Here is a 53,095-nt window from a genome sequence, read left to right as displayed (position 1 = left end):
AAGCCGCTGTCAATCCCGAATTTGCTGCCTGCAACCCGGGCATCAACGCCCGATCTGCAGGGCGCTCACGGCCTGCGGCGATTGCGGAGCCGTTCTCTCCGACTTTGCTGAGATGCTGAAGGATTTGGCCTGGTTTGGCTTGTTAAGGGCAAGAAACATGACATGAAGATTGCCTGCGCAGAGCGGCTGGCGGCGCATCAGCGTAGCCGTCTCAAGGCTATTTCAGCAGCGTGACCGGCAGGTCGGTGATCTCGAGCACCCGGCTACTGACCGAGCCGAGCAGTACGCTGGACACTGCGCCCAGGCCGCGGCTGCCCATGACGATGCCGTCGCATCCCTGCTCCCTGGCGACTCTGGCGATGATCTCGGCGGCAGGGCCGATCTCCACCAGCGGCGTAAAGCGGACGCCGGCAGCATCGAGCACCTCGCGGTACTGCTGCAAGGTGTCGCCACCCCGGCATTCCTCCATTGCCTCGACCTCTTCCTTCTTGAGGAGGCGGCGTACACTCCAGTCGTCGATTTCCGGTTGAACATTGAGCAGGACGACCTCAATCGAGGGGCAGGTGCCAGTCAGTGCGATGATGTGCCGCACGGCGTGATGGGCGGCGGCTGAACCGTCGACTGGGACAAGAACCTTGCGCATGGCGAATTCCTCAGGCGGTTTGCGACTGTCGGAACCAGTACGGCGTGGCAACTGACGGTGCACAGGCCAGCAGGCGACCTGAAAATGCTTGACTGTTCCGAGTGTAGGCGACAAGCTTACCACAGTGGTTTTTCTCGACAGAGGAGAGTAATGCGCAGGACGCTCGGTGGACTCATGAATACGCAGTGGCTGACTTTGGCTGTCTGCTGCCAGGCATTGCCGGTGCAGGCTGCCGACGGCTCGGAGGTGCTCGGCATCCCTGTGGAGTTCATCCTGTTCGCGGCGACGCTTTTGGGCGTCGCGTTGTTCCACCATCGGGTGCTCCAGGTGGCTTTGACCGGGCTGGTGGTGATCGCCCTGTACAAGATCGCCGTCACCGGCTTCAGGACCGGCGCGGGGCTCGGCGGCTTTGCCGGCCACATGGCGCACGAATGGGTGCTGCTGGTCAACCTGCTCTGCCTGCTGGTTGGCTTCGCGCTGCTGGCGCGTCACTTCGAGGACAGCGGCGTGCCGGAAGTGCTGCCGAGACTGCTACCCGAGAGCTGGCTGGGGCCTTTCGTGTTGCTCGCCATCATCTGGCTTCTTTCGAGCTTCCTGGACAACATCGCGGCAGCGCTGATCGGTGGCACCGTGGCGGCCAGCGTCTTCAAGCGCCGGCTGCATGTCGGCTACCTGGCGGCCATCGTTGCCGCTTCGAACGCCGGTGGCGCCTGGAGCGTGATCGGTGACACGACCACCACCATGATGTGGATCGCCGGCGTCAGCCCGCTCGACGTCACGCATGCCTTTCTCGCGTCGGCGGTGGCGCTGGTGGTGTCCGGCATCCCGGCTGCGCTGCAACAGCACGCTCACCAGCCGATCGTGCGCAACCTGCAGGGTGCGCAACATGTCGACTGGGCGCGGGTCGGCATCGTCGGTTTCATGCTGGGGACCGCGATCGGCACCAATGTCACGGTCAACATCCGGTTCCCGGAGGCCGCTGACCATTTTCCCTTTCTCGGCGTGGCGGTATGGGTGGCACTGCTGCTGGCGGTGCCGCTGCGCAAGCCGGAATGGAGCCTGCTTCCGGAGGCCATCAAAGGATCCGTTTTTCTGCTGGCGCTGGTGAGTTGTGCGTCGATGATGCCGGTCGAGAAGTTGCCGCTGGCTTCGTGGCAGACGGCGCTGGGCCTGGGCTTCGTTTCGGCGGTGTTCGACAACATCCCGCTCACCGCGCTGGCCCTGAAGCAGGGGGGCTACGACTGGGGCATTCTTGCCTTCGCCGTCGGTTTCGGTGGCTCGATGCTGTGGTTCGGATCGTCGGCCGGGGTGGCACTGGCCAATCTCTTCCCCGAGGCCAGGTCGGCCGGCAAGTGGCTGCTGCATGGCTGGCATGTTCCGCTGGGTTACGTCGCCGGCTTCTTCGCGCTGCTCCTGATTCTCGGCTGGCGACCGCACGCGGCTCAGCAGGGGTCGCAGGTCGATCCACCGCCGGTGATTCACTCGCAAACGGTAATCGGCAGCGGGGCCATTTCCTTGTAGAGCAGCCCGAGCGGCGGCTTGCGTGAGACGGTGATGATCCGGGTTCCGGGTGGGTAGATCAGATGGTAGGTCAGGAACATGTGCGCCGCTTCACTGCCGAGCAGCAGTTCGCGCAAGGCCGTATAGCCGGGATGCCCGAGAACCTCGACCTCATCGTAGTCCCGCCGGTTCAGTCGCACGGACCTCTGGCGGAACTCGAGTTCGGGCTGGTGCTGGCCGAGTAGTTCGTGCATCAACAGGTGCCGAATCTCGGGCAGGACGATCACGCCGACGCAGTCGGCGCCCACCAGCCACTCGACCGCACGCCCTTCGCCGCCGGGGTCAGGTACATGGTCACCAAAAGCCTGGCACCAGCGCGGAAAGAAAGCCGAATAGCGGTGAATGATTTTTTCCATCACGCTCTGGGTGTTAGCGGCCGCTGCTGGCGCGATCGATCAGATGACTCACCACATCGGTATCCGAGACGAAGCCCTGCAACTCGTTGTTGTCGATGACCAGCACATTTTTCACCGCATACTGGATCATCAGTCGCGCCAGATAGCGGATTTCGAGATGCTGGGAAACCTGCAGCGCCGGTTTCTGGGCAATGTCATAGACATTGAGCAGATCGATGTCGCCATCCTCGGCGATCACCGCCCTGGCGACGTCGCGGTAAGCGATCAGGCCGTAGGCGTCGCCCGAATGGCGTTTGTCGACCACCAGCGACTTGACGCCGCTCTTCTTCATCAGCAGCAGTGCCTCCCGAACGGTGGCCAGCGGGCTGATGGTGATAACGTTTGTCTTCATGATTCCGGCAACCAACATGGCAAACTCTCCTTTAGTCCATGATCGTGATCAGCCAGGGGACGGGCCGATGGCCGCGAGGTGCTCACAGATCTTCCTCGACTTCGCGCTGGAAGGCCTGCATTTGCGCCAGGCCGATGCCGACCACGCTGCCCAGCGGCAGCGAAAAGGCCAGTCCTCCTCCCGGCAGGTCCATCTTCATCTGCATCTTGACCGCCCTCAGGATGCGCATCGAGAGCTGCTTCTCGACCACACTCAACAGCAAGGACTCTTTGCGCTCCAGACCCAGACCGAGAAAGGTCTTGCGCTCGTTGTGCCGTAGACCCTTGCCCTTGAGGATGGTGATGCCGGTGGCTCCGGCCTCCTTGAGAATTTCGACCGCCCGGTTTTCGTCTTCGTCCGGAACGATCAGCACCACTGCAGAGAATTTCATTGGCCGTTCTCCTTGACAGATTTTCTCGACCGCAGCAACCAGCTGGCCAGCATGCCATAGGACATGACAATGACCATTGGCAGCAGCGAGGCGAAAGCAATCAGACCGAAACCATCGATCATCGGGTCGCGGCCCGGCGTTCGCTCGGCCAGCCCGACGCCGAGTGCGGTCACCAGCGGCACGGTCACCGTCGAGGTGGTCACGCCACCGCAGTCATAGGCGATCGGCACGATGAAGTCGGGGGCAAATTTGGTCATCGCCAGCACCAGCAGGTAGCCGGGAATCAGCCAGTAGGCGATGTTGGTGCCGTCGATGATGCGTGCACAGCCGATGACGATGCCGATGCCCACACCCACCGAGACCAGACAGCGCAGCCAGAAACCCTTGAGCTGCCCGAGGCTGACCTCGTCGGCCTTGATCGATAGCGCGATCAGCGCCGGCTCGGCCATGGTCGTCGCAAAACCGATCAGGAAGCCGTAGAGGTAGACCGCCCACATTGCGACCCCGTCGCGCATCAGGCCGTTGGTCATCTCGTCACCAAGCGGGAAGAGACCGACCTGCAGCCCCTCGTCGAACATGAACAGGCCGACCGCCACCAGCAACATGCCGACCGCCAGGCCCCTGGGATCGGCCAGCGGGCGGCGCAGGATGACGAAGCTCGAGAACAGCACGACGGCGATGATCGGCAGCAGGTTCCTGACCATGATCCCGAAATCGATCAGCATCTCGAGAAGCGCATACTGATGCTGATCGTCGCTCGGCATCACCACCACCGGCGTGCCGGCCGCTGCGGGAACAAAGAACAGGATGCCGTAGAGCTGAATGATGATCATCGGTGCCAGCGCACCGAAGGCAATCAGACCAAAACCGTCGAGCAACGGATTGCGTCCTCGGATGCTGGTCGCCAGACCCACCCCAAGCGCGGTGAGCAGCGGTGCGGTGACCGTCGAGGCCACGACGCCGCCGGAATCAAAGGCCAGACCGACCAGTTGTGGCGGCGAGAAAACGGTCAGCGCGATGACCAGCAGATAACCCGGAATCAGGTAATTGCCGATCGAGTGGCCGAGGACGATACGCCAGACGCCGAATACCACCGCAATGCCGACACCGAGCGCCGCCACCATGCGCAGCGTCAGCGCACCCATGCTGCCCCCCGATACCGCCTCCGCCTTGTAGGCGACAGCCATCAGCGCCGGTTCAGCGGCCACCGAGGCAAAACTAACGAAGAAGGCAAAGAAGACCAGCCAGAGAAACGAACCGCGGCGGGCAAAGTCGAAAGCCATCGTCTCGCCGGCCGGAAAGATCGCCGCGTCGAGCCCCTTGACGAAAAGCGCCAGGCCGAGGAGGACGATGGCAAAGCCGCCGATCAGCGCAGCCGGGCTGTCGGGCATGCGCTGGATGAAAAACACCTGGAACAGGACGACCACGATCAGGGTGGGTGCGAGGTCGCGTGCCGCCTCGTGCAGGAGCTCGCGGATGACGCGAAACAGCGAGCCGAGCCCCATCCTAGCGCGGATTACCCGCCGCGGGGCGGCGAGTCTTTGGCGAGGCCTCTAGGCAGTGAACACGGATCGGCTTGGCAAGTGGAAAGTGGAATGTCATCTCGAGCATGGGCACGAATCATGCCCGAGATTTCGGTCATGTGCAAGATTCGGGCAATTTAACGCCATTTCTTACGTCGAAGGACAGTCCTGGTCCCGCCCGGATGCTTAACCGTCATCCACCGTCAGCCACGGCAGTAGTGCGGCAGCCGCTTCTTGCGTGCCCGATGGCAAGGGCAGTGGTGGTGCCGTTTGCTGCCACAAGAGATCAAGCGCCTCCTGGAGACGGCCAGCCAGCAGGTCCGCTCCACTGATTTCCCGGCAGCGGGCGTGCTTGTGCAGCCAGTCGATCAGGCAATCCTGTTCCGGCCAGTCGTGCCGCCGCACGTAGAGGAGCGGTGTGCCGTTGCAGGCGGCTTCGCTGAATGTGCCGTAGCCGGGTTTGGCGATCACCGCGTCGACCGAGCACAGGAGGTCGGTCATCGGTCGGTCGAGCGGCTCGAAATCGCTGCAGTTGGACTGTGCCACCTGCCAGTCTTGCGGGACCAGCCAGCGTACGCCGGCGATCTGTGGCCAGTCGGCAAGCGGTAGCCGCTGGCTGACGCCGCCGAAGGCGATCAGGACCAGTCGCTCGTCACTGGCACAGCGCAGTTGCGCACGCACGGCCTGGCGACAGTCATTGCCGAGAGTGGCAACCGGGCCGATGCGGCGGACCCGCGACAGTTCGCTCATGGCCATGCCGGGAGTCAGTCGCAGGAAGCATTCGGCCCCGTTGTACGCCGCCAGCATCTGATGAAGAATCGGTGCCGCCCAGGGCTCGCTGGCGAAGAAATGGGCAAACAGCCCGGCCCAGTTGAGTGAGCACATCGCCAGCGCGGGGATACCGGCGCGTGCGGCGCCAGCCAGCGGCAGGTAGGCGACATCGCTGAGCACCAGTCGGGGTTGTAGTTCGGCGAGAAGACGCGCTTCACGGTCCACGCGGGCTTCCCAGTCGGCATGCTGTTTGCGGTAGGCGCGGGCCGTCGCGGCCAGGTCGACGCACATCGCGTCATGCATTACGTAACCGAAGTCGCTGCTGTCCGCCAGATGCTGGAAAGGAGCCACAAGGCGGGCTTGCATTCTGGCTGTGGGCAGATCGCTGCGGATGGTGATGCAGAGATCCGGTAGCTGCTGCAGCAGGCGGTTGAGTACCGGTGCCGTTTGCGCCAGGTGGCCAAAGCCGTGTGCCGAGATGTCGACGAAGAGATGAGGAGCAGACATGGTGGTGGAATCTAGATGAAGCGCGCCAGCAGCGCTCCCGGCAATTCGCTCGGCAGGGGAATCCACACGCGATGGCCGTTGCCGGGGGCGACGCGAATTTCGTTGCCGTCGATGTGCTGCATCCGTTCGAGAGTCAGCCGGTGGTTGCCCGAGGGATGGATGATCTCGAGGCGATCACCCACCGAAAAGCGGTTTTTCACGTCGATCAGCGCCAACTGGTGCGGAGCATCCCATGCCAGGACGTCGCCGACGTAGAGACTGCGCCCCGATTCGGAATGGCCGCGCAGGTAGTTCTGCATCTCGTGTTCGTGGTGACGCTGGTAGAAACCGTCGGTGTAGCCGCGATTGGCCAGTCCCTCGAGTTCGCCGAGCAGTCCGGGGTCGAATGGCCGCCCGGCAAGGGCATCATCGATGGCGCGGCGATAGACCTGTACGGTGCGCGCCACATAGTAGGGAGACTTGGTGCGCCCCTCGATCTTCAGCGAGTCGACACCGATCTCGGTCAGGCGCCGGACATGCTCGACGGCCCGCAGATCCTTCGAGTTCATGAGGTAGGTACCATGCTCATCCTCTTCGATCGGCATCAGTTCGCCCGGCCGCTCTTTCTCCTCGAGCAGCCAGACACCCTTCCCTGGTCGTTGATCTGGAAAATTCGCTGAATTGGGTGGCTGGGCGGCATGCACATCGCCGGCCGCATCCGCCTTGCCCGCCTTGAGCTGGTAATCCCAGCGACACGAGTTGGTGCAGGTGCCCTGATTGGGGTCACGATGGTTGAAGTATCCGGAAAGCAGGCATCGCCCTGAATATGCGACGCAGAGCGCGCCGTGCACGAAGACTTCGAGCTCGATGTCGGGACATTCCTGACGAATCTCGGCGATTTCGTCGAGCGACAGCTCGCGAGAAAGGATGATCCGCTGGATGCCGAGCTTCTGCCAGAAACGAACCGCCGCAAAGTTGACGGTATTGGCCTGCACCGAGAGATGGACCGCCATCTGCGGCCAGGTCTCGCGCACCAGGTCGATCAACCCGGGGTCGGCCATGATCAGGGCGTCAGGCTGGAGCGCGACGACCGGCGCCATGTCGTTCAGGTAGCTGTGGACCTTGCGATTGTGCGGCAGGACGTTGCTGACCACATAGAGCTTCCTGCCGGCAGCGTGTGCCTCGCCGATGGCCGTGCCGAGGATGGCGAGGTCTCCGAAATCGTTGTTGCGTACCCGCAGGCTGTAGCGCGGCTGGCCCGCATAGACGGCGTCGGCACCGAAAGCCAGGGCGGTGCGCAACATCGTCAACGAACCTGCGGGAGCGAGCAATTCAGGGATCGGCAAGTCGCGAGAGGTCAAGGCTGCGGAGACAGGCATCCGGGAGAGCTTCGTCACGGGGTAGAATGTGGAAAACCTCATCTTACTCTCATTCTCCAGATTGCTCCGCCATGTCCGAAGAGATCCTGATCAACTTTACTCCGCAGGAAACGCGCGTCGCTGTCATGCATCAGGGCGTCGTGCAGGAATTGCACATCGAACGCAGCGCCAGTCGTGGCTTCGTTGGCAATGTCTACGTGGGACGCATCGTTCGCATCCTGCCGGGCATGCAATCGGCGTTCATCGACATTGGCCTCGGCCGTACCGCCTTTCTGCACGTTGCCGACATCCGTGAGCCGCGTCCGAGTGACGAACCGCTGCGACCGATCGAGCGCCTGTTGTTCGAGGGGCAGAGCATCCTCGTGCAGGTGATCAAGGACCCGATGGGCAGCAAGGGGGCACGCCTGTCTACGCAGGTATCGATCGCCGGGCGCATGCTGGTCTACCTGCCGCAGGACAAGCACATCGGGATCTCGCAGCGTATCGAGAGGGAGTCCGAACGTGAAGCGCTGCGCGAGAAACTGGGTCGCCTGGTACCCGGTGACGAAGCTGGTGGCTTCATCGTCCGCACCATGGCAGAGAGCGCGAGCGAGGCCGAACTCGCCAAGGATATCGAGTACTTGCGCAAACTCTGGCGCGACATCCTGACGCAATCGACCACCGCCGCACCCCCTTCATTGCTCTACCAGGAATTATCGCTGGCACAGCGGGTATTGCGCGATTTCGTCAACCCCGAGACTGCGCGTATCGTCATCGACTCGCGCGAAAACTTCCAGCGGCTCACCAGTTTTGCCGCCGAGTACACTCCGACGGTCGCTCCCTTGCTGGAACACTACGTCGGCGAACGGCCGCTGTTCGACCTGCATGGTGTCGAAGACGAACTTCAGAAAGCCCTCGCGCGCCGTGTCGATCTGAAGTCCGGGGGTTACCTGATCATCGACCAGACCGAGGCAATGACCACCATCGACGTCAATACCGGCGGCTTCGTCGGCGTGCGCAACTTCGACGACACCATCTTCAAGACCAATCTCGAAGCCGCACAGACGATCGCCCGTCAACTGCGCCTGCGCAACCTCGGCGGCATCATCATCATCGACTTCATCGACATGGAGAACGATGAGCATCGCAGCGCAGTCCTCTGTGAGTTCAACAAGGCGCTGGCGCGAGACCATACGCGTCTGACGGTCAATGGTTTCACCGCGCTCGGCCTGGTCGAGATGACTCGCAAGCGGACGCGCGAATCACTCGCGCATGTGTTGTGTGAGGAGTGCCCGACCTGTGGCGGGCGTGGCGAGGTCAAGACGGCGCGCACCGTGTGCTACGAAATCCTGCGTGAACTGCTGCGCGAAGCCCGCCAGTTCAACGCGCGCGAATATCGCGTGCTCGGCAACCAGGCGGTGATCGACCGTTTTCTCGACGAAGAATCGCAAGGTCTGGCCATGCTCTCCGACTTCATCGGCAAACCGATTTCACTGCAGGCGGAGCCCAGCTACTCGCAGGAGCAATACGACATCGTTCTGATGTAGCCTAAGCCGCCTTCAGCGTCTCCAGTGCGCGGTTAACGGCACGATCGAACATCGGTTCGGCCGCCAGAATGGTCGCCTCGCCACGCTCGATCTGTACTGCCAGTGCGTCTGGCGACACCGACATCGCCCGTGGTGACTGGGGGTTGGTCAATAGCAGGATGCCCCGCTGCGGACTGATCCAGGACAGTCGATAACGTACCGGCCCGCTCTCGGGGTTCGCAAACTCAAGCCAATCGCCGCGCTGCAGCCCTTCCACCAAGGACTGGGCGTGGTCACTGCGCTCCGAGCGTGGAGGCGCCGTGCCTGGGGAGAGGAAAACCCGTTCCAGATGGGTTTCGCCGCAGTCGATATGTTCGCTGGCGATCTGTGCCGGGACCGGAGCCGCTGCCGGGACAATCGGTCGCGTGCTCGCCGCCGGTGGTGCTGCGCCGCGCAGTACCGCAGCATGGAGAGTGAACAATTGGTCAGTGAGGGCAAGACGGCGATCGTCAGTCACATGCAACTTGTCCAGGCCCTCACAGATTCTGCGAACCAGGGTCGGCAAGCGCGCCGCGAGACGTTTCCGGCTCTGCACATCCGGTTGGGGTTGCACGCTTGCCACCAATTCTCCAACGGTACTCATGGCCACCCCCCAGGCGATGTCGTCGCCGCTCAGATGGTGCCGAATGAGCAGCTTGCGCCATTCATGATTCAGCAGATCGGTCACGGCAGAAGGCAGCGGCGTGGCCAGCCAGTTCGCGAGAACCTGATCGGCGGCCAGGGCGGCCAGTTCGCGCTGCTCCTGTTCAGCGACGAGTGGAGCCGCCTGGACTGCACGGTCATCGGCGGCGGTTTCCTGTCCTTCGAGGAAAGCGTCCAGTTCAACACAGAGCAGATCGAACAGACTGGTATCCTGAGTGAACTCGTTTTGCAGCCGTTCGACGATTTCCGCGATACGCGCGTACAGCGGATCATCGTGACCCGCCTGTGGACCGCAGCGAACGGCTGCCCGCGAAATGCCGTCCAGCAGACGCCGGGCCGGATGTGCTTTGCTGGAAAAGAAGGTCCTGTCGAGCATCGCAACCTTCAGCACGGGAATCTGTAAGCGTCCAACCAGCGCCTTGATCGGATCGGCGACGGAAGCATCGTCGAAAATGAAGTCGAACAGGGTGGCGATGATATCGACCGTCACCGCTTGCAGATAGCCAAGACTCTGGCCGGTGTCACTGGCGCGAAAATCCCGCAGCACGTTGGGCATCAAAACGTCTGCGCTCGGGGCCGGTACCGCCCCTTGCAGGGTATGCAGAGCAGCCATGACCTGCTCCATCGCCACGGCCATCTGGCCAGGGGTGCCTCCCTGCGGAGATACGCCGGCGGCTGGACCGCCGCTCTGGGTAGCCGGCATTGGCAAGGCAACGGCAGTACCTCCGCCATCTGTGGACGGCGGAGCCACAAGTTTTTGCAGGAGAGCAAACAGATCGGCAGATTCGGTAGTGTTTTCGGTATCTTTCTCGTTCGACTGCTTCTTGTCGGCAGTCGATGCCGAGTAACTGCGGCGTAGCTTCGGAAGTACGCCACGGCCAGCCAGGAAGAGGTTCAGATCATGGATCGTTGGACCAAAGAGGTCGACTGCATGATTCTCCATGGCATGCAGGAGCTCAAGTTGCGCCATTCCGACCACGCCTGCGTCCACGAGTGCCTTGTCCAGCGCCTGGGCGATGAGATCCTCGATGAGCCCTTGACTTTCCGTCTGACCACAGATGTAACGGTGCGCGATATTTGGAAGCAAAATGCGCGATATTTGGACAGATCAGAAGTTGCTCGAAGCGCAATAAAGTTACAAACTTACCGTTAAACGAGGATCTCAACGACGGTCAAAGCGGGCGCGATACCGTCAATTACACCCCCTCGAATAAACACCCTTTGACCCACCGCCGCGACGCCTTTGGCGGTGATCGTGGAGCCATCGGGAAGGGTCACTATCCTGATCTCGTCGGCGATGCTGGAGACCTCTCCGACCAGCAGAGGATCACCCGGCAACAGGCTCAGAAAATCGCTCAGCAGGTTACTCATGGCACTCGATTTCGATGGTCTGCCGGACGGTTGGAAAGGTGGCGTTGAGAGAGACGCTGCGCACGATGCCGCGCCGGGAATCGGCACCGTCGGAGAAGGCGACGAAGGCGCCAACAGGGTAGATTCCAACGCCAGAAAACACTGGCGTTTCCAGCACCAGATGTTGCTTCGGACCGGTGTCGGACAGCACCGAAATCCCCCGCTGCCGGGCGGCCTCGGTGTGGGTAGTCAGGGCGTCGACGACCATCGGCGCGAGCAGATCGCCCGCACTCCCGGCACGGGTCACATGCGCCAGAATTCCCCCTCCTTCGCCACTGATATACACCGAGTTGTAGGCGGGCTTCTCCAGCCAGCGGACGGACTCGCGCGTGGTCGCCGCAGAGGGCAGGGAGAAGTCAGGGACAATGCCAGACCAGTCCCATGGCGCCACCGGGTATCGCGGCAGGACGAAGAGGGTTTTGCTATGGCGGCTGGCCTGGACGTAGCCGCCGGCAGCGGCCGCGATGCGCGCGCAAGCGTCGATGCTGGTGCCGGTGTGGGACCACACGCCGGCCGGCACCAGCCAGTCGGTCAGATGCCAGTCCAGATCCCAGCCGAGGCTCACCGCGTTGAACGTCAGCGCGTCCCCCATCAACTGCTGCGCGGTGCGGTCTGCATCGTTGTGGCGGCTGATCACCGGCGCATACGGCGCCCCCAGTTCGGCGGCGATGCCGCGGCCGGAGACCGTGATACGGGCCTGGGCAAACCGCCGGTCACGCGTGATATTTTCCGCCAGCAACCGGAAATTGACACCGTTGACGATCGCCTCAATCTCGACTGGTTCCCCCGGCCCGGCGGGCAGGACATCGCCGAGACAATGGGCCGGCAGGCTCGCACTCCACCCCCAGACCCACGAGCTGGAATCGATCGATAGGGACAAGGACAGCGCAGGCAATTCCAGCGAATTGGACACGCGGGTCAGCGTGACATCGTTGTGCACAAGATAGGTCCTCAGGATAGGGATGATGACCCGCGCGCCCTTCCCCAGCCACGGGAAGAGCAGGTCCGGGTCCCCGACATAGGGCGGCGGATCGGGTTCCGGCCCAGGCGGAAGGGGGGATCGACCAGGCAAAGGCCATCGACCGATTTGCCAGGGGTGACGCACGAGCAGACGACTCGGTGAGCCGGCGCCAGACGCCAGATCGATGTCGATCGTCATCGTCACCCCATCCCCCCACGGGACAGCAAGAGCGGGGCGCGCCCGGTGAAACAGATCGATCCATCGCGCGGACGTTTGCTGCGGTTGCGCCGAGGCGCCTGTAAACCGGACATCGAGCGCCGGCCGCACAACCATCGACAGAGGGCTGAATTCCTCCTGCACCGCGGCTGTGCGGGGCTGGCCTTCGGCCCAGAGAGCACGCACCCGCGGCCGACGATCACTACGCGGCAATTGCCATGGGCTCTCAACCATCCTCGCTTGATGTGCGGCCTGGCCGACGCCGATCGGGGCATCGGCCTGACTCACCCGCGGCGCACGATGCCCCATCCGGCACCGGTGAACCCGAGCCGGCGCCCGCTGCCAAAGGGTATCCGCCCAGCGGAAGGGCGCCCTATTGACCGCGTTGTCGTAGCTCAGGGACAGTGCCGGGGAAGGACCTGAAAGCGCGGCCGCACTGGTCAGCGCGGGTACACGCGCGATGACCATCGCCAGAATATGCCCATCCGGCATCACGGCCATCCCCATCGGCACGGCGCCGGCCACCAGGGAACCATCGAAAAGCGGCAGAGGCAGCACCAGCGCACTGCCGAGCTGGCGAACATCCGGGGGGTTGCCGGAGTCGCCAAAGACCAGATGGACCCCCGGCCGCGCGTCGGCAAAAAGCAGATCCGCGCTCACGAGGGGCTCACGGCTCGGTCAGTGTGGCGCCGAACAGGAATACGAAAGCGCCGGCATACATCACCACATCCGGCAACGTAAAGGCCGCGCCGGGCGTGCCGGTGACGGCCACATTGCCATCCAGCATCCAGTAGCCATCCCCGTCGCGCACGCGCGCCCACAGGACGGTACCGCCCGTCAGCAACTGCGCCGGCTGCGTCGTCGTGAAGGCAATCACCCCCGCGGAAACCGTCCCGCAGGGCTTTTGCAGGGTGATGATCGTCGCAGGACTACCGCCAGGAGCCGCCCCAGCAGCCGGCTTGGTCGTGTAGTACAACTCCAGCGTACCCGGCGTCTCGGCCCGGTCCAGTTGGGCGACGATGGCATTGGCGCGCGCGTTGCGCACGAAATCGGAGAAGTCCAGGCTCATGGAATCAGATCCGGAGTGATCGCATCGTCGATGACCGCGTTGTAGAGCCCGGTATGATCGTGCGACATCACCACATACGTGAGGTCGTGCCGGATGCGGTCAAAAACGTAGTTGCCGGCGGCATCGCTCCAGGTCTCGCGCGCCAGAACGCCGTCCCGCTTGCGCAATAATCGCACACGGCGAGAAACCGGGTAATCCGGGGTGCCGGCAGCCTTGGTCGTTCCGACGATCCGCCCACGGCCGCCGTGCTCGGCGTCCAGCAGCAATGCAGGCGGGCTTTGCCGGACGGACGTCCAGGCCGGCAGCGCGGGCTGGACCAGCGGCACGACGGGCGCCGCCCGCGCATAATTCAGGGAAAACCCTTCCTCGAACGGCCCGCTGTCCGGGACATAGGCGCTATCGTTGCGCCCGGATTTGCACATGATCCGTAGCTGGCTCAGATACCCGTACAACGGTGCGTCGACCGATGGGTATCCGGATTGATCGCCGCCGATGCGTACGATATTGCTGGCGCCGCCGGTGGGCATGTCCAGGTCCGGGCGTGATGCGATGATCCCCCCGTTTTTGAAAATCAGCGCATTGCGGTTGAAAACCGAGACCTGGAAATCCTGCCAGACGTTCAGAGAAACCTCGCCACTGCTGCTTCCCAAGTAATTCTTACCGGCGGATGGTACATACGCATCGAGATTGTGCCATTCGTCGACCTGTACGCAGAAGGAGCTGCCGGCGCCATTGGTGCCGATATTGATCAGCCTGCACCCGGTCCCCGCGGCCGGATAGGCGAGCAGGTAGAGCGAAAACGAAATGGATAGCGACGCGCCGTTGAACAGAAAATCTGAACTCGCCGCGCAGCTCAGCCGGTCGCTGGCCCCGCCCGGAAAGTAGGCTGAACCCTCGCCGCCCGAAAACCGGCTCTGCGCCGTCGAGATGACGACCGCCCCGGATCGCGTGAAGGTGTGTCCTTTGACATCCGGGAAGGATGTCGCCCCGTGGCTGCCGGACAGATGCAGCCCGGCATTCAGGAGAGGCCAGAGCGGATCACCCATCGATTACCGCCATGGCCCCGTGGTGTCGAAGAAAGCGAACGCCGCGGTCGTCACTCCCGCACCGAACGGCATGATCCGCACCTGTCGCCCTATCAGATTGGCCACATCGGTGATTACCGCGTTCGAGGCGAAAAGCCCGAGCGGGACCGTCTGCGGGCAGCAGTAGACCCCAGGCGCCACCCCCCGAAACGCACCCGCGAACGATTCGAACAGGTTCAGATTGGACAGATACAGCCCCTGATCCGGCCCATTCGGGTAGGGCATCGGCCCGGCGCCGCTGGCAAAGCCCGTGCTGGTCGAGGGCGTCAGCAGGCTGAAGGCCTTGTATGCCGTCGCCGCACTGCCGACCCCGCCATACGACCGCGCGAAATACAGTTCATCGGCGGCATTGCGCAGCACGCCGAAATCGTTGGTATCGCCTGGCGCCGCCCCGCTCTTGTCGCTGGCGTAGCCCGAGAGCACGCAGCCCCAGGCATCGCCCGACTTGACCGGCAAAAAATCGCCGAAGGCCATGAAAGCGCCACCAGCCGGATAGGTCGGATGATAGGCGGTGATCAGATAGCACATCCGGTCATCAGCCACCAGCGTCCAGGCCCGCGAGCTGCCATCCGCCACCGTGCTCTTGGTCCACCAGGACCCGCCGCTGCGCTGCGTGCTCGTCGGAAACGGCCCGCTGCCGGTGCTGATCGCGGTCATCGTCTCGTAGCCGACCACGCGCGCGGTCTTGCCGGCCGTATCGTCGACGCGCAGCAGACACTGCGTCGCCGCCACGTCGCCACTCTTGTACGCGGCCAGATTGGTGCCGGTAAAATCCTTGGTCCACCCCGCCCCGGCCAGCTTCAGCGAAATCGTCCCGCTCGCCGTCTGATCGCTGATCCCGGTAGCGTCAAAGGTCAGCGTGGTGTTTCCCGCGCCGACCGACAGGACTTTTTTATCGCCATTGAGCCCGCTCGGCGTCGCCCCGGAGACGAGCACCACGCTGCCGACTTCGGCGCTATGGCCGGCGCTGACCGTGGCCGTGGCGATGGCGCCGGAGACGACGAGGCTGGCCACGGCCGAGACGGCGAACCCGTTGACCAGGCAGGCATCGAGGACCGCGATCAAAGACCCCGCAGTGCCCGACAAAACAGGCGCTCCGGTCAGCCCGGAATGGAAATATTTAACGCTGGTATCCGTCATTTTGTCCGTCCAGGATCAGGGGGTGTCGACATCGCCGCGGATGCCGATGATGAATTGGTCGCTGGTCTCCGCCGGCGGCCCTTGCAGCACGGTCCGCGCCACCCAGACCGGAAAATTCGCCGCCACGGTGTTCATGCGCACCAGGTTGCCGGCGCTCCAGCCCGCTCCCCAGCCTAGTGGACTGACCGTGAAATAGGGCACCTCGGTCGCCGGATTGATCGGCGCCAGCGGGTTGGCGATGGCATGGCCGGTGACGATCTGTCCGACCGTTTCCCCGATCACATTGACCGTCGTTGTGTTTGTGAAAATGATTTCCCAGCGCTCCTGAATTGCGCCACGATTGGTCACGACGACCGGATACTGGACCGTGTTGTAGCTCGCACTCGCCGCACTGCCGATCAGCGCATCCGACCACACGCCGGTCCAGGTCGCCTGGTCAAACCAATGCGAGACCCGCGCATGCAGATCCCCGACGATCAACGCGGAACTGACCAGCGAGCCGAGCGGGAAATCATGCGTCAAGGGCCGGGTCAGCGTCAGCTCACCATTGATCTGGGCATCCGAGCAGAGGGCCATGTCCTCGATGCGATGCTCGATGGTCACCGGCTGCGAGTAGCCCGTGACATCGGTAAACGTCACCGTTCCGGCGTCCAGATCATGGCTATAACCGGTGGGGATCGTCTCGCCGTCTGCTCCCACCACCCGCACGCGCGCGACCCGCACGCGCCCGAGCGAAACCGTCTGACTGTTGCTGACTGTTGCCGGGGCCGTCGTCGCGGTGTGATGGACGACAAGCACATCCCCCTTGCGCAGCACCGGCACGCGCCCATCGACCGGCAGGCGTACCGGATCGAGCCCCAGCACCTCGGCCGACAGCGGCAGATTGGAGACCGCGACCGCGTTGAACAGCAAAGTTTCCGGCATCACCAGTAACGGCCGGAAAATCTGTCCGGACACCAGCCGATCGGTCGAATACCACCACTCATTTTTCTCCGCGGGCGATAGCCCGGCGTCCGCCACCCAGGCGCCGAAAGACAAGGTCACGATGCCGAATTGCACATCGACATTCCCCTCGATCGCGCCCGTCTCGATCGCCCCCGTGAGGTCGCTGCTGGCGCTGATCTGCACGCTATCCGACGCGCGCACGACCCGGATGGCCAGGCTCGCGGGCTGCAGCGGCGCCCCCGATACCCGGAAGCGGAACTGCCAGTCATCCCAGAATCCCTTGCGCGTCAGGCAGACCACGGACACCGCGGGATTGCCGGCGCCGCCGGCGTAATCGGTGATCGTCACCCGGCCGGTGCGATAGTCGACCGCCCCGGCCACTGTCCCGGCGTTGGTCGTCGTCGACACACCGTAGAGCAACAGGCCGGAGCGGTCGATGTACTCCCGGCCGCCGAGGGTGAATTTCAGGCTGCCCGGTACCAGCGTATTGGAGATGGTCGGCAGCAGATCGATCTGCAAGGGGCCAATGGGCTGCGACACCGAGAGCAGCCCCCCGGCGCTGTCCGTCGCCGGACGATAACGGGCGGTGATCACCCCGGTCGCCACCGCACTCGCGAAGGTCTCGACCCAGGTCCGTTGTTCGGTGGTATCTTCGCCGGAGCCGGTGAGCGTGCGCGACTGCGAGGTGTCGAGCATTGTCACCATCACACCCAAGGCAATCGCCCCGGTCGTGTAGTTGATCGACCCGCTGATACCGGTCAAGGAATTGATCGACGACGAATTGCTGGCGCTGACCCCGTCCTCCTCGGTCCAGGTCCGGTCCGCAGTGACCCTGGGCACAGCGCGCAGCAAATGCAGACCGCCCAGGCCATCGTCGATTACGATGTGCTCTGTCTTCCGGTCATCCTGAAAGCTGAGAGAAAGGCTTTTGGGCAGTACCGCATGGCTCAAACTGAAGTTCGACGAGGCGCCGCCGGCCGGATGCAGCTCCGTCACGATCCCGCCTTGGCGATACTCGATCAGCAGATCAGAATCCCCGTCCGGGAGCGTGGGCGGCAGGATCACGGCCAGGCCGTTGGCGTAATCGATCCAGCCAGCGACCCCGCCCAGAAATCCGGCGGCCCCGTTATCAGAGACCACGTACAAATGCCCGATGCCGCCGGACTGGTAGGTAATCGACACCGATCCCGGTTCGACCGCGCCGCCCGGCAGACTGCATTCGATCGCCGGTACCGCGAACACTTCCGAACCGATCTGCGCACGGTAATGCGCGGTCGTACCCCAGGCAAACAGGATCTGCGTATTGACATCGGGCAGTGCGCCCAGGGTCACGACCAGCGAACCGGTCGCGTAGTTGACCTGGCCCGACCCGACGCCATCATCGCCCGTCAGTCCGCCCGCGCCGTCGTCGACCAGCCGATACCACTTGCCGAGCGCCAGGTAATCGACCGAGACCGATCCCGGCGCCGGCGCTGGCGAGAGGCTTTTGACGTAGTTGTATCCACGGTTGCCGATACTGACGGCGGTACTCTCGGTGTGCCCGGCGGCGGCGATCGCCACGGCCTGCGCGGCGCTATAGGTCGCGCTGCCGCTGGTCCCCACATTCTTCGCCAGGCTGACGGCGCCGCTGGCATAGTCAACTGTCCCGGTGAACCCGGACTGCGCCACCAGATTCCCGTTGCCGTCGTCGACCAGCGAGACCCCGCCGATCGCCACACTGACCGACCCGCGCTTTACCGCCCGGCCGAAGTACCGGGTGGCCGTCACGCCGGGCGCCGTCGTCACCGTCGTCGTAAAGCCGAGGTAGGGCGCATTCTGGATCGGCACGATCAGCTCCCGATCCCCCACGCCACGGGCGTCGATGATGGGTGCTTCGGACAGTGCCGAGGGCACCAGTTGCGTGTACACCGATTCGGCTCGCAGCGTCAGGGCGCCAAGATTGGCCGCCTGCGCCAGCGGCGCCACGCCGTAATAGCTCGTCGCATCGGCCGCGAAGGTGGTGTGCAGGCGAGTCGGCGGGTTGTAATAATCGTACGAATAGCGCGTCACCGGCGCGCCGGTAAACGCCAGGCGCAGCGGGTCGGAGATTTCGAGCACGATCACATCGCGCAGATAATCGCCATACTGATCGGTGAACACCTGATCGACGACGCGCGAGACGATGCGGGTCACGCGCACGAACTGCTGATTGGCGGTCGCATCGCGCTGCACCAGGGCGAATACGTCGCCAATCCCCGGCGTCGCCACCGACCGGGCGCAGTGGACCTGCACACTGCGCTGCCCGATCAGGTGATTGCTGTACAGCACATAGCGCGATTCGCTACCCAGCGCGAGATAGCTCTCCAGCTTGTTCTGCGCGCTGGTGCGCACATCCGACCACGACCGGGTCGTGAAAAGCGCGGCGGACACGCGCGGATCGGCCGGCCCCTCGGCGACGATCACATGCGCGCCATAGTACGCGTCCACGGTATCCGTCAGCACGGCCGGAAATACTTTGCGCAGGGAGGTGCGGCCATAGGTGCGGTCCAGTTCGGAGATGTCCGGGAACAGGTTGTTGCTGACCCCGTCGACCACCGCGAGTCCGGTCGCCATGCCGCCACCCTCGGGTACATCATCGAGTACCGACGATTTGAGCAGCACGATATCGCCATCCAGAATGGGCATGCGTTACACCTCAATCAATTTGATCGTGACCACATAGGGAAAATCCGCACCGGGGTCGGCAATCGGATACAGCGGCGCCGCCGCAATCGCGGAATCCGCCGCGAAGGTGACGTTAAAGCTGCGCCCGTCGGCCAGCGCCAGAACGAACTGCCCCGGCACCTCGCAGGCCAACACGCGCAGTGCATCGACCGTGGCGCGCGGCACCCAGGTACTGGCGTCGCCGGCCAGCGTGATCGGCCGCCCCGCCAGGCGCTGCCCGACATCGACGATCATCGCGCCGGTCAGGGCGTATTCAGTTCTGCGCACCACCGTCGGCCAGGTGAATTCGTCGGTCCACACCAGGTCGGACGGCAGCGAGACGGTATCGAGGAGGTGCTCACTCATCCCGAAATGAACCGTTCCCGGAGAGAGATCAGGGCGCCGACCAGTGCACGGGAATCATTCGGGCTGGCAGTGGTGACCGGAGTGGTCGTCCCGTTGATGCTGATGTCGACGCGATGGACCGAGGAGGCAGCCGATGAAGAAGCTATCGCGGAGCCCGGCGAAGCGGCCGCCGCGCTACGTTCCGCCTGCTCCTTGGCGCGCGCCTTGGCCCGATCTACCGCCCCGGCATACTCGGTTAAATAACCCTCGGTGGAAATCGCCGAGACTCCCAGCAGTTTGTTTTTCAATGCGGCCATTTCTTCGGCAAACAGATCGGAATAGACCTCGGAGAAGGTCTTGACTGCGGCGCCGGTCAGTCCCATCGATCGCGCCACGGTGTCATTGTCGATGCCCTGCGTACTCACCGAGCGGGTGATGTTGCCGGCCGCCTGATCGGCTTGCGAGGTCCGGCGGTTCGCGTAGTAATCCGCGATTTGGGGCTGCGTGAAATTCAAAGCCTGCAACTGCTGGACGGTCAGCTCCGGGCTGGATCCGCCACCGCCGCCAGGCGACGACGGCCGGTTCTGCTGATCCCGCAGGCGCTGGATCTGGTCCGCGGTGAGCCCCGAGGCCTGCCCCAGTTGTTCCATGTCCCGCGTCGCGCCGCGGAGGCTGTTGCCCATCCCGTCCGCAGCGCTGCCCGAGAATTGCATGGCGTCCGCCAGATCGCGCGTGCGCCTAGCGACCTCGCTGGCAATCTCGGCTTCCACCTGCTTGACGCGGGCGCCGGCTTCGGCGGCGTCCAGCTCGGCTTTCTTCGCTTCGGTCAGGGTTCCCGAGGCGATCGCTTCCTCGCGCTTGGCCTGAACGGCCAGCAGCGCCGCTTTGGCCTCGGCGGCTTTGGCCTCGGCGACCAGTTCGGAGAGCCGGACTTCGAGGCGTTTGATTTCCAGCAGCGCTGTGATCGCGCCGCGCTCGTCGCCGTGCGCCCGCGCCACGTCGAGAATCGTCCGTTGCTGCTCGATCGCCAGGCGGACGCCGGCCTGGGCCAGGGTGGACTGCGCTTGCTTGACCGCGTTGTTAACCTGGATCTGTTGCGTCACATCGGCCAGGGCGTCGCGATAGAGCCGGCTCGCCTGCCCGGCCTGGATCTCGGCATCGGCGAGTTGCCGGGTGACGTCGGCGCCGGCCGACTTGCGGTCGCGCAGGGTTTCGAGCGCTTGCGTGGCGGCCTCGTACGCCACCCGGAGTTCGGTAACGCGGCTGCTGTTGTTGGCGTGCGCCGCGGCCTCGGCCTGGGCCTGCGCCGCCACCACCGCCGACGCGCGGGCCTGCCCCTCGGCTTTGTCGGCGTCGGACTGGCGCGCCTGGATGCTCTTCTCGAGCTCTTCGATCTGCTTTTTCTGCTGTTCGGTGGCCTTTTCCTTCCCCCCGATCTCGGCTTCGATCGCCGCCAACTGCCGCTGCGCCATCGATAGGTCGGCGGCCTTCTGGACGGCGACCTGGCGGTCGGCTTCGGCATTGTCTTTGCTGGCTTCTACTCGCGCCTGAAGTTTTTCGACTTCGGTCCCGAAGGCATTGGCCAGATTGACCGAGGCCGCGGTCTGGGCTTTCTTGGCCTCGGCGTCGGCGACCGTCTGCTTGGTGAGCTTTTCTCCGGCGTCCGCGAGGTCGGCATAAACCGCTTTGAGCTTGGTCACGCCGATTGCCGCGGACTGTGCGGCAGTGCCGGTCTGGGCGACGGCCGCGGCGGCTTCCTTATTCGACATCTTGAATTTGATCGCCGCCTGATCGGCGTCACTGAGCGAGTCGACAAAATATCGGTTGTGTTGGGCCGCTTTGCGGAGTTTGTCATAGGCTTCTTCCTGGACTTCGCCGAACGCCTTTTTCGTAGCCTCACTGAATCCCTTAAGGCCGATCTCGCCGTTTCGAAGCGCGGCGAAAAATATCCCGATCTCCTTGCCCACGACGACGAGAGAGATGGATGTGCCGATGAGGATGGCTTCAAGGACTTCCAGGCCGTTCTTTAAGCTGGTCACCGCGCCCGCGTCGCCGATCGTCTGGAACACCTCGGCGACGCTATTCTTGAAGTGGTTCCATCTTTGCGTCAGCGTCTCGGTCTGCTGGCCCGACTGATACAGCTCGTCCAGGCCTTTCTTGAGCGCCGGGAAAAGCTCTTCCGCCGTCAACTTTCCCGACTCGGTCAGTTTGATCAGTTGCTCGGTGGTGATTCCGAATCCCTTGGCCGTAGCGTTCAGCGCGCCGGGGAGCGCCTCGCCCAGCTGGCCACGCAGCTCCTCCATTTGAATCACGCCTTTGGACGCCATTTGCGACAGCGCCAGCAGGGCGTTTTGCGTTTCCGCCGAGGTTTTTCCGGCTCGCGACATCGCACCGGCGACGGACTCAAAGACCTCGCGCGTGGCCTGCCCTTCGACGGCGGTCCCCTTGGTCGCCGCAGACAGCGAGGCATAGGCCTTGCCCACCTCGGTAATCGGCAAGCCGAGCTGGGCGGCAACGTCGTGCACATAGGCCATTTCGTCGGCCGATGCCTTGCTCGAACCGCTGATTGCGGTGAACGTGCGATCGAGGTTCTCCAGCTCGACATTGACCTTGAGGAATTCCTGCGCCAGCGCGACGCCGGAGAATACCGCGCCGAGCCTGCCCAGCATGCTGGATAGCCCTTCAGCGCGGCGGGAGACCTGATCGATTGGTCCCGGAACGCCATTCAGCTCGGTTCGCAGCGACTGGATCCGGGATTGCCCCGCGGCAAATGCCCGATCGAACTGCTCGCCCGAGGTCGTGGTACTGCGCGCCAGGGTTTGCAGCGCCTGATGGACGGCCAGGATGTCGGCTTCGATTCTCGCAGCGGATCGAATCCCGAGCGTATTGAACGCGGCCTGCAGTTGCTCGGAGCCGCTGCGGGTCCGTTGCTCGGCGGCAGTGACGGTATCCAGCGACCGGGCCGTGGTCTGACTGTTCGTGCCCAGATGCGCGACATCGTCCGCCAGGCTGTCGAGACTCGACCCGGCGGACTGGGCACCCCGGCCGGCCGATTGCGCGGCCGCGCCGACCGAATCGATGCCGGCGCCGGCCGTTCTCGCCCCGGCGCCGGCCTGGGTCGCTTCCGTGCCCAGGTGGTCAATCGCAGTGGCTAAGCGGTTGACGTCCTCCTGGCCCGCCACCGCAGCCGCGATGTCGACACGAAAATGGAGGTCATCCGCCATGGGTCAAAAATCCATCACGCTGATCAGGAGGTCAGCAAATCGACCTGGAACGGGCTGGTCTGTCCGCTGGGTGTCTTGAGCCGGCCTTTCAACTGGATGTCCCCAAAGTCGTTGGGAACGAAGTCGAAACCGGAGTCAGGCGACAGGATCGCTTCCCATACAGTGCAGATACACGGCAGGCTGTCGGCGTAGTTGATCCCGTCGAGAACGAAGCGGGCGCGTACCTGGGCCTGGGTCGCGCCGGCGATGCGCGTGCCGGCACTGGCCTGGTAGGTTCCGGAGACCTTGATCGTCGCACCGTTGGCGATCGCGCCGGTGGGCAGCACCTTGACCAATCCCAGCCGGTAGTTCACCAGGTAATCGGTGCCGAGCACGTAGGTCGGCGTTCCCGAGGTATGCGTGACCGAGAATCCGGCAACGGCGAAATTGGTTTTGCTGAGTTGAACCCAGAATCCATGCGCGGCGATAATCGACTCGGCGGTGATCGTCCCGGACCCCTGGGTGACCGCGCTCTGGGTGCCGAGCAGGGCCAGCGTCACGCCGTCCTTGTCCAGCTCGGAGAGCGTCACCGTCAGGTCGGCCGGCTTCTGGATGGCGACCGATTCAATGACCTGACCGTAGGTGGATTTTCCCTTCGAGACCTTTTCCTTCAGATCGCTGTTGGGCTTGATTTCAAATTTGCTGACTTCAAACGGGCCAGCCAGGCCGAGGTACAGGCCGGTGTTGGGGTCCATGCGATTGATGTAGAGGTCGCCGGAACCGAGGAATGCACGAGATGCCATATCAAAATCTCCTAGTGGGAAACGCGTTAACTGCCAGACACCACGAGCTGGGAGGTCACGGCAATCGGGAACCGCAGCACGCCGGCGCGGTAGGTCGGGGGCTTGGCTTCATCGGCCAGCGCCAGTGGGCCGTATCCACTCCCAGGTCGCCAGCCGAGCAGCTTGGCCAGTACGGCATCGAGCAGCGTGGCCGCGTCCGCCCGTGCGGGGGAACCGTCGGCCGGGTCGAGGTTGTTATGGAGGACCAGGACGACATGCCAGCGGCTATCCACCCGCACCGATTTATGGCCATGCGCCCGCTCGATGACGTGGTATCCCCCCCAACGGACGAATAGACACGGGGGAACCTTCCGTGCCGAGCCACTTTCCACCTCGTCGGGCGCGCCATAGACGCCAGTCAGCCCAGGGATCTCGGCCAACCGCGCGCGCAGCAGGGGCTCCAGCCCTAGCATCCGACCGCTTCCGGATATTCGAGGGAGAAGGCCGTTTTCGCTTGCACCACGGCCACGCAGAGGCCTTTGCGATACAAAGGGTCACTGCTGAACATGTCCCAGCGGAAGACGTCATATTCCTGCCCGTCGATCACCGCGCCGTCGACGATCGACTGGACGGATTCCACCAGTTCGAGCAGCCCGATGGACCCGCCGCCACCGTGGCGCGACGTATATGGGCCTCCAGAGATGCTGGTCACACAGGCCAGTCCCACGATCTGCTCGCTCATTCCACGGGAAGAGACGGTCCCAGACATCAGCGACACATAGACCGCGGGCGATTCGCTGGCAAACTGCAGGACCAGCCGCTCATTATCGAGGGTCGGCATGGTACCGATGACCCGCAGTCGACTGGCCAGTACCGAGGCTTTCAGCCAGTCGACGAGGCCCTGCTCGATGTCCATCAGCGTCATTCCAGTCCCCGCTGTTCACGGGTCCAGCGTCGGTTGCCGCAGACTACCGCGACGCTGCTGCTGCTGCCGGGGCTGGCAGACAACTCGCCGGGGAGGGTGATCTTGCCTGCCGAGATGTCCCGACACAAGGCCATGGCGACCTCGTTGGCCTTGACGATCGGATCACTGGCGAGATCCCCGTGCAGATAAAAGCGGGCGATATCGCAGACCAGGCGTCGGATGATTTGAGGGACGGTGCCCAGGGGCGTGGTATAGCGGCCCGCCAGATAGCTATCGACCGCTGACTGAGCGTCGCCGATCGCGGCATCGATCCGGGCCAGGGCCGCCGTCATCGCCTCCACCTGGCGCGCGGGCCAGCCCGTACGGGAATCGCTCGTCACGGCCAGTTCCAGGATCTCCGGCGTCAACTCGCGCGGGATGGTGCGGTCGGATATCTGCGCGATTTCTTCGACGCCGAAGCGCGCGATGAGGTCGGACACGGTGATATACATGAGCGTGGAAATTCCTGGTCGTAGAAGGAGGACGCGGTTCCCCGCGCCCACCCGCTTCCCGCAATGGCGGCTTGTCCTTACGCCACTGCGTTCTGAAAGAAGTATCCGGCGTCGTTGGCGCTGATCACTTCCTTGACGGACTCGCCGACACGCACCATGACGCCGCCCCGCATCCCGATATCCGGGTCTGCGATGTCCGAGGCGATGCGGTTGCCGAACTGCGCTGTGAATCCGAAGGTGGGCTGATCGGCATTGGCCTGCTCTTCCGAAATGAAGAGCAGCGCGCAGTGCTTTCCCCAGACCCGCGAATAGCTCGGCGTCTGACCCTTCAGCGCGGTGTTGCCGAAGCCGGCGCCGATCAGGATGTTCCTGACTTCGAGCAGGTCGGCCAGGTCCTGACGGGTGATCGCGCCGCCGGTCTGGGCCGAGGCATTGGCCGCCTGGATCAGGCGCGGATGCTGGCGCATCTTGGTCCACACCGCCTGCCCCATCACCACGGTATTCGGCCGGACCAGCGGCACGTCGAGCGCCACCAGCAGGGCATCGAGCGGGTTCGAGTTAGTGAAGTCGCTCCATTGCGAGGTGCCCGAGAGCGTTGCCCGGTTGGCCGCCGGATACGTGCCGAGCGTCGTCACGAGGTTGGCGACGCGGATCTCGCGATCCAGCAGGACCAGACCGGTGACCAGTGAAACGCTCTTGGCCATCGGCGAGGCGATCGCGCCGGAATTCTGCATGGCGTTGAAGGCTTCGATCTCGTCGTTGGGAACCGGACACTTGAGGCCCCAATCCACGCACTCGTCGTTGACGATCGTGCCGCCGAAATCGACCATGGTCATGGCCGACTTACGGCCGACGCGAGTCGAGGGGATGGTGTAGGCGTCCGCGGCCGTGTACTTGGTGTAGGAAAACTTCTTCGCCGAGAGGACGCGCGGCAATACCGCGTCAGCGATCAAATCCATGTCGCGGTTCTTGTACCCGATCGCGACGGCGGTGAGTTCCGGATTGACCGGGAAAGCGGTGGTCGACATGAGCAATCTCCGTAAGAAAGGCTACTGTGAAAGTCGCGTCAGCGACTCACGAATTTCCCTCCCCCCTCGCGGGGGCGAAGGCGGGGTTTCGCGGAGCACTGCTCCGCGCCGCCGCAGCCCGCCCGCGATGCAGCATGGGCCGTGGGGAGGGGTTGGGGGAGAGGGGCGGGGAAACGGTCATGACCGTTAACCTTGGACGCTACCAGGAGCGAGCAGCACGCGGATGACATCGCCGGCCGCGGTGGCCGCATCGAGCGCGATGCCTACGATTCGGTTGTTGGTGCCGGCGGCGGGGGCGGCGGTCACAGCCCGCCCGGTGGCGTCGCTGGTGATCAGGGTGCCGATGGTGACGGCGGCGCCGGCCTCGATATAGGCGATCCCGTCGAGCACCACGTCCTGCCGTTCGCCGGAAGCGGCGCCGACCTCATTGGCCACGCCGATCGTGGCGTCCGTAGCCGCGGCGCCCTGGATGACCGTTTCCGCAGCGGAAAACTTGACCTGGCGAAACGGCGAAATCGCAGCGCCGGCGGAAAAATTCTTGATCAGGGAGGGATTGCTCATGGGGTCCTCTTATCGAGAAATGATGTGGGCCACCGCGTCTGCGATGGAAAGATGGCGACCGGCCGCTTCTTCCGCGGCCTGAAAATCCTGCGCCGCGCGGGCAATGGCGTTCGGGTCCTGGAGATTGATGCCTGTGCCAGGGGACTTCCCTCCCGTCTGTGTCGTGCCCGGCGGGACGACCGGAACGGCTGCTTCGAGGTACGTGGCGAGTGCCGCATAGTCCCTGGAACCGAGTTCACGCGCCCAGGCGAGCAGCGAAGGAACCAGCTTGTGCTGCGCCAGGCCCGCTTCGATCATCGCCTGGAGGCGGACCTCGGCCTGCTCCTGCCGGACGGTCGATAGCTCCTGCTGCACGGCGTGCAGCGCGGCGATGGCGACGTACTGCGAGGGGTCCGGCTGCTGCGACCAGCGCAGGTGGGCGCTCAGGTCGAAGTGCGCCGAGGTCGCGGCTTCCGGGACCTCGGCCTTGATCTGCGCGGTCAGCTTTTCGAGCTTAATGGTGATCTCGTCCACCGTGGCGCCTAAGGGCAGATTCAGGAGCCAGCGCAACGGCTCGAGCAATTCGTCATTCATGGAATTCTCCAACGGGGTAAAAAGTTTCGCGGCGAGGCGTTCGAGACTCCCGCTCAGGTCGGTCAGGCCATCGAGGCCGGGGTTGCTGACCAGCGCGGCACAGGCCAGGTGCCGCACGTCGCCGGTCTCTCTGTCGTACCCGAAGACCGGGCTGACATAGCGATACTCCTGCGCCTGGATCATCCGCGCGGCCGCGGGCGTCCAGCAGACGTCGGTGGCGTAGAGGCCATCTTCCCGCCATTCCAGATCGTGATACCAGCCGGCAGCCGGCGCGGGTTTGCCGTTCTCGCGAGCGAGCAGGGTCTGGTGTTCGTAGTCGATCACGTAGTCGGACTGGCGTTGCGCAGCGGCGGCGACGATTGGCGCGGCCAGCGCGGCATCGAGCCGCCAGGCGGGGGCATCGACCGGCCGGCCGTCGACCGAGCGGAAGGCTCCGGCCGGGATCAGGCGCACCACCGAAGGCGCGGACCCGGCGGGATCGACCTCGAGGGCGACCGCCAGCGTGGCGATGACGGGGGGCGGGTGGGCAGCAGAGGGGCGAATGGGACGCGGCATGAGGAGATTGTCTCTGGCCGGCGCCCAGGGCGGCAGGGGGAAGCGCTTCGGCATGGTCACGTGATCACGCGCGCGCGACAATTCGGCCACCCACCTCCTCGCCGAAAGGAAACGTCATGTCCGCCCGCTTTGCCTGCAAGCCCTTGCTCATTGGCGCCGCCCTCCTGGCCACCTCGGGCTGTGCGCTGGTTCCTGCCCACGTCAGCCAGATCGAAGAAAACCTCGCCCAGACGATCGTCGCCAGCGCCGAGCGGACGATTTGCCGAGACCTGCCCATCGGCACCTGGTTGCGCCTCTACGGCGCGAGCGCCGAACGGCTGGACGGCTGGCAGAAACTGTGCACCCACCCGGTGGCGACGCCGGCGCTCGGAAAATAACCGCGATGCCCGCGATCCTGCGCCAGTTGCTGACCGGCCGGGACAACCAGACGCACGATGTCGCCCGCTGGCTGGCGGTCGTGTCGTTTGCCGTCGGCCTGGGATTGACGATCTACGTGACCGTCCGCGGGCAGCCGTTTGTCCTGCAGGATTTTGGCACGGGGATCGGCCTGCTGTTCGTCGCGGTGGGGGCGGCGATCAAGCTGAAGGAAGGGAGTGAACCGTGATCGAGGTAACCATCATGACCGAACAAGACACTATCCCCCAGAACACCATGAACGAAAACAGAACAGTCGACGACGCCAGCCCCCTGCCGTCGCCACATCCGCCGGACGTAACGGCACTCCTAAAACTGGTCAACCAATGGGAAGCGACCGTACGATCAAAGTTTCGTTGCGCAGCGCAAGAACCGGAAGATTTTCCGAGACGGTTCATCGAGCATGGAGCGGTCTGTTATTTCAACTGCGCGCGGCAATTACGGGATCTGATCGAGTCCCGGAACGGTTCGCTTGATCTCGAACTTCAGATACTCGAGCAAGATACCGAACGTCCATGACGCGGAGGGCTTGAGGATAGTTTTCTTTGCTTTACTCCAGAGGGTGTCATCCCTGATGGAGTCTGCAAAATCCTGCCCCGCCCAAGTGAGACGGTAAATGACGGCAACCCGAGCGATGCGCTTTCCCTCGCCCTGTATCGCCGCTGCGACCAGGCCAGCCTCTTCGAGCAGTTGTGCGTGGAATGCGAAATCCTCCTGGGGAAGGCCCTCAACGGAATTGACGTACTCCGCCTGTGCATCACGAACGGCGAGCACTATTTTTCGGATGATATCCATGTCGCGGTGCATCGAATCTCCTAACCCTGTGAGATAGGCAAAAACCTGCCCGGCAAAGGGGCGCGGTGCGTTTATAAACGGCATTTCCCGGCGGGGGCATACATTGGCGTCGGTCACGCCAATGACCTTGCCAGCAAGCGTTTCGGCACTGACCCGTTCCGCCGAGAGGAGCCAAGCGGCCACCAGGATCATGCAGAACGTTGCTGGGAAGGTCAGAGTGGCTCATGCGCTTTCGGCGATGCCGCCGGGGCAGTCGTGTTTCGCGAAGAGATCGCTCGTCGTCTTGAGGGCTTGCCGCGCCGCCGGCGGGGAATGGCGGAAGTTGTCGAGGAGCGCGGATTCTTCGGGGGTGAGGGATGGCACGCCGGGGGATCGCTGGCCGGTCAGTACAAAGAGGACGTCCACGTTGACCTTCGTCGCTGAAGCTAGATAGCTCGCGTCTGGCAGACGTTCGTCCTTTTCATAATTGCGCTGCGACCGCATGGTTACTCCGCATACCGCTGCCATGGCCGGCTGGCTCATGCCAAGCCGCTCACGCTCTTCACGCAAACGATTCCCGATAGAAGACATATTTGTTCCTCATTGTGCTTGACAAGGGGTACGTTCGTTCCTCATAATTCGCCTCATTGGTTCGCTTGCACACGCAACATAAATCGACCGTTGGAGCCTTCAGACCTTGCACCCAGAAGACATCAAATCGACGCTCCGTAAGACTGGCACCACCGCCAGTTGTCTAGCGCGCGAACTGGGCGTCAGCCATCAAGCGGTGTCTTGTGTAATCCGCGGAAGGTTTCGCTCCCTCCGCATCGCCCGCCGCATCTGCGAACTCACCGGCCTGGACCCGGCCCTGACCTGGCCCGGCCGTTACCCCGAGCTTCGGCTCGATCCCATCCGCTTTCAAACCAACCCCTTCCAGGAGGCCGCATGAATTTCCCTACCATGATGATTTTTCCCTCAGTCCGGCTGATCAGCACCCCGGCCAAGCTCGGATTCATCCAGCTCAAGCGCTCGACGAGCTACGCCCTCGCCCTCGACCGCATGCCCCCCGAAGAGATGCGCGGTGTACTGAAGTACATTCTCTGCGGCGAGGCAGTGGAGCAACCACATGGCGGCATCGGCGCCGATGCGCTTGCGCTTGAGCGCCAGCACGCCGCCACGAATCCAGTTGACTTCAAAGGGAAGGGTTTCTGCGACGCTGGGCAGCGGGGCGCCGAGACCAGCGGCCAGCACCTGGGAAGCCTCGATGCTATCGACCCGCCACAAGGCGAGCAACACGCCGCCGAGGGTCTTGGCGGGATCGCCGCCGGCGGCGGCAGCGGCGGCGCACAAGTACAGGTAAGCCCGGTCGGGCCCCTCGGAAAAAATGAGGTTCCCGTTTTCGAGATCCGTATCCGTCTGAACGTCGAAAGCCAGTTCATCGGTCGTTAGGACGACTTGCATGCGGTGCCTGCCCTTTCATCACAAATTTCCAAACCCCCCCTTCCAGGAGGCCGCATGAGCGCATCCAGTCCCCAACCCAAGCCGAAAGACTTCTGGAAGACCTTCGACCTGCCGAAGGGATGGTCCGTCAGATCCCGAGCAAAGACTCGTTCCAGTGGCCCAGCAAGCTGGCTGCGCCAGTTTCTCCAATCGCTTCGAGTTGCCTTTGGGCACCGGCCAGATTGCTGAACAGATGGTCGCGATCGACTACTTCCGAATCGACCAAGGTCTTGACCAGCGCAGTCAGTGCGTAGGTCAGAGCCAGGCATTTCTCGTCGGCGGCCGTGAAGTCGTTTTCCATGATGGTCCCTATCCATTTTGTTTCCCAATCCCCCCCCCTTCCAGGAGGCCGCATGACATCCCCCATAGATTCATCAAAATCAGAGCAGGCGTCGACTGCCCCTACTCGGGAAAGCCACACGGACCTCAGCGTCTTCCCCTTTCACGCGGATGGCACTGCCACACGTGGGGCATTTGAAAACGCGGTCTCTCGCTTCGTACCCGGCGTATTGCAGAATCGACTTCCGGCGTTGATCGAAACACTGGGGGCAAAACCAAGCGTCGCTTTGTGGAGACTGTGCTCCGCCGTTAGCCACTGGATCCTGGTAGCGGTATGCGAATGCTCCTGGCCCGACCTGTTGAAGGGTGTAGGCAGGCTGGTCGGCGTCAAATTTTTGCAACTGAGCAACTACTTCTTTGAGCGCGCTTTCGCGTTGCGCTGCCTCAATGCTGGCCTGGTTCAGTCGCGCTACCTCGCCCTGGAGGCCGAGCGCAATCGCCTGCAAGCGCAACAGATGGTCATTGACGCCCAACAGCGCGACGTCGACGTCGTGGTCGACCTTGGCTCCCAGGGCATTGCGAAGCAACTCTATGCCCGCTTTCGTCGCCTGATAGGCGGCCGTTAGTTCGCTGATCAACTTTTCCCTTTCGCCTTATTCGTTAGCCGAACTTACAGGATAGCAAATCGAAATGAATTCCGCTGATATCCAGTGTGCCCTCAAGAAGGCGCGCACCTCGCAGGCCGACATCGCCCGGCAATGCCAGGTCTCGAACGTGACCGTCAGTTACGTGGTGGCCGGGCGCACGACCAGCCGGCGCATTGCCACGGCGATCAGTACCGCCACCAGCCTGCCGCTGGAGACGCTGTGGCCGGGCAAATACCCGGCGCTGGAATGCGCTCCCCAGGAGGTCGCATGAAGAACCATATCTCGCTCTGCCGGCTACGCCTCGCGCTGCGCCACCAGCTCGTCGTCGAGGCGAGCCGCACCGGCGGCTGGCTCTATTCCAAATCGTGGTCGGCGACGACGGTCTCGGCGTTGCGCAAGTGGGTGTGGGCATGAGCGATCCTCACGCCTTGCACAACGCCGCGCAACTGCGGCTGATGGATGTGATCCGCGCACTCGCGGGCCATGAGGTCTTTGGCCTGCGTCTGGCGGACATCGCCAAGGCCGTCGGTACGGCCGAACCGATGGTGCACCGTGACCTGCAGACGATGGCGCACAAGGGCTGGGCGGTGCAGGACCCGGCCAAGCGCTGGCGGCTGGGGCCAGAGCCGGTGCAGATCGCGGTGCAGTTTTCGTACGGCTTGCGCCAGGCACAGGCGGCCGTAGCGGAAGTCGAGCAGCGCTATACGCGCCTGCCCGGTTGATCCCTTTACTTATCCAAGGAAGCAGAAAATGGAAAACAAAGAACAAGGCGGGGAACTGGTTCCAATCGGCGTCGAAGCGCTGCAGATACAGGCCGCCAGCGAGCGCGAAATCCGCACGGTGCTCGACCGCTACGGATACCAGGGAACCACGTTGGATCATCTGATTGCCGATACGCGGAGGATGGTCAAGGAGAGTACCGAGGCAATGCTGGAAATCGGCCGCGCGGTGTGCTGCTTTCGCGAACTCGGGCGTGGCCGCTACGGCGAGGCCATTGCGGCGATCGGCCTGTCGCCGGCGACCGCCCACCGCCTGGCGGAAGTGGCCCTGAAGTTTCTCGGCCACGCCCACCGCAAACCTTTGCTGACGCTCGACCGGTCCAAAGTGTATGAATTGGCGTTGCTCGACGAACGCACGCTCGATGACCTGGCTGAGCATCCGGAGCAGCTTGACAAAATCGACCGGATGAGTGTCAGCGAGTTGAAGAAGGCGCTGCGCGAGCTGAAGAACACCCTGGACGCCAAGGATGCGGTGATCCAGTCCGTACAGGAGGACAACAGTGCGCTGCGTGAAAAGGAGATCGCCCGCACGTGCTACACGCCCGACCAGGCACAACAGGACGTGGCCGAGAAGCGCCGGGCGCGAATGGCCGCCGTGCAGTCCAGTGCGCTCCAGATCCTGACCGCGGTCAACGATTTCGGACTGGTGCTGCAATCCTCACGCGAGCATGGCGACGCGGATGAGCAGGAGTACGGGACGCAGACGGCGGCCTGGCTGGCGCAGCAGGTCTCGAACCTTTATCTCACGTTCGGTATCGGGGTAGATTTCGACGAGATCATCACGCCGAGCTGGACGCGGCAGCCGACTGACACCCAATAGGCCTAGGGAGGAGTAATGATCATGCCACCTAGCCAGGTGCAGTTGCCGATGGTCCTGCAGCTCGCCGCCGAACTCCCTGAATTGCCGCACGGCCAGGGGACTCCACGGGTACAGTCGATGGCCGAGACACTCGGGATTTCGGTGCAGACGCTGTGGCGCTGGATGCGCGAAGCGGGCCACGGCGGCGAGCGCAAGCGCCGGTCGGACGCGGGCCAGCTGAAATCCTTGACCGAGGACCAGGTGCGCCAGATGGCGGCGATTCAAATCGCCGGCGCGCGGGAAACCGGAAAGGTGCTGCCCACGATTGCCATGGCGCGCGACATCGCCAACGCCAACGCACAGCCGGATCTCGTAACCGGCGAGGTGCGCCGGACGAGCGCGCACCCGTCGACGATCGCCCGCGCCATGCGGGCAATGGGCTGCCATCCCGGGCAACTGATGCGACAGTCCCCCGGGCAGGCCATGCAGTCGCTGCACCCGAACCATGTCTGGCAGTTGGACGTGTCGACCTGCGTGTTGTTCTACCTCAGCAACGGGGGCATGGAGATCTGCGAGGAAGCGGCGTTCAACAAGAACAAGCCGCACAACTTCGAACGCGTCTCTCAGTTGCGCGTGCAGCGCTACCTGGTGGTGGATCATTGCGTGGGGGCGTTCCACCTGCAGTACCTGGCCGGGCACGAGTCGGCCCAGAACCTGCTGGACTTCCTGATTCCCGCCTTTCACCCGCGCCACGGGCGGCCGTTCTACGGCGTGCCGAAGATCCTGATGGTGGACCCGGGCAGCGCACAGGCGTCGCAGGTGTTCCGTTCGCTGGCGCGCGCGCTGGACATCGAGGTCAAGGTGCACAAGGCCAAGAACCCGCGCGCCAAGGGGGCCGTGGAGTCGATGCACAACCACATCGAGCACCAGTTCGAGGGTCGGCTGCACGCGCAGCGCGTGCGGGATTTCGAGCACCTGAACGAGCTGGCGAATTTGTGGAGTGCGGCGTTTCAGTCGCGGGCGGTGCATACGCGCACCCAGCTGACGCGCTTTGACGGCTGGATGAAGATCAGCCAGTTTCCGGGTGCGCTGCGGGTGATCGAAGGGGGGCCGGAAGTCACGCGGGCCTTGGTGATGGCCGAGCCGGTCCTGCGAGTGGTGGATACGCTGTTGCAGATCCACTTCGCCGTGCCGGGCCAGGATGCGCAGACCTATTCGGTGGCTGGCATCCCGGGCGCGGCAGTTGGCGAGAAGGTGCTGGTCGTCAGCAGCCCCTACACGGCGCCCGATATCGACGTGTTAACGGTGAACGGCGAGGGCCAGGAAGTCCGCCACCGGCGCTCGCCGATCCCGAAGACCGAGTTTGGCTTTGACCGCTCCGCGGCGGTGTTCGGCGAGCAGTTCAAGTCGCAGGCCGATACCTTCATCGACCGGAGCCGCAAGACGGCGCTGCGCTCGGCCTGGGGTTCCGACGATCCGCTGGAGATCGCCAAGACGCGCAAGGGCAAGGGCGGACAGCGGGGAATCGCCTTTGGCGGGCAGATCGATCCTTTTGCCGACGTCCGCCAGGTGCCGGTGCCGACGTATCTGCCGCTGTCCGGTACGGCGATCGACGTGGGGACGCCAGCCAGCGAATCGCTGATGTCGGCCACGACGGCCTGCCTGCGCATGCAGCCATTGCTCGGGGACGACTGGCGGCCGGAGCACTACGCCTGGATCACGCAGCGATTTTCCGACGGGATCAGTGAAACGCAATTCCGGAATCTCGCCACCCAGTGGCAGGCGGCGATCGCCGGGGCCGAGGCGCAGGAAGGGGAACGTAAGGCATGTTGATTCTGGGCGAAGTATTGCAGCGCAATGGGATCTCGCAGGCGAGGCTGGCGCGCCACCTGCACCTCTCCCCGGCGGCGATCAATCTGTTGGTCAAGCGCGGGCAGTATCCCAAGAAAACCGAGCGCCGCGCGCTGCGCTCGATGGTTCTCGCGGCGCTGCGCGGGTGGGGCGTCGTCGAGTCGGAACTGGAGGATTGCTTTTTTGAGCCGGAAACGCCCGAGGTGGGCGGGCCGGGAAAGTCGCCGGGCGATCCGGCAAACGAGGGGACGGCACCGCGTATCCGCACGGCGCCGTCGGGTACTACAACACAACCACAGGAGGTTGAGAGCGAAATGTTACTCCGTAAACAGACGCTGAGCGAGGCGGCACGCCGCAAGTTCAGCATTTTCAGGGACCCGTTCGACGATCCGCGGCAGGCGAGCGAGGTGTATTTGAGCCGCGACCTGCGCTACGTTCGAGAATCCATGTGGCAGGTGGCGCTCGGCAATACCCGGTTCCTGGCGGTCATCGGCGAGTCCGGGGCCGGCAAGAGCACCCTGCGCGAGGAGATGGAAGAACGGCTGCGCATGGAGGGCAAGGCGGTCGTGCTGATCGCGCCCTATGTGCTGGCGATGGAGGATAGCGACCAGAAAGGCAGGCGTCTGCTCAGCGACCACATTGCCGAAGCCATCCTGCGCGAGGTGTCCCCTGGGGAGTCGCCCAAGCGCAGCCCGGAGGCTCGCTTTCACCAGGTGAAGACCTGCCTCGTGGAAAGCCGGAGAAGCGGCCGGCATCACCTCCTGATCATCGAGGAGGCACACGCGCTGGCGATCCCGACGCTCAAGCATCTCAAGCGCTTTCTGGAGTTGAAGGATGGCATGGGCTGGCTGATCACGATCCTGCTGATCGGCCAGCCGGAGCTGCGGGACAAGCTCGACGAGCGGCGCAGCGCCGTGCGCGAGGTGACGCAGCGCTGCCAGATCGTCTCGCTGCCCCCGCTGGGCCCGTGCCTGGGGGAGTACCTGCAGCACCGCTTTCAGGCGGCGGGGCTGGACCTGTCGGCGATCGTCGAGCCGGCCGCCGTCGACGCGCTGATGCAGGCGCTGACGATCACCCAGCGCTACGGCAGCAGCGCGGCCGAAACCCAGGTGATCTCGCTGACGCACCCGCTGGTGGCGAACAACCTGCTGACGGCGGCAATCAACCAGGCGGCGTCGCTGGGCGCGCCGCGAGTGACGGCGGGTCTGGTGAAGGCGGTGCGGGAGTCGATGCCATGACCATGAGGCCGGAGATTTGCCGGGAAGACATCGCCGATCTGGCGCATGTGGCGTCCGAACTGGATTTCATGAAAAACCGCTGCGCCTCGGACGCCTGGAAAAACTTGCTGATCCGGGCGGTCGAGGTGATGCACCGGGTGGGAACCAGGATCGATGCCGCACAGGGGTATCACGTTTATGGGAAAGAGGATTGAGATGGGAAATTGGAAGAAGATTCGTTCGCTGCGTCCGGATTCGGACGCGTCCAGGGTGCGCCAGGCCGCGCAATTGCAGTGTCTGTCTCGCCGCATGGACGGTGCGCTGCACCTGGCCAGCTGGCTGACGGCCATCGGTGTGCAGATCCGGCGCCTGACCATCTCTCCCACGCACGGGGTGATCCGCGTGGCGTTCACGCCGCTGTTGTGGCGCCTGTTCGCTGGCGATTGCGCCTGGCGGGAGCGCAAGCGGGTGGGCGAGACGCTGGTGTATACCTGGTTCGCCGTCCGCGATGGCACGCGCATCGAGTGGGAGGAAATCGAATGTCTGGGGTAGAGACGGCGCTGCTGGGCGCAAAGATGGTTCCGCTGGCCATGGCTTGGCCCCTCTTTCCGTCGGGCTTCTGGACGGTGGTCTGGGTGGCGGTAAGTGTCGGGTTACTGGTGGCCCTGTTTCCGAAATGGATCGGATGGGCCGGGTATCTGCTGGCGATGCTGTGCCGGGGGCTGCTCGTGGGGATGGGTCTGGTGATTGGGCTGCTCGTCGTCGCGGGTCGGCCGCTCTATCGCCGGATCGTCGCGAGCGGGGTCCGGGCACTCCTCGCCTATGTGCGGTTCTGGCGGGCGGTGGCCCTCTGGAAGTTCCTGGGGCTGTCCTGGTCGATTGCCTGGCGCAACGCGGAACGGGAGGATTGAGATGGCCGAACCCTCTTCGCCGAGTAGCTTGAAGCTCGCCAACCAGCGGCCCGCGAACCGTGTCTGCCTGCGCTGTGGGAAGACTTTTCTGTCCGCCCATGCGGGAATTCGACGCTGCATACGGTGCCGCAGCGAAATCAGATCTGTATCCAATGTCGACGATACCCCCTACCGACTTTTTCTCTAGGAGAACTTCATGGTCCACAAGAGCAAGACCCGTCTCAAAACCGTAGCCGCACCAATCGTTCCGCAAACGCGCGAAGAGGTGTCGGATCTGATCGCGGGCATTGGCATCGACAGCCGCGAAATCACCCTCATGGAAGTGGAGATGAACGACGCCATGGCGCGCATCAAGGAGGAATACGAGCAGCTCGCCGAACCCTGCCGCCGGCGCATCGAGGCAGCGCAGCGGGGCGTACAGGCCTTCTGCGAGGCCAACCGCCTGGAACTGACGGCCCAGGGCAAAGTGAAAACGCATCAGTTCACGACCGGGGAGGTGTCGTGGCGGACGCGGCCGCCGAGCGTGCGGATCACGGGCGAGGAGTCGGTGATGTTCTCGCTGCGCAGCCTCGGTCTGACGAGATTTCTCCGCGTCAAAGAGGAAATCAATCGCGAGGCGATTCTCAACGAACCCAGCGCGGTGGCGGGCGTGCCGGGGATCCGGATCAGTCAGCTGGAAGATTTTGTGGTGACGCCGTTCGAGGTGGAACTGTCGGCTCGGGGGGTCTCATGAACACCCCGGAATTGATTGCAATCGTCGCGCAGATGACCGAGCAACCCAGGGAATCGGTCGAGGATTGCGTGCGGACGGCCTTGGCGGTGATCGCTGGCGCGCTGTCGGATCACGAAGTGGTCAAGCTCGCCGGCCTCGGCCGGATGCAGGTGCGCCAGGTGGGCGTCGAGCGGCTCGTACGCCTGGCGCCGCATCTGCCGGAACGGTATATCGCACCGCATGCGGTGCACTTTCGTCCGAACCGGCGGCTGCGTGCCGAGATCGACTTTCGAGCGGGGGAGGCATGAGCACGAAGACCCTGCCGGCAGCGGCGAAGCCGGACGGCACCCAGGACCGCGCGGCGCTGATTCGGCTGATCCATGTCGGCCGTCGTGAGATCCAGATGAGCGACGACGCCTGGCGCGCGTACCTGCAGCAGGCGTTCCTGGTGCAGTCGTCGACGCAATTGTCGCTGCCGCGGCTGCGCGCGGCGTTGGCGCATCTGCGGCGAATCGGCTTTGTCCCGAAGGGGGCGGATGGTCAACCGCTGCAGCCGATGCCGGCGCGGCCGGAGCACGAGTGGGCCTTTGTCGATTGCGCCGCGGTTTCCCGGCAGCCGTTGCTGCGCAAGATCCTGATGTTGATGCGCTCGCTCCCCGTCACGCGCGGGCGCCAGGTGGCGTACGTGGAGGGGATCGCCCGGCAGATGGCGGGCCTGGGCGCGACCGCGGTCGACAAGCCCTTGCCGATGTGCGACGAGTTTGAGCTGCGGCGCATCGTGGTGGCGCTGGTGACCCACATCCGGCGGGTGAAGAACCGTGTCGAGCTGGTTGCGGCTGACGCCTGAGGACTGCGAGGCCGTTCGTAGCCTGCTGCCCGAAACGGCGCTGGCGCTGATCGAGACGATCGGGGCGCAGGCGGCGTGCACGCTGCTGAACGAGCGGCCGGGGGTGACGTTCGTGGTGCCCCGGCACGCGGACGCGAACCCGGCCGGCGCCCGGCGCTGGGCGGAACTGGCCGAGCTGATCGGCGAGCCGGAGATGGTGGCCCTGGCTGCGCGCTTTGGCGGGGAAGCGCTGTCGGTTCCGGTCTGCAAGGCGGCTCGCGACGAGCTGCGGGACCGCCGGATGCGCGCGCTCTTCGACCGACTGACGCAGGTAGAGAAGTTTTCTGGGCGGCAGGCCGTCTATGAGGTCGGGCTGGTGTTCGCTCCGATCACCAGCCGGGCCGTGGAATTGATCTGCAACCGGGGCGATCGAAGTGAGCGTCCGCGGCAATCCAGTCTTTTTTTTGGAGGAGAAGGAATGAATCATCCCCCCGCAACCCCGATCCCGGTCGAGCCGGCGCCGGACCTGTTCCTTACGCTGTATGCCGCAGCGCTGTTACCGATCGATGTCGTCTGCGCCGCCATCGACGGCGCCCACGAGGCGCAGGGGCGCCATCTGCCGCAGCCGGGGGCCTGGCCGTTGGCGGAGAGGCCCGAGCGCGATTGACAAGACGATCCGCTACCTGGGCGTAATGTCCGCCCCCAGCCCCGCCCCGTGCGGGGCTTTTTGTTGGGCGTGTCGAAGCGCTTCCCCCCTACAGCAGCTTGCGCGCGCGCGTATGCTGGAATGGTTCACCATCCTTCGGAGTTTCTCTCATGCACTCTTCCCTCTTTCCTCGATGCGTTCTTTTCCTGTGGGCGCTGCTGACGTTCTTCTTCCAGCCCGCGGTCGCCGGGTCTTTTACGGACTATGCCGAGAACAAGCTGGTCGACTACCTGTTCCGCGGTCAGGCGAGCGGCATCCCGGCGAGCTGGTACTTCGGACTGGATACGGTCGCCTGCGGCGAGACCGGCAGCGGCACTGAAGTGGCCGGCGGATCGTATACGCGCGTCGCGGTCACGTCCTCGCTGGCGAACTGGGCCGGCACGCAGTCTGCCGGCAGTACGACGGCCAGCAGCGGCACGAACGGCACGACCAGCAACAACAACGCGATCACGTTTCCGGCGCCCACGGCCAACTGGGGGTCTGTCTCCAGCGTGCGCGTTTGGGATGCCAGCTCCTCCGGAAATGCCTGGCTGTGCTTCAACCTGACAACCGCCAAGACCATCAACAACGGCGACGCCGCGCCCTCTTTTTCCGCGGGTGCGCTGACCGTACAGGTCGACAACTAAGGAGTCCCAAACCCATGCTCACCGAAAACCAAATCACCACGCTCCGCACCGCGGTGCTGGCGGAACCGACCCTCGATGCCGCTCGGGTGACGGGCGACGATTACGCGATTGCCGCCTGGTGCAATGCCGTCGCCTCGCCAGCCTACAAAGTCTGGAACACGACCACGTCGACGGAGAAGATCGGCGACGCGATTACGTGGGGGAGCCTGACGCCCGTGGATACCCCGGATGGCACCGCGACGTTCACCAACCGTGCCTTGGCAGCGCAGGCCAAGCAGTTGAATCTGCAGATCCTGATCCAGGGCCGTGAAACGCTGTCGACCGGCCGGTCGAATATCCGGTCTGGTCTGCAGGATGCGCTCACCGATCTGCCTACCGGCACCAGTGGCGCACTGCGGAATGGCGGCTGGCCGGCGGTCAAATTGATCATCCAGCGGAACGCCACAAATGCGGAAAAAATCCTGACCAGCGGCGCCGGGACAGCGACCACGCCAAGCGATCTGGTTTTTGAAGGCCAGGTCACGCCGACCGAAGCGTCTCTGCTGCGATAGTTCCATGACCACCACCACCCTGAACAAGACCGCCGGCAGCGTCCTGCTGGCGCATACCCAATGCGCCACGGCGACGATTACCGTCGGTAGCGCGGTGGATGTCTCCACCAAGCTCGGACCTGCCACGGCGTACGTCAAAATGGGCCGGACCATCGCCAACGCGCTGACCAATAATGTCCGATTCCGGATTGACGGGTCCGCGAAAACCAGCGGAAACGACGAGTGGGCCCCCCTGTATGAATGGCAGTCGGCCAATGGGAGCACCGCCGCCAGCAAGACCACGCTGAACGACGCCGCGTGCGACGCCGGGGATACCTCATTCACCCTGACCAGCGCCACCGGCTTTACTGCCGGCGATTTGGTCTATCTGCGCGAGACGGGTACCCCGGCAAACAGCGAGTGGTGCCGTGCGAAATCGACGTCTTCGAATACGCTGAGCCTCGAAGAAGCGCTGACTCGTGGGCATACCAACGGGATCGATGTCACCGACCTGGCCGAGGTATTCGCCATTCCGTTCGATGTGTCCGGGCAAGTGCGGGTGCGGCTGGTCGTCGATACCGCCAGTGCCGCATCCGGGCAGACGGTGGATTGTATCGCCTGGCTGGTCACGGCGGACAGCGCCAATACCGCCTAGCATGCCGCTGATTCTCTCCACCAATCGCATCGTCCAACCCGTCGGTGCGGTCGGGATCAATCAACGTAATCCGCTGACGCGAGGACTGGTGTCGCTGATCTGTCCCGGCTGCGGGCTCAGAGACCTGGTCAGCGGACGGGTCGGGGCGTCGGCGGGGATTCGTCATGCGCTCACGTCCAAGGGAAAATCCTGGAGCCTGGACGGCACCGCTTCCACGGTGATCGACATGGGCGGAATGCCGCCCAATCTGCCCGACCTGAGCGGTACGTATACCCTGGCCGCGATCGTGATTCCGGACGGCACGTCTGCGGTCGGGCCTGTCATCCGGCTGTTCGATGGCACCAGAAACATCCAGATCGGCTATATCGTGAATAACGGATGGATGGGGATGCAATCGACCGTAAGCAACAGCTCCCGGGCAATATCCGTATCGTCGGCGTATGGCAAATTCCATACGTTCATCGGCAGCCATGCCAACGGCGCCGATATCGACACGCTTGTGAACGGGGAGATCCTCGGAAAGGCCGGTGCCGCGGGACCCTCTCTGACTACTGCCGGGTATTATCTCAACAACCCGGATATCACGGCGACTACTGCCAGGGTGCTGCTGGTTGCGATCTGGAACCGGTTTCTGACGGTTGGGGAGAAGCGCGCATTCACGCGCAACCCGTGGGATCTGTTCGAGAGTGCTGGTCTGTGGATCGATCAGCCGACCGAAGCTTCCGCCGGACTGGCGGGGTCCGCCACCGGGCAGGCATCCGCCTCTGGATCGCTGACCACCGGCATCCCACTTTCCGGGGCCGCGGTCGTGCAGGTCACGGGCAGCGGATCGCTGACCACCCAGATCCCGCTATCGGGCAGCGCCGCCTCGGTGTCGGTCGCGTCCGGCGTGTTGACCACCACCCTCCAGCTTTCCGGCGCCGCTCTCGCGCAGGCCGGCGCTACGGGCGCGCTGACCACGCAGATCCGACTGTCCGGAGCCGCCGTGATGCAGGCGCTGGCCAGTGCTGGACTCACCACGGCTCCGCAGGGATTATCCGGCGGAGCGATCGCTTCGGCGACCGCCACCGGCACGCTGACCACCGGCATTCCGATCGCCGGCAACGCCACCGCCTTCGTGACCGGCGCGGGCGGGCTGACGACGGCCATCCGGCTCTCCGGAGCCGCCGTGGCCGTCTGCAACGCCACTGGCGACCTGATCGTCAGCGGTGGCCTGTCCGCCGCCGCCGTCGCGCAGGTGATCGCCACTGGCACGCTGTCCACGCAGATCCGGTTATCGGCGGCGGCGGTCCTGTCGGCGCTGGCGATCGCTGTGCTGATGAGTGACTCGGGGATTGGCTGGATCGCCGACCCGAGATACCGCGCATCGGGGTTTACCAGGAGCTATCGGGCATGTCTTCCCTGAGATCGGCCTGGCCGGCGAAAGACCCGGAAGAAGCCCTCGTCGCCGAGTTCTACTACGCGAACGAGGTTCAGGCCGGCGAGACCATCACCGGCATGAGCGTGAGCTGCAGCGTGCTCTCCGGTGTCGACCCTGATCCGGCGGCGGTGCTCAACGGCACACCGACCATCAGCGGCAGCTCGGTGCTGCAGCCTTTCCACGCGGGCCTGGACGGCGTGAACTACCGGCTGCGCTGCGTCGCAACGTTTTCGAGCGGGCGAATCCTGGTACGCGCGGCGAGTTTACCGGTGCGGATGGCATGAGCGACGTGTACGACCGAGCGACGGAGCGCGCAGCCGAGATGCTGTTTGACTCGTTGTTCGAACAGCAGCGTCGGGCTGGTCTGACCGGCCGGACGGTTGAGGATTCGGCGCTGGTGTGCGTCAATTGCGGTGATCCGATCCCGGAATTACGCCGATCGGCCTACCCTGGGGTCACGCGATGCATCGACTGTCAACAATTTCAGGAAAGCAAAAGGCATGCTCGATGAACTGACGATGATCCGGAACTGGATCGATTTCTCTCTGCTGATCGTGGTGACTTGCCATACGGGTTTCACGATCTGGGACCGGAGAAACAAGGTGACGCAGGAGGCGATCGTGCAATTACGATCGACGGTGAACGCGGATATCGGGGCGTTGAGGAGTGCGATCAACACCGAGTTTGCCGCGGTTCGCGCAGATCTGGAAGGCCGGCGCAGGCGGGTGGATGATCACATGCAAGACATGAGGACAAGAATTTCAGACACCCCGACGCGTGTCGATCTGGCGCGATTGTACGAGGCGATTGGCAATGTATCGGATATCGCCAACCAGTTGAGCGGGACGGTGCATTCTCTGCAGAACACCATACAGATGATCAACCAATACTTGCTGGACAAGGGAACCCATGTTTGAACCGAAAATGGACTTCGCCGAACGGGTGCGCCAGGAATGTCGCCTCGAAACGCTGCGCTGCCTGGCCGATGCGCCGGAATATACGGCGACGGATGGGTTGTTGCATACGCACCTGGTCAGCCATGGGCTGAGCTGCTCGCATGCGGTGCTGCGCACGATTCTGGCCGGACTGAACGAATCGGGACTGGTCGTTACCCAGCGCGCTGGCGGCGAGCTGGGGGTGACGCTGGCGACGATCACCGAGAGCGGGCTGGACGTGGCCGCGGGGAGATCGATCGTGCCGGGAATCGCCAGACCGCTTCCGGGGAGATGAGATGGCCTCTCGATCGTCGGTATCGATGCTCCCGGAAGATGTCCGGGACGAACTGAATCGCCGCCTGGTGGAGTCGAATTTCAGCGGGTACGAAGGCTTGGCGAGGTGGTTGCGCGAGCAGGGATTCGAGATCAGCAAGAGTGCCATCCATCGCCACGGCTCCGCGCTGGAGGCGGATTTCGAGGATGCGATGGCCGACGTTCGGCGGACGCGGGCGCTTGCCCGGGCGGTGAAGAACGATGGCGACGAAGGCGAGGTGCTGGCAGCGACGAGTGGCATTCTGCAGGAGCAGCTGCTGCGCATCTCGATCGCCCTGCGCACGGCAGATTCGGACCCGGCCGAAGCGGCGAAGTCGATTTCGATGGTGGCACGGGCGCATTCGGACGTGGGCCGCCTGCAGGTGGCGCTGAGCAAATGGCAGGAGGAACTGAAAGCGAAGTGCCAGGCGGCGGCCGATGCCTGTGAACAAGCTGCGCGGCGGGGGGGGCTGACGCCCGATACCGTCGAGGTGATCCGCCGAGAGATTCTCGGGATTACGGCATGACCGGCCGTCCGGCCGGACGGCCAAGAATGCGGACCGCAGCTCCGGGGCCGGCCACGCCGGCCGTGTTGCTGCCGTATCAGCAGGCCTGGGTGGCGGATTCCGCCGAGGTGGCGGTCTGGGAGAAGTCCAGGCGGATCGGCGCGTCGTGGTGCGATGCGTCGCAAGCGGTGCTGACGGCGGCCGCCGAGGGCGGTCAGGACGCGCTGTACATCGGCTACAGCGAGGACATGACTCGGGAGTACGTCGACGACTGCGCGATGTGGGCAAAGGCATTTTCCTTCGCGGTGTCGTGGCTCGGGGAAGTGGTGTATGTAGACGAGGAACGCGACATCAAGGCATTCCGGATCGATTTCGCGTCGGGGAAAAAGATTCTGGCGCTGTCGAGCCGGCCGCGGTCGATTCGCGGCAAGCAGGGGCGGGTGACGATCGATGAGGCGGCGTTCCACGATGATCTGCCGGGGCTGATGAAGGCGGCACTGGCGATGCTGATCTGGGGCGGCAAGGTGCGCCTGCTGAGTTCGCATAACGGCGCCAGCAATCCGTTCAACGAGATCGTCGAGGACATCCGTGCGGGCCGGTTGGGGTATTCCCTGCATCGCACGACTTTCCGCGAGGCGGTGGCGCAGGGGCTGTATCAGCGGGTGGCGCTGATCCAGGGCGAGCGGCTCCAGGACAAGACGGAAGCGGCGTGGGTCGAGAAGATCTATGCGATGTACGGCGATACGGCGGCCGAGGAACTCGACGTGGTGCCGAGCGAGGGCGGCGGGGCGTTCCTTCCGCTGGCGCTGATCGAATCGCGCATGGTGCGCCCGGGTGAAGCCGGCCCGGCGTTGCTGCGGCGCCAGTTTGATCCGTCGTTCGGGCTGCTCCCGGAGCCGCAGCGGGCGCGCGATGTGCTGGAGTGGTGCAGGGAGGTGCTGGCGCCAGTGCTGGACGATCTGGATGCCGAGCGCTGGCACGGATTCGGGCTGGATTTCGCGCGGATCTCGGATCTGACGGTGCTGACGGTGATCGAGGAGGGGCAGGACCTGGTGCAGCGACCGAAAATCATTGTGGAACTGGGCAACGGTCCGTTCCGGCAGCAGGAGCAAGTGCTGTCGTTCGTCATCGATCGGGTGCCCAGGATGCGCCGCGGGGCGATGGATGCAGGCGGCAATGGGGCGGCGTTGGCCGAATTCGCGGCGGATCGCTACGGCGTTTCGCGCATCGAGCAGGTCAAGCTGTCCGAGGCGTTCTATCTGGCGGAAATGGCGAGGTTCAAGGCGTCGCTGGAGGATGCGACGCTCGACGGACTCCCCCGCGACGATGCCTGCCGGGATGATCTGCGGGCGCTCCGGCGAATCAACGGCGTGCCGAAGTTGCCCAGTGTGCCGACGCAACGAGCCGGGAATTCGTCCGGATCGACGCAACAGCGGCACGGGGACTTTGCGATTTCTCTCTTCCTGGGCAACTACGCATTGCGCTGCGAATCGCTGCCGGGCCGTTGCGACGGTTTCGAGTCGGTTCCCCGGCGCGGATGGGGAGACGCCGAGGAATCCTTCGTTCCTTCGAGGCACATGCTATGAGCAGAATTGTCGATCAGTACGGTTCTCCCATCGATGTGGGAATGCTGCGTGATCCGCAGACCAGCCGGATTCAGACGCTGGCCAACCCGTTCCTGGTGCCGATGCTCGGGGGAATCTCCCCGGCCAGCATCGCGAGCGTCTTGCGGTACGCCGATTCCGGGGATCTTTTTCATCAGCATCGCCTGTTTTCCGATATGGAGGAACGTGATGCGCACCTGATGGCGGAAATGAACAAGCGCAAAATGGCCCTGTTGGGGGTCAGTTGGGATATCGTTCCGCCGAGGAATGCGACCGCGTCGGAAAAATCCTCTGCTGCGTGGTGCAAGGAGGCGATCGAGGATGGGATGGACGATTTCGAGGACCTGCTGCTGGCGTGCATGGATGGCGTGGGACACGGTTTTGCTGCGATCGAGTTGGCTTGGAGCAAAGTGGGATCGGAGTTGTTGCCAAATTTCCATCCGCGGCCGCAGGAGTGGTTTCAGCTATCGCGCGACCGTTCGTCGATCGTTTTGAGAGATGGCGCAGCAGGGCAGGAATTGCTCCCGTTTGGCTGGATATTGCATCAGCACGGGAAGGCGAAAACCGGGTATCTGGGTCGCCTGGGATTGCATAGGGTGCTGGTTTGGCCGTTCTTGTACAAGAGCTACGCGATCGGGGACTTTGCGGAGTTTCTCGAAACGTATGGATTGCCGATGATCGTCGGAAAGTACTTTAACGGGGCTTCCGAGGCGGAGAAGTCGAGCTTGTTGGCCGCAGTGACGGCACTTGGACACGATGCGCGGGCGATCATGCCGGCGGATATGAGCGTCGAGCTGATGAAGGTCGCGGCGACCGCTGGCGACCAGATGCACTTGTCCATGATCGATTGGGCGGATAAATCGGTCAGCAAATGCCTCCTGGGCGCGACGCTGACCAGCCAGGCGGATGGGAAGACGTCGACGAATGCCCTGGGGAAGGTTCACGATTCGGTTCGACACGAAATCCTGGAGGCGGATGCCCGACAGGTGGCGGGGACCCTGACCTGCAATCTGGTGTATCCCTTGCTCTCGCTCAATCGAGGCGGGATCGATAACCTGCGGCGTTGTCCGCGGCTGGTATTCGATGTATCGCAGCCCGAGGATCTGGTCTCGTACGCGGATTCGCTTTCCAAGTTGGCGCCCATGATGGAGATTCCGGCCATCTGGGTGCGCGAGAAGCTGCATATTCCGGCGCCGCAAGAGGGAGAGGAGGTGCTCGTCGCGAAGCCGCCCGTTCTGGACGGCGGGGCGACGCCGGGCTTGTCCGCCGCCACCCGTGCCGCGCTCGCTGCGCAGTCGCCGCAGGTATCCGGGGATGGAGACCCGCCCCCCGCGATCGCGCTGGCCGATCGCCTCGCCATCGAGGCCGGAGACGCCTGGCAGGCGGTCATCGACCATCTGGAGTCGATCGTCCATGCCGCCAGCAGCCTCGAGGAGCTGCAACAAATGATCCTCACCGCCTACGCCGGCCTGCCGCTCGCCGATCTGCGTGCCGTCCTCGCGCAAGGATTGGCGGTGGCCGCGCTGGCCGGCATCGCCGATGTGCAGGAGGAGGCGACCAGGGATCGGCAGGGTCACGCGCAATGATCGGCCCTTCCGATCCGATGGCCTGGGCGAAGTTTCCGCGCAACCAGGTGACGATGGGCATGATCCGCGAAGGCGCTAAAAAGGACCGTCGGATCGGCGCAATTTACCGGGAGCACATCGCCGGCCGCGTTTGCGATGACCGCGGAAACCTGCTGAAATTCTGGGACGGCGCCACATGGCAGCCGGTCGAAAAAGGATGAGTACGTATCACCAGCCCTTCGCGGAGCAGCTCGAGTTCTTCCGGCGCAAGCTCAATCTTTCGACCCAGCGCTGGGATGACATTCTCGAAGCCGAGCACGACAAATCATTCATTGTCGCCGGCGCGCAGGCCGCCGACCTGCTCGCCGATCTTAATGCCGCCATCCTCAAAACCCGCGAAAGCGGCGTCGGACTGAACGTTTTCCGCAAGGATTTCAAGGAAATCGTGGCCCGCCACGGCTGGACCGGGTGGACCGGCGAGGGAAGCCAGGCAGGTGTTGCCTGGCGGACCAAGGTGATCTACCAGACCAATATGGCGACTAGCTATGCCGCCGGACAATACCAGCAGCTCACCAGCCCCGGTCTGCTCAAGATCCTGCCCTATTGGCAGTACAAGCACGCCGACGGCATCCTGCACCCGCGGCCGCTGCATCAGTCCTGGAACGGCCTGACGCTGTCGCATGATCACGAGTTCTGGAAGGCGCATTTTCCGCCTAACGGCTGGGGCTGCCACTGTCGAATCACGGCCGTCTCCAAGCGCGACTACCTGCGCGCCATCGCCGAAGGCCGTGGCCCGGCCAACGCGCCCGCCGCCGGGGATACAGAGGGCATCGACCGCGGCTTCGCCTATACCCCCGGCGCCAGCGTCGCCGACGAACTCAAGGCGCTGGTGACGGGCAAGGTGGCGACGCTTCCGGGACCGATCGGGCGGGCGCTGGCGGGGGATGCGGAGAGGCTCGCCGAACGCCGCACGCTCGACGACACCCTCGACCAGGCGGCCGAGCGCATCGCCGGAGCGCAGGTAGAACACCTGTTCGTTTTCAACGCCGCCGGCCAGCAGAGGCTGCACAAGACCGGCAATGCCAGTGCCGTCGAGCTTTCTCCGGACGAGCTGGAACAACTGCCGGGGCAGGTCTTGCTGCACAATCACCCCGGTGTTCCGCAGTCCTTTTCGGTGGAAGATGTGCACTTGGCCATCTGGCACGACCTGGCAGAAATGCACGTCGTCGACCGGCTCTATCGTTATCGCCTGGCGCGTCCGCCTGGCGAACTCTGGGGACCGGAGGTATGGGCGAAGATGCAGCCCCTATGGTCGTCCATCCAGGAAGAGGTCACTCAGCGACTCAATCACGCCAGGGAGAGCGGCATGATCCAGCAGGATCAGTACGACGTGCTGCGCGAGCACATGATCTGGACCGAGTTCAATGCAGCGCATAATATCGGCTACTCCCGCACACCCAGGACGACCCGATGAGCCCTGACAACGACGAAATCCCGAACCGCCTTGACGGCACGCGCAGCACTGAATCGACATCCGCCACCTGCCGCCATTGCCGGCACCTGGAATTGCCGAATCGCCGCACCTGCGCCGCCTTTCCCAAGGGCATCCCGGACGAACTGTGGTGGGCCTATCGCGGGCACCGCGAACCTTTTCCCGGCGACCAGGGAATCCAGTACGAAGAACGCCCGTTCGTCGACCACCCGGCTGCGTACTACGAGATTCCCGAGTTCCTGAAGAAGAATCCGGACCGGCCATGATCCAGATCACCCTCACCGACACCGGCGTCCACGCCGAGCTGACCCGCCTGTTGCGCCGCTTCCAGGATCCGACGCCAGCCCTGGATGCAATCGGTGTACGGATCGTCGATTTCACCAAGGATCGGTTTGAAGTCTCGCAGGATCCCTACGGCACCCCCTGGGAGCCGAACAAGGATTCGACGCTGCGCGCGATGCTGCACTCCAACACCCAGAATTTTACGCGCCGAGGCACCGTGTCGGCGCGGGGGGCAGAGCTTGCTGACCGGCAAGAAGCCGCTGATCGGCGAAGGCCAGCTCTCGACCCAGTTTCACCACAGCGTCCTCGGCCACGCCGTTGATGTCCGACCCTCGATGAACTACGCCGCCATGCAGCAGTTCGGCGGCACCAAGGCGCGGTTCCCGCACCTCTGGGGCGACATCCCGGCGCGCCCCTTTTTTCCGGACGCGCAGAGAGGTCTTCCCGCACCCCTTATCGAGCAGATCATCCTCGTTCTTCAGGACTATCTTGATTCTCGTGTGTGATTTTACCGGCTTTCATACCGTTCCCCTACGCGGAAGTTTTTTGCAAAGTTCATCCCGCCAAGCCCCACTTCATTCCGCCTCTTCCTGCATTTATCGCGCAATTCCCTCCTGATTTATCGTGCTCGTGCACACACAGAGAAAGGCGAGCCGATGACCGGCGCCAAACAGGTCTTCGTCGCAAGCACTTTGCAGGCGGGACGCGATTGCCTTGACCGCCAGCTCCTGGTCCATTGCGCCGAAATCGAGCAATTGCAGCTCCGTCGGTTCGCTGATGGCGCGAGATGCCTTGGCTTTGTCAGCAGGCTGGAGCCATGATTCACACAGTTTCAACCATGCGCTTGCCAGACAACTTTCAAGGAGCTGTGCCTTTTCATGGAGCACGTCTCGTGTGCCGTAATACAGCTCCCGCTGCAAGCGTCCAGTCGAGGCGTCGCCGCGGGCGAGGAGTTCCTCCTCGAGTCGGGGAAGCAATGAACGCAGGGCATCGCAAAGCTTTTGAGCCATCAGGTCGCGTGCCTTGACGAGGGTCTGGGGACGATCGAGCTCGGTGGTCGACCCCCGGGTTGCTTCGGGAAACCGGATTACGTTGTCAACGGGAACTAACATCGCCAATTCTCCTTGCCGCTAGGGCCAAAGCGCGGTGCCAAACCTGCTGGACGATAGCGCAGAAGCATGGATGACGCGGCAAGCAACCGCCTCGAAACCCGACGGGTCAATCTCGGGCAGAGAACTCATACAGGAGATTCGTGTGTTCGGATTTTGCTTCGGTTAGCTTGGTGGTCCCACCATCATCGATTTGCGTTTGGGCACCAAATAACACGCCTTCAATCTATAGCAAGAACTTTGATAAAGCAAGGCAGTTGCAAGGGTGTTCCCTTTTTCGGCGGATGGTTTCAGCCGCCGGCAGGCAGCCAAAAAAAGCCCGCACAAGGCGGGCTTTCCGAGAAGCTGCGAGGATGGATCAGCGATCGCCGTAGCTACGGCGGCCAGTGCTGGCGCCAGCACCGGATTTCGCGGAGTCGTGGTAGGACGGGCGTGCTGCGCCGTCGCGTCTCGGAGCGGACGGTTTGCTGAAGCGACTGTCGGCTTGTCCGGCGGGCTGACCAAAGTTGCGCTTCTCGCCACTCTTCCAGGCGGGTTTGCTGGTCGGACGAGGATTCGCCGAAGGGGCGCGACGCGTCGGCTCGTGACCGGCAACGACTTCGACCGGAATCATCTGCTTGGTGAAACGCTCGATCTTCCGGACGTTGAACTGCTCGGCGTGATGGACCAGCGAGATCGCCAGACCGCTGCGGCCGGCACGACCGGTACGGCCGATGCGATGCACATAGTCTTCGGCAGCCTTTGGCAGGTCGTAGTTGAAGACGTGCGTGATCGTTGGTACATCGATGCCGCGGGCGGCGACGTCGGTGGCGACGAGGATGCGCAACTGACCGCGACGCATCGCGGTGAGGGTGCGGTTGCGCGCACCCTGATGCATGTCACCATGCAGCGCCGCGGCATTTAGGCCGGCGACGTTGAGGCGATCGCTGACGGTATCGGCATCACGTTTGGTGGCGGTGAACACCAGCGCCTGGTCGATCGTGGCATCACGCAGCAGGTGGTCGAGCAGGCGGTTCTTGTGTGCCAGATCGTCGACGAAGTGCATCCGCTGTTCGATGTGGTCGTGCCTCGCCGAAGCTGCATCGACCTGGATGCGCAGCGCAGAGCGCGTCATGCGCTGCGCCATGTCGCCAACCATCCCGTCGAGCGTCGCCGAGAACAGCATCGTCTGGCGCGCGCTCGGCGTCGCGGCAACGATCCTTTCGATGTCCTCGATGAAACCCATGTCCAGCATGCGGTCGGCTTCGTCCAGGACCAGGATCTGCAACTGCGAGAAATCGATCTTGCCGGAACTCATGTGGTCGATCAAACGACCCGGCGTGGCCACCAGGATCTCGGGGTTGCGGCCGAGGAGTTCCATCTGCTTCGGGTACGGCATGCCACCGAGGATGGCTACTGCTCGCACCTGGTGAAGCTGGCGGCCGTATTTTTCGGTGGCGGCGGTGACCTGCAGCGCGAGTTCGCGGGTTGGTGTCAGTACCAGCATGCGCGGCTGCGCCGGCTGGAAACGATGGCGATCATGGCCGCGGGCGGGCCCTGGGCGGCGCTCCGGAGCGTTGGTGCGGGCCGTCGCCGGGCGTTGCTGCGAGGCAAAGAGATGTAGTGCCGGCAACATGAAGGCGGCGGTCTTGCCGGAACCGGTCTGCGAGGAAACCATCAGGTCGCGGCCGGCAAGGGCGGCGGGAATGGCTTGTTGCTGAACTGCTGTCGGTTCGCTGTAGCCGGAATCGGTGAGTGCTTTGAGGATGGCCGGGTGGAGGCCGATTTCTGCAAAATTCATTTTTTCTTTCGTGTGGATGCGCTGCGCACTGCCGTAACGGCATAGCGCGCTGCTAAAGCAAAAAGGCAACGCCAACCAACGAAAAAGCTGAGACACAGACTCTGTTCGATGCACAGGAGTCAGCACCCATCAGCAAAAGCTTTGTGCCAGAACGGCGCTGAATGAATCGACACCAGAAGGCAGGGGGCTTGAGAGTTACGGCCAGGTTCGCGATGCTCGTCGCACGCCGCAGGCGTGGCTGCGTCGTGCGGCGCGCATTATAGCACTCGGCGGCTTGCCGTCCAGTTTTCTTTGCCGTGTTGACGATGATGCCGGCCTTGCTGCGGCTTGCTCAAGTCACCGGTACCGACAAGGCCTGCCTGACTGCCGCGACGCGTGCTGCGTGCAGGCGTGCAGCAATCTGTGTGCGGTCGGGACAGGCACGCGCGATTGCCGCCGCGTTTACGCTGTGCACCGCCAGCAGCGCCTGTCGGAAAAGATCCGGAGCCGGGTAGGGGCGCTCCTGCCAGCCGAGGCGGCCATGAAAATCGCAGGCGCAGGCTTCGAGCAGTTGTTCGAAGCGGCCGGGCCGGCGCAGGGCGTCGGTATTTTCCAGAAGCCTGACGATCGTCGCCGCCGTCAGCTCGTGAGCACGGTGCACTTTGCCATGGTAGCGTGCTACCAGCAGTGCCAGATCACGACAGTCCACCGGTACCTTGAGGCGCGCACAGACTTCGCCAGCCAGTTCGACGCTGCGTTCCTCATGACCGGGATGGCGCGGCAAATCGGTCTCGGGTGTGCTGCCCTTGCCCAGATCGTGCAGCAGCGCTGCCCAGCGGACCGGCAGGGCGCAAGCGCGCTGCGCCGACTGATCGACGACCATCAGCACATGCACGCCGGTATCGACTTCCGGATGGTAGTCGGCGCGCTGCGCGACCCCGAAGAGACGGTCGAGTTCCGGCAGCAGGCGGAGCAGTGCGCCGCCGGCGCGCAGGACTTCGAACATGCGCGACGGGCGGACTTCCATCAGGCCCTTGGCGAGTTCCTGCCAGACGCGTTCGGCAACTAGATGGTCGAGCTCGCCGCAGGCAACCATGCTGCGGATCAGCGCCAGGGTTTCCGGGGCGACCGTAAACTCGGGAAAACGTGCGGCAAAGCGCGCCAGGCG

General features: G+C 63.8%; 66 protein-coding genes (1 of these 66 running past the window's edge). 36 read left to right on the top strand and 30 right to left on the bottom strand.

Annotated features, from left to right (window positions below; genetic code table 11):
- Nucleotides 1-217 precede the first annotated feature (217 nt).
- The gene (locus E4Q08_RS08530; RefSeq protein WP_169070072.1) at nt 218-643 is read right to left on the bottom strand and encodes a universal stress protein; all 426 of its coding nucleotides are present in this window, start codon (nt 641-643) and stop codon (nt 218-220) included.
- A 150-nt stretch (nt 644-793) separates the two neighbouring features.
- Between E4Q08_RS08530 and E4Q08_RS08525 the strand changes: the two genes are divergently transcribed.
- On the top strand, nt 794-2,164 hold the full coding sequence (locus E4Q08_RS08525; RefSeq protein ID WP_248594782.1) for a citrate transporter: 1,371 nt from the start codon (nt 794-796) through the stop codon (nt 2,162-2,164).
- Here the strand turns inward: E4Q08_RS08525 and E4Q08_RS08520 are convergent.
- The 6 genes from E4Q08_RS08520 to trhP all read right to left on the bottom strand — a co-directional run bounded on the left by E4Q08_RS08520 (nt 2,122) and on the right by trhP (nt 7,539).
- Nucleotides 2,122-2,559, bottom strand: a complete 438-nt coding sequence (locus E4Q08_RS08520) for a hypothetical protein (RefSeq protein WP_034913544.1) — start codon at nt 2,557-2,559, stop codon at nt 2,122-2,124. The two genes, E4Q08_RS08525 and E4Q08_RS08520, sit on opposite strands and share 43 nt — an antisense overlap.
- Nucleotides 2,560-2,572: 13 nt before the next feature.
- Nucleotides 2,573-2,950: a CBS domain-containing protein gene (locus E4Q08_RS08515; protein ID WP_248594781.1), complete on the bottom strand. Its 378-nt coding sequence runs from the start codon at nt 2,948-2,950 to the stop codon at nt 2,573-2,575.
- Nucleotides 2,951-3,032: 82 nt separating this feature from the next.
- Nucleotides 3,033-3,380 carry a P-II family nitrogen regulator gene (locus E4Q08_RS08510; protein ID WP_169070070.1) on the bottom strand — a complete coding sequence of 116 codons (348 nt, stop codon included), beginning with the start codon at nt 3,378-3,380 and terminating at the stop codon, nt 3,033-3,035.
- On the bottom strand, nt 3,377-4,885 hold the full coding sequence (locus tag E4Q08_RS08505) for a DUF1538 domain-containing protein (protein ID WP_169070069.1): 1,509 nt from the start codon (nt 4,883-4,885) through the stop codon (nt 3,377-3,379). The genes E4Q08_RS08510 and E4Q08_RS08505 overlap by 4 nt, the downstream gene beginning before the upstream one ends.
- A 204-nt stretch (nt 4,886-5,089) precedes the next feature.
- Complete coding sequence (locus E4Q08_RS08500) at nt 5,090-6,181, bottom strand: glycosyltransferase family protein (protein WP_169070068.1); 1,092 nt, start codon at nt 6,179-6,181, stop codon at nt 5,090-5,092.
- A gap of 11 nt (nt 6,182-6,192) precedes the next feature.
- On the bottom strand, nt 6,193-7,539 hold the full coding sequence (trhP, locus tag E4Q08_RS08495; protein ID WP_169070096.1) for a prephenate-dependent tRNA uridine(34) hydroxylase TrhP: 1,347 nt from the start codon (nt 7,537-7,539) through the stop codon (nt 6,193-6,195).
- A gap of 71 nt (nt 7,540-7,610) precedes the next feature.
- Between trhP and rng the strand changes: the two genes are divergently transcribed.
- On the top strand, nt 7,611-9,065 hold the full coding sequence (rng, locus tag E4Q08_RS08490; protein ID WP_169070067.1) for a ribonuclease G: 1,455 nt from the start codon (nt 7,611-7,613) through the stop codon (nt 9,063-9,065).
- A gap of 1 nt (nt 9,066) precedes the next feature.
- Here rng and E4Q08_RS08485 read toward each other — a convergent pair whose 3' ends face one another.
- From E4Q08_RS08485 to E4Q08_RS08445, 9 genes are all read right to left on the bottom strand, one after another.
- On the bottom strand, nt 9,067-10,716 hold the full coding sequence (locus tag E4Q08_RS08485; protein WP_248594780.1) for a DUF1631 family protein: 1,650 nt from the start codon (nt 10,714-10,716) through the stop codon (nt 9,067-9,069).
- A 179-nt stretch (nt 10,717-10,895) separates the two neighbouring features.
- Entirely contained in the window at nt 10,896-11,117 is a 222-nt protein-coding gene (locus E4Q08_RS08480) for a hypothetical protein (protein ID WP_169070065.1), read from the bottom strand.
- Nucleotides 11,110-12,993 carry a hypothetical protein gene (locus E4Q08_RS08475; RefSeq protein ID WP_169070064.1) on the bottom strand — a complete coding sequence of 628 codons (1,884 nt, stop codon included), beginning with the start codon at nt 12,991-12,993 and terminating at the stop codon, nt 11,110-11,112. Before E4Q08_RS08475 ends, E4Q08_RS08480 begins: the two co-directional genes overlap by 8 nt.
- A 7-nt stretch (nt 12,994-13,000) precedes the next feature.
- The gene (locus E4Q08_RS08470) at nt 13,001-13,402 is read right to left on the bottom strand and encodes a hypothetical protein (protein ID WP_169070063.1); all 402 of its coding nucleotides are present in this window, start codon (nt 13,400-13,402) and stop codon (nt 13,001-13,003) included.
- On the bottom strand, nt 13,399-14,448 hold the full coding sequence (locus tag E4Q08_RS08465; RefSeq protein ID WP_169070062.1) for a hypothetical protein: 1,050 nt from the start codon (nt 14,446-14,448) through the stop codon (nt 13,399-13,401). Before E4Q08_RS08465 ends, E4Q08_RS08470 begins: the two co-directional genes overlap by 4 nt.
- Nucleotides 14,449-14,451: 3 nt before the next feature.
- A complete protein-coding gene (locus E4Q08_RS08460) occupies nt 14,452-15,627 on the bottom strand; it encodes a hypothetical protein (protein WP_169070061.1) in 1,176 nt (391 codons plus the stop codon).
- Between the two features lie 15 nt (nt 15,628-15,642).
- Nucleotides 15,643-19,236 carry a hypothetical protein gene (locus tag E4Q08_RS08455; RefSeq protein ID WP_169070060.1) on the bottom strand — a complete coding sequence of 1,198 codons (3,594 nt, stop codon included), beginning with the start codon at nt 19,234-19,236 and terminating at the stop codon, nt 15,643-15,645.
- 3 nt (nt 19,237-19,239) lie between these two features.
- The gene (locus E4Q08_RS08450) at nt 19,240-19,620 is read right to left on the bottom strand and encodes a hypothetical protein (RefSeq protein WP_169070059.1); all 381 of its coding nucleotides are present in this window, start codon (nt 19,618-19,620) and stop codon (nt 19,240-19,242) included.
- Nucleotides 19,617-22,268: a tape measure protein gene (locus tag E4Q08_RS08445; RefSeq protein ID WP_248594792.1), complete on the bottom strand. Its 2,652-nt coding sequence runs from the start codon at nt 22,266-22,268 to the stop codon at nt 19,617-19,619. Before E4Q08_RS08445 ends, E4Q08_RS08450 begins: the two co-directional genes overlap by 4 nt.
- 87 nt (nt 22,269-22,355) lie before the next feature.
- Between E4Q08_RS08445 and E4Q08_RS08440 the strand changes: the two genes are divergently transcribed.
- Nucleotides 22,356-22,754 (top strand): hypothetical protein, encoded by a 399-nt coding sequence (locus E4Q08_RS08440; RefSeq protein WP_169070057.1) that lies wholly within the window; start codon nt 22,356-22,358, stop codon nt 22,752-22,754.
- Between the two features lie 92 nt (nt 22,755-22,846).
- On the opposite strand, the gene E4Q08_RS08435 is transcribed toward E4Q08_RS08440, so the two are convergent.
- From E4Q08_RS08435 to E4Q08_RS08405, 7 genes are all read right to left on the bottom strand, one after another.
- On the bottom strand, nt 22,847-23,605 hold the full coding sequence (locus E4Q08_RS08435) for a phage tail tube protein (protein WP_169070056.1): 759 nt from the start codon (nt 23,603-23,605) through the stop codon (nt 22,847-22,849).
- Between the two features lie 26 nt (nt 23,606-23,631).
- Nucleotides 23,632-24,057 carry a phage tail terminator protein gene (locus tag E4Q08_RS08430; RefSeq protein ID WP_169070055.1) on the bottom strand — a complete coding sequence of 142 codons (426 nt, stop codon included), beginning with the start codon at nt 24,055-24,057 and terminating at the stop codon, nt 23,632-23,634.
- Nucleotides 24,051-24,500 (bottom strand): hypothetical protein, encoded by a 450-nt coding sequence (locus E4Q08_RS08425; protein WP_169070054.1) that lies wholly within the window; start codon nt 24,498-24,500, stop codon nt 24,051-24,053. The genes E4Q08_RS08430 and E4Q08_RS08425 overlap by 7 nt, the downstream gene beginning before the upstream one ends.
- Before the next feature lie 5 nt (nt 24,501-24,505).
- Complete coding sequence (locus tag E4Q08_RS08420; protein WP_169070053.1) at nt 24,506-25,000, bottom strand: DUF1320 domain-containing protein; 495 nt, start codon at nt 24,998-25,000, stop codon at nt 24,506-24,508.
- Between the two features lie 77 nt (nt 25,001-25,077).
- Complete coding sequence (locus tag E4Q08_RS08415) at nt 25,078-26,028, bottom strand: capsid protein (protein WP_169070052.1); 951 nt, start codon at nt 26,026-26,028, stop codon at nt 25,078-25,080.
- Nucleotides 26,029-26,214: 186 nt separating this feature from the next.
- Nucleotides 26,215-26,589 carry a capsid cement protein gene (locus E4Q08_RS08410; RefSeq protein ID WP_169070051.1) on the bottom strand — a complete coding sequence of 125 codons (375 nt, stop codon included), beginning with the start codon at nt 26,587-26,589 and terminating at the stop codon, nt 26,215-26,217.
- A gap of 9 nt (nt 26,590-26,598) precedes the next feature.
- Complete coding sequence (locus tag E4Q08_RS08405; protein WP_169070050.1) at nt 26,599-27,807, bottom strand: phage protease; 1,209 nt, start codon at nt 27,805-27,807, stop codon at nt 26,599-26,601.
- Between the two features lie 26 nt (nt 27,808-27,833).
- On the opposite strand from E4Q08_RS08405, the gene E4Q08_RS08400 reads away from it, so the two are divergent.
- The gene (locus tag E4Q08_RS08400) at nt 27,834-28,094 is read left to right on the top strand and encodes a hypothetical protein (protein WP_169070049.1); all 261 of its coding nucleotides are present in this window, start codon (nt 27,834-27,836) and stop codon (nt 28,092-28,094) included.
- A gap of 5 nt (nt 28,095-28,099) precedes the next feature.
- Nucleotides 28,100-28,321 carry a hypothetical protein gene (locus E4Q08_RS08395; RefSeq protein ID WP_169070048.1) on the top strand — a complete coding sequence of 74 codons (222 nt, stop codon included), beginning with the start codon at nt 28,100-28,102 and terminating at the stop codon, nt 28,319-28,321.
- A 248-nt stretch (nt 28,322-28,569) separates the two neighbouring features.
- Here the strand turns inward: E4Q08_RS08395 and E4Q08_RS08390 are convergent, their stop codons facing one another.
- Both E4Q08_RS08390 and E4Q08_RS08385 read right to left on the bottom strand, forming a co-directional pair.
- On the bottom strand, nt 28,570-29,118 hold the full coding sequence (locus E4Q08_RS08390) for a DUF2513 domain-containing protein (RefSeq protein ID WP_248594779.1): 549 nt from the start codon (nt 29,116-29,118) through the stop codon (nt 28,570-28,572).
- A 30-nt stretch (nt 29,119-29,148) separates the two neighbouring features.
- Nucleotides 29,149-29,448, bottom strand: a complete 300-nt coding sequence (locus E4Q08_RS08385; RefSeq protein WP_248594778.1) for a transcriptional regulator — start codon at nt 29,446-29,448, stop codon at nt 29,149-29,151.
- 154 nt (nt 29,449-29,602) lie between these two features.
- On the opposite strand from E4Q08_RS08385, the gene E4Q08_RS26045 reads away from it, so the two are divergent.
- Nucleotides 29,603-29,854 carry a helix-turn-helix domain-containing protein gene (locus E4Q08_RS26045; protein ID WP_169070046.1) on the top strand — a complete coding sequence of 84 codons (252 nt, stop codon included), beginning with the start codon at nt 29,603-29,605 and terminating at the stop codon, nt 29,852-29,854.
- Nucleotides 29,855-29,880: 26 nt separating this feature from the next.
- On the opposite strand, the gene E4Q08_RS08375 is transcribed toward E4Q08_RS26045, so the two are convergent.
- On the bottom strand, nt 29,881-30,366 hold the full coding sequence (locus E4Q08_RS08375; protein WP_169070045.1) for a hypothetical protein: 486 nt from the start codon (nt 30,364-30,366) through the stop codon (nt 29,881-29,883).
- A 127-nt stretch (nt 30,367-30,493) separates the two neighbouring features.
- Nucleotides 30,494-30,706, bottom strand: coding sequence for a hypothetical protein (locus E4Q08_RS08370; RefSeq protein WP_169070044.1), 213 nt, complete (start codon nt 30,704-30,706; stop codon nt 30,494-30,496).
- A gap of 229 nt (nt 30,707-30,935) precedes the next feature.
- On the opposite strand from E4Q08_RS08370, the gene E4Q08_RS08365 reads away from it, so the two are divergent.
- The 30 genes from E4Q08_RS08365 to E4Q08_RS24545 all read left to right on the top strand — a co-directional run bounded on the left by E4Q08_RS08365 (nt 30,936) and on the right by E4Q08_RS24545 (nt 49,565).
- Nucleotides 30,936-31,310, top strand: a complete 375-nt coding sequence (locus E4Q08_RS08365; protein WP_169070043.1) for a hypothetical protein — start codon at nt 30,936-30,938, stop codon at nt 31,308-31,310.
- A 64-nt stretch (nt 31,311-31,374) separates the two neighbouring features.
- Complete coding sequence (locus tag E4Q08_RS08360; protein WP_169070042.1) at nt 31,375-31,602, top strand: helix-turn-helix domain-containing protein; 228 nt, start codon at nt 31,375-31,377, stop codon at nt 31,600-31,602.
- Entirely contained in the window at nt 31,599-31,745 is a 147-nt protein-coding gene (locus tag E4Q08_RS08355) for a hypothetical protein (protein WP_169070041.1), read from the top strand. Before E4Q08_RS08360 ends, E4Q08_RS08355 begins: the two co-directional genes overlap by 4 nt.
- Nucleotides 31,742-32,053 carry a helix-turn-helix domain-containing protein gene (locus E4Q08_RS08350; protein ID WP_169070040.1) on the top strand — a complete coding sequence of 104 codons (312 nt, stop codon included), beginning with the start codon at nt 31,742-31,744 and terminating at the stop codon, nt 32,051-32,053. Before E4Q08_RS08355 ends, E4Q08_RS08350 begins: the two co-directional genes overlap by 4 nt.
- A gap of 28 nt (nt 32,054-32,081) precedes the next feature.
- Nucleotides 32,082-32,930: a hypothetical protein gene (locus E4Q08_RS08345; RefSeq protein WP_169070039.1), complete on the top strand. Its 849-nt coding sequence runs from the start codon at nt 32,082-32,084 to the stop codon at nt 32,928-32,930.
- 15 nt (nt 32,931-32,945) lie between these two features.
- On the top strand, nt 32,946-34,742 hold the full coding sequence (locus E4Q08_RS08340) for a DDE-type integrase/transposase/recombinase (RefSeq protein ID WP_169070038.1): 1,797 nt from the start codon (nt 32,946-32,948) through the stop codon (nt 34,740-34,742).
- Complete coding sequence (locus E4Q08_RS08335) at nt 34,736-35,998, top strand: AAA family ATPase (protein ID WP_169070037.1); 1,263 nt, start codon at nt 34,736-34,738, stop codon at nt 35,996-35,998. Before E4Q08_RS08340 ends, E4Q08_RS08335 begins: the two co-directional genes overlap by 7 nt.
- A complete protein-coding gene (locus E4Q08_RS08330; protein ID WP_169070036.1) occupies nt 35,995-36,192 on the top strand; it encodes a hypothetical protein in 198 nt (65 codons plus the stop codon). The genes E4Q08_RS08335 and E4Q08_RS08330 overlap by 4 nt, the downstream gene beginning before the upstream one ends.
- A 1-nt stretch (nt 36,193) precedes the next feature.
- Nucleotides 36,194-36,529, top strand: coding sequence for a hypothetical protein (locus E4Q08_RS08325; RefSeq protein WP_169070035.1), 336 nt, complete (start codon nt 36,194-36,196; stop codon nt 36,527-36,529).
- A complete protein-coding gene (locus E4Q08_RS08320; RefSeq protein WP_169070034.1) occupies nt 36,517-36,888 on the top strand; it encodes a hypothetical protein in 372 nt (123 codons plus the stop codon). The genes E4Q08_RS08325 and E4Q08_RS08320 overlap by 13 nt, the downstream gene beginning before the upstream one ends.
- A 196-nt stretch (nt 36,889-37,084) precedes the next feature.
- Nucleotides 37,085-37,621: a host-nuclease inhibitor Gam family protein gene (locus E4Q08_RS08315; RefSeq protein ID WP_169070033.1), complete on the top strand. Its 537-nt coding sequence runs from the start codon at nt 37,085-37,087 to the stop codon at nt 37,619-37,621.
- Nucleotides 37,618-37,908, top strand: coding sequence for an HU family DNA-binding protein (locus E4Q08_RS08310; protein WP_169070032.1), 291 nt, complete (start codon nt 37,618-37,620; stop codon nt 37,906-37,908). The genes E4Q08_RS08315 and E4Q08_RS08310 overlap by 4 nt, the downstream gene beginning before the upstream one ends.
- Entirely contained in the window at nt 37,905-38,447 is a 543-nt protein-coding gene (locus tag E4Q08_RS08305; protein ID WP_169070031.1) for a phage protein GemA/Gp16 family protein, read from the top strand. The genes E4Q08_RS08310 and E4Q08_RS08305 overlap by 4 nt, the downstream gene beginning before the upstream one ends.
- Nucleotides 38,419-39,093, top strand: a complete 675-nt coding sequence (locus tag E4Q08_RS08300; protein WP_169070030.1) for a hypothetical protein — start codon at nt 38,419-38,421, stop codon at nt 39,091-39,093. Before E4Q08_RS08305 ends, E4Q08_RS08300 begins: the two co-directional genes overlap by 29 nt.
- A 149-nt stretch (nt 39,094-39,242) precedes the next feature.
- Complete coding sequence (locus E4Q08_RS08295) at nt 39,243-39,758, top strand: phage tail fiber protein (protein WP_169070029.1); 516 nt, start codon at nt 39,243-39,245, stop codon at nt 39,756-39,758.
- A 14-nt stretch (nt 39,759-39,772) separates the two neighbouring features.
- Nucleotides 39,773-40,309, top strand: coding sequence for a hypothetical protein (locus E4Q08_RS08290; RefSeq protein ID WP_169070028.1), 537 nt, complete (start codon nt 39,773-39,775; stop codon nt 40,307-40,309).
- A gap of 4 nt (nt 40,310-40,313) precedes the next feature.
- Nucleotides 40,314-40,943, top strand: a complete 630-nt coding sequence (locus E4Q08_RS08285; RefSeq protein WP_169070027.1) for a hypothetical protein — start codon at nt 40,314-40,316, stop codon at nt 40,941-40,943.
- 1 nt (nt 40,944) lies between these two features.
- Nucleotides 40,945-42,348: a hypothetical protein gene (locus tag E4Q08_RS08280; protein WP_169070026.1), complete on the top strand. Its 1,404-nt coding sequence runs from the start codon at nt 40,945-40,947 to the stop codon at nt 42,346-42,348.
- Nucleotides 42,336-42,647: a phage fiber-tail adaptor protein gene (locus E4Q08_RS08275; RefSeq protein WP_169070025.1), complete on the top strand. Its 312-nt coding sequence runs from the start codon at nt 42,336-42,338 to the stop codon at nt 42,645-42,647. Before E4Q08_RS08280 ends, E4Q08_RS08275 begins: the two co-directional genes overlap by 13 nt.
- Complete coding sequence (locus tag E4Q08_RS08270; protein WP_169070024.1) at nt 42,644-42,874, top strand: TraR/DksA C4-type zinc finger protein; 231 nt, start codon at nt 42,644-42,646, stop codon at nt 42,872-42,874. The genes E4Q08_RS08275 and E4Q08_RS08270 overlap by 4 nt, the downstream gene beginning before the upstream one ends.
- Nucleotides 42,864-43,280 (top strand): hypothetical protein, encoded by a 417-nt coding sequence (locus tag E4Q08_RS08265; RefSeq protein WP_169070023.1) that lies wholly within the window; start codon nt 42,864-42,866, stop codon nt 43,278-43,280. The genes E4Q08_RS08270 and E4Q08_RS08265 overlap by 11 nt, the downstream gene beginning before the upstream one ends.
- Nucleotides 43,273-43,593: a VpaChn25_0724 family phage protein gene (locus E4Q08_RS08260; protein WP_169070022.1), complete on the top strand. Its 321-nt coding sequence runs from the start codon at nt 43,273-43,275 to the stop codon at nt 43,591-43,593. Before E4Q08_RS08265 ends, E4Q08_RS08260 begins: the two co-directional genes overlap by 8 nt.
- A 1-nt stretch (nt 43,594) precedes the next feature.
- On the top strand, nt 43,595-44,137 hold the full coding sequence (locus E4Q08_RS08255; RefSeq protein WP_169070021.1) for a DUF3486 family protein: 543 nt from the start codon (nt 43,595-43,597) through the stop codon (nt 44,135-44,137).
- Nucleotides 44,134-45,702: a hypothetical protein gene (locus tag E4Q08_RS08250; protein ID WP_211203358.1), complete on the top strand. Its 1,569-nt coding sequence runs from the start codon at nt 44,134-44,136 to the stop codon at nt 45,700-45,702. The genes E4Q08_RS08255 and E4Q08_RS08250 overlap by 4 nt, the downstream gene beginning before the upstream one ends.
- Nucleotides 45,699-47,306, top strand: a complete 1,608-nt coding sequence (locus tag E4Q08_RS08245; RefSeq protein WP_211203357.1) for a DUF935 domain-containing protein — start codon at nt 45,699-45,701, stop codon at nt 47,304-47,306. Before E4Q08_RS08250 ends, E4Q08_RS08245 begins: the two co-directional genes overlap by 4 nt.
- The gene (locus E4Q08_RS08240) at nt 47,303-47,506 is read left to right on the top strand and encodes a hypothetical protein (RefSeq protein ID WP_169070020.1); all 204 of its coding nucleotides are present in this window, start codon (nt 47,303-47,305) and stop codon (nt 47,504-47,506) included. The genes E4Q08_RS08245 and E4Q08_RS08240 overlap by 4 nt, the downstream gene beginning before the upstream one ends.
- Nucleotides 47,503-48,759 (top strand): phage head morphogenesis protein, encoded by a 1,257-nt coding sequence (locus E4Q08_RS08235; protein ID WP_169070019.1) that lies wholly within the window; start codon nt 47,503-47,505, stop codon nt 48,757-48,759. The genes E4Q08_RS08240 and E4Q08_RS08235 overlap by 4 nt, the downstream gene beginning before the upstream one ends.
- Nucleotides 48,756-49,043, top strand: a complete 288-nt coding sequence (locus tag E4Q08_RS08230; protein WP_169069980.1) for a hypothetical protein — start codon at nt 48,756-48,758, stop codon at nt 49,041-49,043. The genes E4Q08_RS08235 and E4Q08_RS08230 overlap by 4 nt, the downstream gene beginning before the upstream one ends.
- Nucleotides 49,040-49,381 carry a phage virion morphogenesis family protein gene (locus E4Q08_RS08225; protein WP_169070018.1) on the top strand — a complete coding sequence of 114 codons (342 nt, stop codon included), beginning with the start codon at nt 49,040-49,042 and terminating at the stop codon, nt 49,379-49,381. The genes E4Q08_RS08230 and E4Q08_RS08225 overlap by 4 nt, the downstream gene beginning before the upstream one ends.
- Nucleotides 49,382-49,394: 13 nt before the next feature.
- The gene (locus E4Q08_RS24545; RefSeq protein ID WP_248594777.1) at nt 49,395-49,565 is read left to right on the top strand and encodes a phage virion morphogenesis protein; all 171 of its coding nucleotides are present in this window, start codon (nt 49,395-49,397) and stop codon (nt 49,563-49,565) included.
- Between the two features lie 90 nt (nt 49,566-49,655).
- On the opposite strand, the gene E4Q08_RS08215 is transcribed toward E4Q08_RS24545, so the two are convergent.
- The 3 genes from E4Q08_RS08215 to E4Q08_RS08205 all read right to left on the bottom strand — a co-directional run.
- Nucleotides 49,656-50,171 (bottom strand): DUF1631 family protein, encoded by a 516-nt coding sequence (locus E4Q08_RS08215; RefSeq protein WP_248594789.1) that lies wholly within the window; start codon nt 50,169-50,171, stop codon nt 49,656-49,658.
- Between the two features lie 355 nt (nt 50,172-50,526).
- A complete protein-coding gene (locus E4Q08_RS08210) occupies nt 50,527-51,948 on the bottom strand; it encodes a DEAD/DEAH box helicase (protein WP_169070016.1) in 1,422 nt (473 codons plus the stop codon).
- Between the two features lie 331 nt (nt 51,949-52,279).
- Nucleotides 52,280-53,095, bottom strand: partial view of a multifunctional CCA addition/repair protein gene (locus E4Q08_RS08205; protein WP_169070015.1) — the 3' portion only. The gene runs 408 nt beyond the window's last position; 816 of the gene's 1,224 nt are visible here — the last part of the coding sequence; its start codon lies off the right edge, out of view — the gene reads right to left on this strand; the stop codon is at nt 52,280-52,282.

It is taken from the genome of Candidatus Accumulibacter contiguus (assembly GCF_012940005.1).
Classification (GTDB): domain Bacteria; phylum Pseudomonadota; class Gammaproteobacteria; order Burkholderiales; family Rhodocyclaceae; genus Accumulibacter; species Accumulibacter contiguus.
The sequence above is the reverse complement of the archived record's forward strand: the minus strand, read 5'-3'. Positions and strand labels throughout refer to the sequence as shown.

What these genes read in the sequence shown, in the direction of transcription:
- E4Q08_RS08530 (WP_169070072.1), bottom strand. Translation starts at nt 643, where the DNA reads ATGCGCAAGGTTCTTGTCCCAGTCGACGGTTCAGCCGCCGCCCATCAC.
- E4Q08_RS08525 (WP_248594782.1), top strand. Translation starts at nt 794, where the DNA reads ATGCGCAGGACGCTCGGTGGACTCATGAATACGCAGTGGCTGACTTTG.
- E4Q08_RS08520 (WP_034913544.1), bottom strand. Translation starts at nt 2,559, where the DNA reads ATGGAAAAAATCATTCACCGCTATTCGGCTTTCTTTCCGCGCTGGTGC.
- E4Q08_RS08515 (WP_248594781.1), bottom strand. Translation starts at nt 2,950, where the DNA reads ATGAAGACAAACGTTATCACCATCAGCCCGCTGGCCACCGTTCGGGAG.
- E4Q08_RS08510 (WP_169070070.1), bottom strand. Translation starts at nt 3,380, where the DNA reads ATGAAATTCTCTGCAGTGGTGCTGATCGTTCCGGACGAAGACGAAAAC.
- E4Q08_RS08505 (WP_169070069.1), bottom strand. Translation starts at nt 4,885, where the DNA reads ATGGGGCTCGGCTCGCTGTTTCGCGTCATCCGCGAGCTCCTGCACGAG.
- E4Q08_RS08500 (WP_169070068.1), bottom strand. Translation starts at nt 6,181, where the DNA reads ATGTCTGCTCCTCATCTCTTCGTCGACATCTCGGCACACGGCTTTGGC.
- trhP (WP_169070096.1), bottom strand. Translation starts at nt 7,539, where the DNA reads ATGCCTGTCTCCGCAGCCTTGACCTCTCGCGACTTGCCGATCCCTGAA.
- rng (WP_169070067.1), top strand. Translation starts at nt 7,611, where the DNA reads ATGTCCGAAGAGATCCTGATCAACTTTACTCCGCAGGAAACGCGCGTC.
- E4Q08_RS08485 (WP_248594780.1), bottom strand. Translation starts at nt 10,716, where the DNA reads ATGGCGCAACTTGAGCTCCTGCATGCCATGGAGAATCATGCAGTCGAC.
- E4Q08_RS08480 (WP_169070065.1), bottom strand. Translation starts at nt 11,117, where the DNA reads ATGAGTAACCTGCTGAGCGATTTTCTGAGCCTGTTGCCGGGTGATCCT.
- E4Q08_RS08470 (WP_169070063.1), bottom strand. Translation starts at nt 13,402, where the DNA reads ATGAGCCTGGACTTCTCCGATTTCGTGCGCAACGCGCGCGCCAATGCC.
- E4Q08_RS08465 (WP_169070062.1), bottom strand. Translation starts at nt 14,448, where the DNA reads ATGGGTGATCCGCTCTGGCCTCTCCTGAATGCCGGGCTGCATCTGTCC.
- E4Q08_RS08460 (WP_169070061.1), bottom strand. Translation starts at nt 15,627, where the DNA reads ATGACGGATACCAGCGTTAAATATTTCCATTCCGGGCTGACCGGAGCG.
- E4Q08_RS08455 (WP_169070060.1), bottom strand. Translation starts at nt 19,236, where the DNA reads ATGCCCATTCTGGATGGCGATATCGTGCTGCTCAAATCGTCGGTACTC.
- E4Q08_RS08450 (WP_169070059.1), bottom strand. Translation starts at nt 19,620, where the DNA reads ATGAGTGAGCACCTCCTCGATACCGTCTCGCTGCCGTCCGACCTGGTG.
- E4Q08_RS08445 (WP_248594792.1), bottom strand. Translation starts at nt 22,268, where the DNA reads ATGCTGGGCAGGCTCGGCGCGGTATTCTCCGGCGTCGCGCTGGCGCAG.
- E4Q08_RS08435 (WP_169070056.1), bottom strand. Translation starts at nt 23,605, where the DNA reads ATGGCATCTCGTGCATTCCTCGGTTCCGGCGACCTCTACATCAATCGC.
- E4Q08_RS08430 (WP_169070055.1), bottom strand. Translation starts at nt 24,057, where the DNA reads ATGCTAGGGCTGGAGCCCCTGCTGCGCGCGCGGTTGGCCGAGATCCCT.
- E4Q08_RS08425 (WP_169070054.1), bottom strand. Translation starts at nt 24,500, where the DNA reads ATGGACATCGAGCAGGGCCTCGTCGACTGGCTGAAAGCCTCGGTACTG.
- E4Q08_RS08420 (WP_169070053.1), bottom strand. Translation starts at nt 25,000, where the DNA reads ATGTATATCACCGTGTCCGACCTCATCGCGCGCTTCGGCGTCGAAGAA.
- E4Q08_RS08415 (WP_169070052.1), bottom strand. Translation starts at nt 26,028, where the DNA reads ATGTCGACCACCGCTTTCCCGGTCAATCCGGAACTCACCGCCGTCGCG.
- E4Q08_RS08410 (WP_169070051.1), bottom strand. Translation starts at nt 26,589, where the DNA reads ATGAGCAATCCCTCCCTGATCAAGAATTTTTCCGCCGGCGCTGCGATT.
- E4Q08_RS08400 (WP_169070049.1), top strand. Translation starts at nt 27,834, where the DNA reads ATGTCCGCCCGCTTTGCCTGCAAGCCCTTGCTCATTGGCGCCGCCCTC.
- E4Q08_RS08395 (WP_169070048.1), top strand. Translation starts at nt 28,100, where the DNA reads ATGCCCGCGATCCTGCGCCAGTTGCTGACCGGCCGGGACAACCAGACG.
- E4Q08_RS08390 (WP_248594779.1), bottom strand. Translation starts at nt 29,118, where the DNA reads ATGATCCTGGTGGCCGCTTGGCTCCTCTCGGCGGAACGGGTCAGTGCC.
- E4Q08_RS08385 (WP_248594778.1), bottom strand. Translation starts at nt 29,448, where the DNA reads ATGAGCCAGCCGGCCATGGCAGCGGTATGCGGAGTAACCATGCGGTCG.
- E4Q08_RS08375 (WP_169070045.1), bottom strand. Translation starts at nt 30,366, where the DNA reads ATGCAAGTCGTCCTAACGACCGATGAACTGGCTTTCGACGTTCAGACG.
- E4Q08_RS08370 (WP_169070044.1), bottom strand. Translation starts at nt 30,706, where the DNA reads ATGGAAAACGACTTCACGGCCGCCGACGAGAAATGCCTGGCTCTGACC.
- E4Q08_RS08360 (WP_169070042.1), top strand. Translation starts at nt 31,375, where the DNA reads ATGAATTCCGCTGATATCCAGTGTGCCCTCAAGAAGGCGCGCACCTCG.
- E4Q08_RS08355 (WP_169070041.1), top strand. Translation starts at nt 31,599, where the DNA reads ATGAAGAACCATATCTCGCTCTGCCGGCTACGCCTCGCGCTGCGCCAC.
- E4Q08_RS08350 (WP_169070040.1), top strand. Translation starts at nt 31,742, where the DNA reads ATGAGCGATCCTCACGCCTTGCACAACGCCGCGCAACTGCGGCTGATG.
- E4Q08_RS08345 (WP_169070039.1), top strand. Translation starts at nt 32,082, where the DNA reads ATGGAAAACAAAGAACAAGGCGGGGAACTGGTTCCAATCGGCGTCGAA.
- E4Q08_RS08340 (WP_169070038.1), top strand. Translation starts at nt 32,946, where the DNA reads ATGATCATGCCACCTAGCCAGGTGCAGTTGCCGATGGTCCTGCAGCTC.
- E4Q08_RS08335 (WP_169070037.1), top strand. Translation starts at nt 34,736, where the DNA reads ATGTTGATTCTGGGCGAAGTATTGCAGCGCAATGGGATCTCGCAGGCG.
- E4Q08_RS08330 (WP_169070036.1), top strand. Translation starts at nt 35,995, where the DNA reads ATGACCATGAGGCCGGAGATTTGCCGGGAAGACATCGCCGATCTGGCG.
- E4Q08_RS08325 (WP_169070035.1), top strand. Translation starts at nt 36,194, where the DNA reads ATGGGAAATTGGAAGAAGATTCGTTCGCTGCGTCCGGATTCGGACGCG.
- E4Q08_RS08320 (WP_169070034.1), top strand. Translation starts at nt 36,517, where the DNA reads ATGTCTGGGGTAGAGACGGCGCTGCTGGGCGCAAAGATGGTTCCGCTG.
- E4Q08_RS08315 (WP_169070033.1), top strand. Translation starts at nt 37,085, where the DNA reads ATGGTCCACAAGAGCAAGACCCGTCTCAAAACCGTAGCCGCACCAATC.
- E4Q08_RS08310 (WP_169070032.1), top strand. Translation starts at nt 37,618, where the DNA reads ATGAACACCCCGGAATTGATTGCAATCGTCGCGCAGATGACCGAGCAA.
- E4Q08_RS08305 (WP_169070031.1), top strand. Translation starts at nt 37,905, where the DNA reads ATGAGCACGAAGACCCTGCCGGCAGCGGCGAAGCCGGACGGCACCCAG.
- E4Q08_RS08295 (WP_169070029.1), top strand. Translation starts at nt 39,243, where the DNA reads ATGCACTCTTCCCTCTTTCCTCGATGCGTTCTTTTCCTGTGGGCGCTG.
- E4Q08_RS08290 (WP_169070028.1), top strand. Translation starts at nt 39,773, where the DNA reads ATGCTCACCGAAAACCAAATCACCACGCTCCGCACCGCGGTGCTGGCG.
- E4Q08_RS08285 (WP_169070027.1), top strand. Translation starts at nt 40,314, where the DNA reads ATGACCACCACCACCCTGAACAAGACCGCCGGCAGCGTCCTGCTGGCG.
- E4Q08_RS08280 (WP_169070026.1), top strand. Translation starts at nt 40,945, where the DNA reads ATGCCGCTGATTCTCTCCACCAATCGCATCGTCCAACCCGTCGGTGCG.
- E4Q08_RS08275 (WP_169070025.1), top strand. Translation starts at nt 42,336, where the DNA reads ATGTCTTCCCTGAGATCGGCCTGGCCGGCGAAAGACCCGGAAGAAGCC.
- E4Q08_RS08270 (WP_169070024.1), top strand. Translation starts at nt 42,644, where the DNA reads ATGAGCGACGTGTACGACCGAGCGACGGAGCGCGCAGCCGAGATGCTG.
- E4Q08_RS08265 (WP_169070023.1), top strand. Translation starts at nt 42,864, where the DNA reads ATGCTCGATGAACTGACGATGATCCGGAACTGGATCGATTTCTCTCTG.
- E4Q08_RS08260 (WP_169070022.1), top strand. Translation starts at nt 43,273, where the DNA reads ATGTTTGAACCGAAAATGGACTTCGCCGAACGGGTGCGCCAGGAATGT.
- E4Q08_RS08255 (WP_169070021.1), top strand. Translation starts at nt 43,595, where the DNA reads ATGGCCTCTCGATCGTCGGTATCGATGCTCCCGGAAGATGTCCGGGAC.
- E4Q08_RS08250 (WP_211203358.1), top strand. Translation starts at nt 44,134, where the DNA reads ATGACCGGCCGTCCGGCCGGACGGCCAAGAATGCGGACCGCAGCTCCG.
- E4Q08_RS08245 (WP_211203357.1), top strand. Translation starts at nt 45,699, where the DNA reads ATGAGCAGAATTGTCGATCAGTACGGTTCTCCCATCGATGTGGGAATG.
- E4Q08_RS08240 (WP_169070020.1), top strand. Translation starts at nt 47,303, where the DNA reads ATGATCGGCCCTTCCGATCCGATGGCCTGGGCGAAGTTTCCGCGCAAC.
- E4Q08_RS08235 (WP_169070019.1), top strand. Translation starts at nt 47,503, where the DNA reads ATGAGTACGTATCACCAGCCCTTCGCGGAGCAGCTCGAGTTCTTCCGG.
- E4Q08_RS08230 (WP_169069980.1), top strand. Translation starts at nt 48,756, where the DNA reads ATGAGCCCTGACAACGACGAAATCCCGAACCGCCTTGACGGCACGCGC.
- E4Q08_RS08225 (WP_169070018.1), top strand. Translation starts at nt 49,040, where the DNA reads ATGATCCAGATCACCCTCACCGACACCGGCGTCCACGCCGAGCTGACC.
- E4Q08_RS24545 (WP_248594777.1), top strand. Translation starts at nt 49,395, where the DNA reads ATGAACTACGCCGCCATGCAGCAGTTCGGCGGCACCAAGGCGCGGTTC.
- E4Q08_RS08215 (WP_248594789.1), bottom strand. Translation starts at nt 50,171, where the DNA reads ATGTTAGTTCCCGTTGACAACGTAATCCGGTTTCCCGAAGCAACCCGG.
- E4Q08_RS08210 (WP_169070016.1), bottom strand. Translation starts at nt 51,948, where the DNA reads ATGAATTTTGCAGAAATCGGCCTCCACCCGGCCATCCTCAAAGCACTC.